Source organism: Rufibacter ruber, assembly GCF_014138425.1.
Lineage (GTDB): Bacteria > Bacteroidota > Bacteroidia > Cytophagales > Hymenobacteraceae > Nibribacter > Nibribacter ruber_C.
Genome location: NZ_JACJIQ010000008.1, coordinates 173,014 through 230,684, shown reverse-complemented (window position 1 = coordinate 230,684; position 57,671 = coordinate 173,014). Strand labels below are relative to the sequence as shown.

The following is a 57,671-nucleotide window of genomic DNA, read 5'->3' as shown; positions in this document are numbered from 1 at the left end:
GAATTAGGAAAGTAGTTGCTGAGTCAATCGCAGCTAACCCTAACCTGGTAGTTCTGATCAAAGCAGATGAGACCTCTTCTTATAAGAATCTGGTAGATATCTTAGATGAAATGGCCATCACTGGAACTCAGAAATACGCTATTGTAGAGCTGGACAACGCAGATGCTGGTTTACTTAGAAAAACTGAAGGAGGGCAATAATGGATAATCAACGTTTAGCAACCGCCACTCTTGATGAAATGGTCTTTGAAGGCCGTAACAAAGAGTATGGAGCCTTCATGCTGCGTAAGCTGTATTACAAGCATGTTAACCGCGCTATTATTATCGCTATCCTGCTTTTCGTTCTCTTCTTGAGTATTCCTTTGATACAGTCAATGTTCAAAGAAGAAGAAGAAGTGATCAAAGCTCCGGTAGTGAAAGTGGTAGACTTAGCAGCTCCGCCATCTGTGGAGAAGGTAGTACCACCACCACCGCCGCCACCAGATGCACCACCACCGCCACCACCAGTGCGTTCTACCGTTAAGTTCACGCCTCCGGTAGTGAAGAAAGACGAAGAAGTTACCAAGGAAGAGATTCCAGACGTAAAGGAACTGCAGAAAACAGATGCAGGAACTGCCACGGTGAAAGGTGACCCTACGGCACCACCTACCTTAGAAGGCATTGAGAACGGGACTGGCCCAGTTGGCCCTGTTCAAGAAGTCTTTGAAGAGAAAGTGTACATTGCCGTTGAGAAAATGCCTGAATTCCCCGGCGGGCAGACTGCTATGATGAAGTACATGGCAGACAAGTTCCGGATGCCATCTGCCGCAACCAGAGCCAACGCCGAAGGTACTGTAGTACTTTCTTTCGTGGTTGGCCCAACTGGTGAAATAAGCCAGATTGAAGTCTTGAAAGGCTTGGGTTATGGTTTAGATGAAGAGGCTGTACGGGTAATCAAGAGCATGCCGAAATGGTCTCCTGGTGAACAAAATGGTCGTAAGGTTTCTGTGAAATATACAGTTCCTTACCGTATTGTGATCAAATAAGGACTCTTCAGCTAAATAGAAAAAACTCCGGAAACCGATGATCACTTGATGATCGGTTCCCGGAGTTCTTTTTTACCAACCTGCCTTGTTCTATTTCTTATCTCTATTTCAAATACAAAAGAGAATGACGTATCAAAGAAGGCCGCCCCAGAAGAAACCTACCAGCGCCTACCATAACATTATGAAATATGTTTCCCTGGTAATGGTGTTCATATACTTTGGTTTTGGCTTGTACGTATTACTGTCAAGCCCAGACCAAATAGCGCTCCCCAAAGAGTACAAAATAATAATAGGTGGTCTGCTCGTTTTCTATGGTTTTATTAGATTTGTAAGGGCTTACCAGGAATATTTTAAAAAGAACAGACGCTATGAGGAGTAGAAGCTTTCTGAAAAACATGTGCATAGCAGGCGCTGTTGCCATTTCTGTCTCTGCCTGTAACACGTCTGGCAGTAAAACGCTTGATACCCCTACCTCTGGGAGTATCACAATAAGTGTTGACGAAACATTTGCCCCCATTATTGAATCTCAAATTCATACGTTTGAGAATCTCTACAAGTATGCCAATGTAGAGGCGGCATATAAACCAGAGGGCCAGGTCATGCAAGATTTAATTAATGACACGGTACGCTTTGTAGTAGCCACCAGACAATTGACCTCTGAAGAAAAACAGGCCTTTGAAAAATTGAAGATTACCCCCAGAATCACCAAAATTGCGGTTGACGGGGTGGCTCTTATCTTACACAAAGACAACAAAGACACTACCCTTACCATGCAGCAGGTACGGGATATTTTCACCGGCACCATTACTTCCTGGAAACAGCTGGACTCATCTGCCCCAGATGCCCCTATCACTATTGTATTTGATAACAGCAACTCCAGCACCTCCAGGTTTATAGTTGACTCTATTAACCAAAAGAAGCCTTTGCCGGGCAATACGTATGCTTCTAGCTCAAACAGTAACCTGGTTGATTATGTAGCGCAGAATAGAAACTCCATTGGGGTAATTGGAGTAAACTGGATCAGTGACCGTGATGACAGCACCACAACCAGCTTCCTGAACAAGATAAACGTAGTGGGAATTAGTACTAAAGAAAAGCCATCTTCTGAAGACGATTTTGTACAGCCTTACCAAGCATACCTGGCCCAAGGAACTTATCCGCTAAGGAGAGAGGTTTTTATAATAAGCCGGGAAGCCCGTGCAGGTCTTGGCACAGGATTTGCATCTTTCATTGCTGGTGACAAAGGGCAACGTATCATTTTGAAATCTGGCCTTGTTCCGGCATCAATGCCGGTACGAATTGTGGGGTTTGCCCAATAAATGCTTAAAAAGTTTTACTAACTCAAAACAAACATACCTAATGATTAAGAACTGGAAAACGTATGGAGTTTTGGCAGCCACCCTGTTCTCGGCTGCTGGAGTCTCAGCCCACAGCTTTAACGGGTTGCGTTCTGGTAGCTTTGAACACATAGCCAATGCCACTTACTCCTCAACATATTCAACTCTTGCTGCACAAGATGCCTCTGCCGCTGACCTTGTAAAACAAGGAAAGGCTGCTCTGGTTCAGAACAAGACTGCTGAGGCGCAGCAATTGTTTGACAGGGCTTTGAAAATGACGAAGTCTAAAGACAACAACATCAAGATCATGATAGGTCAAGCCTATCTTGATGCTGGTGTGAAAGATCTGGCCCCAGCCATTGCTGTCTTAGAAGATGCAGTAAGCAAAGACCAAAAAAATGCTGACGCCTTTGTTCTGCTAGGTGACGCCTATCTGAACCATAAGAACATTGATGGCGGCAAAGCAATGGCCAACTATGATAAAGCCATTGCCTTAAACAGTAAAAGCCCTAAAGCCTACCTGCGTAAGGGACAATTATATGTGCAGTCAAGAAACTTTCCGGCAGCCAAAGAAGCTCTGGAGGCAGCCTTGGCCGCAGATCCTAACTACGCCCCTACGTACTTAGAATTGGCAGAGCTGTATTATAGAGCAAACCAGATGCCTAAAAGCTCTGAGTACATCAAGAAGTATGTTTCTATGGCAGAGAATACGCCAGAGACCCGTGCCAAGTATGCCTCTATTCTGTACCTGACCCAGGATTATACTACTGCCCTACCAGAAATTCAGTCGGTGCTGAAAAGTGACCCAGACAACATTGCGATGAATCGTCTGCTGGCTTACACGTACTTGGATACCAAGCAGAACGAGAAGGCACTGGAAGCCATGAACAACTACTTTGCAAAGTATGATGAGTCTAAGCGTATTCCTTCTGACTATGAGTATTACGCCAATATCTTAGTGGCTAACAAAAAGACGCAGGAGGCTGTAGATGTCATCACAAAAGCAAAACAGCTGGATCCAAAGAACCCATTATATGATGATTTGCTAGCTAAGCAGTATACCACTTTAAAGAACTATCCGAAAGCGATTGAGGCGTATAAGGCAAAATTTGCCGTTACACCACCAAGCAATACAGATTTGTTCTATTATGGCTACACCCATGAACTGAATGAAGATTATAAGACGGCAGATAGTGTATATGCTATAATCACCACTAACAATCCTACCTATGCGTATGGACACCTGTGGAGGGCCCGTGTTAACTCCAACCTTGACCCGGAAAGTACAGAGGGTTTAGCCAAGCCACACTATGAGGAGTTCATTAAGGTAACCTCGGGAGACAAAGAGAAATACAAGAAGGATTTGGTGACAGCCAACAACTACTTAGGGTATTACTATTATCTGAAGAAAGATAAGACAAATGCCACAAAACACTGGCAGGAAGTAAAAGCTCTTGACCCTACCAATGTACAAGCTACAGATGGTCTAAAAGCTTTAAAATAGACTGATCATAAAAAAAGCCCCTCAAAATTGAGGGGCTTTTTTTATGATCAGTTTATAGCCGGTTTTACCTTCTTTTCAGAAAAGTAGCCAATAAACAGACGCAAGGTTTCACTTCTGAATATGTGATTCTGTTAACTGAACCACGCCTTTCAGCAAAGGAAGAATTAAATTAAAATTTCTAAAAGAAGCCTTCTAAAGTGCCCCCTCCTAACTAATAGAATATCCTAAAGACGGAAGACTGGTTTTAGCCTGATATACAAAAAACAGGCCGGAAACAGACATATAGTAAGAGGAGTAATTTGAAGAGTTGTTTCTGTAACCAGGAGAGGAGTCTAGCTTGACGAATGAAAATTGCCCGTATTACAACTAAACAAAGGTCTTTCTGTTTAGTTACTGATTACCTAAATAAACGGATACATTCGCTTCTATCAATTACTACAGAAGCTTCTCAATGATAAACTCGCAAGATTAGAGAACTCTTCAAGCACAAAAAGTAAGGTACTCTGACTTCGGAATAAATACACCTTATTCGTTCATGATTCAGGCTTTTACAAAATATAACTCTGCAAAGCAACCTTAATCTACTTTGGCAGAAGAAGCACCATAATCATCCAACACGTCTCATATAAATATGCACATTGAACCCATCATAACTTGTACCTCTGGCCAACTTATAACCGACTGTTAATTACCTCCCCATATTGCCGCCACCTCTCCAGACCCGTCATAAAATCTGAAGGCAAATCTGAGTTAAACTGGATCTGTTCATGGGTTCTTGGATGTACAAATCCAAGCGACTTGGCATGCAATGCCTGCCGGGGCAATATGTCAAAGGTATTCTGCACAAACGCCTTGTAAGATCCAACCGGCTGGCCTTTTAAGATCTTGTCGCCACCGTACGTGGCATCATTGAATAGTGGGTGCCCCAGATGTTTCATATGAGCACGTATCTGGTGCGTTCGTCCGGTTTCCAGATTACATTTAATCAGGCTGCAATAATGGAAACTTTCCAGCACCTCATAATGCGTGATAGCCGGTTTCCCAAAATCACCGTCTGGATATACAGCCATTACTTTCCTATCCTTTGCACTACGGCCAATATTCCCCACTATTGTCCCTTTAGGTTCTGCCGGGACTCCCCACACCAAAGCGTAATAGGTACGTTCAATAGAATGGTCAAAGAACTGTCTGGCTAAGTGGGCCATTGCCAATTCAGTTTTAGCAATCACCAAAAGGCCAGAGGTGTCTTTGTCTATACGGTGCACCAGCCCTGGTCTGATCTCACCGTTTCTGGAAGTAGGCAGATTCTGCAGATGGTAGACCAAGGCATTCACTAGCGTACCAGACCAGTTATTATAGGCTGGGTGCACCACCATGCCAGCCGGCTTATCTACCAGTAACACATCTTCATCTTCAAAGACAATGTTCAATGGGATATTCTCAGGCAGTAATTCGGTCTCTCGCGGCGGTGTGGCCAATGTAACCGTAATCACATCAAGTGGCTTTACCTTGTAACTGGACTTGATAGGCAGCCCGTTTACGCGCACAGATTCTACTTTGATTGCCTCTTGCAACTTATTGCGGGTTACATTGGGCAACCGGTCCATTAAAAATTTATCCAGCCGAAGCAGCGCCTGCCCCTTATCAACCACAATTCTGTGGTGTTCATAGAGTTCATCAGAGTCAGAACTCTCTACAATGTCCTCTTCATCATACCTGTCGGGCTGCAGCATACTCTGTAGTTTTCTCTGGTTTTGGAAAGTTTAGCGCAAAAATAAAGAGCCGATGGCACAATGCCACCGGCTCTTACTAAAACTATCTAAGAGATTACTTCTTCTTAACAGGTGCGGTAGTTCCAGCAGGCTTAGAAGAAGCCGCAGGAGAAGTTGTAGGAGCAGCACCTTTAGGGGCCGGGGTTACACCTAATTTCTTTAGAACCAGATCTGTGAAATTATTACCGTCTTCCGGGCCATACAAGAGAGCTTCAGCAGTGAAAATGTGGGTATACCCATTTTCTTTAGCGGTTTCATCAATTGCCTTCTGAATTTTATTCATTACCGGCTCTAAAGCAGTCTGCTCTTTCTTTTGAAGGGAAGCGTCTGCATTACGCTGAAACTCCTCAATTTGAGTACGCAGGTTCATCAACTCTTTTTCTCTATCAGCTTTGATTACGTCAGTCATAGTAGAAACACCAGCCTGATAAGCTTTCGCTTTGGCTTCATAATCTTTGTATTTATTCTGAAGTTCTTTTTCAAATTGGCTGCTTGCGGCTTTCAAATCAGATTCAATCTGGCGGCTCTCAGGCAATTGGCTGATAATGTAGTTGGCGTTGGTGTACCCAATCTTTACGGTTCCAGTCTGTGCAAATGAAGCCACACTCACAAGTAAGAAAGCGGCTACCAACAGAGATTTCAATTTGTTCATTGTAAGGTATTAGTTTGTTTAATTGTTTTTCTTTTTAACAGGTGCAGGCTTACGGCCTGGGGTGGCAGGTTTGCTATTTGTGTCATTTCCCCCTGCCGGGATAGGTGGAATGTCAGCCGGGTCATCTACCAGAGCGCCTGCCGGCCTTTCTCCGGGGATACTCATTTCAGGGGTAGTCAAACCTAATTCCTCCAGCACAAATTCAGTATAATCATGTCTAGGGTCTGTATATAGCATCACCACATCCCCTGACTTATCAAACATAAAGTTCAAGCCTCTTTTGCGCACTACCTTCTCAACCGCCTCAAACAATTGGTCTTGCACAGGCCTAATCATTTCCTGACGCCTTTTAAAAAGCGAGCCTTCAAAGCCAAACGTCTTACGTTGGAATTCTCTCAACTCATTCTCCTTCCGGGTAATTTCCTCCTGCCGCTTCACTTTCATATCAGAGGTCAGGAGAATCTCTTCTGCCTGGTAACTCTTCTGGAGTTTTTCCAGTTCAGCATGCATACCCTCCATTTCCTTTTGCCACCCCTGAGAAAGTTTTTCAACTTCAGATTGGGCATGGGCGTAAGCCGGCATTTTACTCAAAATAAATTCTGAGTCTATATAGCCAAAGCGCTGCGCATAAGAAACCTTGCTACACAGCAAGAACAGGCTTATGGCTACAAGATACTTCAGCTTTTTCATTTGTTACACTTATTACAATAACCTTACCAACTTTATCTGATCTGCTGACCAATAATAAAGTGGAACTGCCCACCATTCACACCTGGCCTGCCGGGCACGTCATCTAAGCCCCAACCATAGTCAAACCCAAGTAACCCGAACGCCGCCATGAACACCCTGGCTCCAAGGCCAACAGAACGGTACAGCTTAAAGGGATCATATTCACGGTAAGTACCAAAGTTGTTACCTGCCTCTGCAAACCCAAGAACAAATACTGTAGCGGCAGGGTTCAATGAGATGGGATAACGTAGTTCAGCAACGTATTTGTTGAAAGCTATACCACCCGGTGTCCCCAGCGGAGTAATACTCTCATCTTCATACCCCCGGAGGCCAATATAGTCAGTGGCCACAATAAAACCACCCCCGCCAAGACCAGAACCACCTAACCTAAATCTTTCAAATGGACCAATATTGCTTTTGGAGCTATAAGACCCTATGAAACCAAAGTGGGCTCTTGTATTCAAAACCAGCTTTCCATTGCCACTAAGGGAGTGGAACCAAGAGGCATCAAACATCCACTTATGGAATTCAATCCACTGGAAGTTATTGGTATTATCCTTGAACAGGGAGTAGGGCGGCGTAAAGGTAGCCGTCAACCCAATAGATGACCCCATACGCGGATAGGTAGGTTGGTCAATACTGTTTCTGGAGAAAGAGGTTATAAAGGAGATATTGTTGGCATCTTTCAAATTGGCCGCTTCAGCGTAATTGGGGAAGATTAACGCCCCGTTACTCATATTATATCTGTAGTAAGACAGAGAGTTACTCAGTGTAAAGTTATCATCTGGCCATCTCAATCTACGGCCAAGGCTTGTAGAAACACCGGTAATATCAATATGAGCATCTTCTAACTGCCCCAGGTCATTAGCCTGAGAGAACCGCTGAATTGATTTGCTCAAGCTCACTGTGAAAGCATTAGGTCTGCGTCCGCCCAACCATGGCTCAGTGAATGAAAGGGAGTAAGACTGGTAGCGTTTTCCGTTGGCTTGTACATTCAATGCCAGACGCTGGCCATCACCAGAAGGAACAGGTCTCCATTCTTTCCAGTTGCCTGCTTTTCTGAGGGAAAAGTTGTTCAAGACCAGACCTACGGTTCCAACCGCACCTAGTCCACCACCCCATCCACCGGAAAGGGTAATCTGGTCGTTGGGCCGTTCCTCAACAGTATATTGAATATCAACCGTCCCATTCTCTTGATTAGGAATAGGATTCATGCCAATTTTCTCTGGGTCAAAATAGCCAAGGGTAGCTAATTCACGCTGAGAACGAATCAACATAGCCCGGCTAAAATTCTGCCCCGGCAAAGTACGCAGTTCACGCAGCACCACATGGTCACTGGTCTTAGTATTGCCTTGTATAGTAATCGCATTAATTTTTGCCTGAGAACCTTCACTGATGCGCAGCTCTAAATCAATAGAGTCACCTACCACTGCCACTTCTACCGGCTCAATCTGGAAAAACAGATAACCATCATCCATATACAAAGAAGTCACATCTGTACCTCTGGTTGGATCATAGTTGAGTCGCTTGTCTAGCTCCTCCTTATTGTAAACATCGCCTTTCTCCAAACCGAGCACGCGGTTCAGGACGGCATCATCATAAATGTAGTTCCCCCTCCAGGTAATATTTCTGAAGTAATATTTGTTGCCTTCATCTACCACCAGCCTAATGCCAATACGGTCATCGTTAATTTTATAGATAGAATCAGAGACAATGGTCGCATCTCGGTAACCTTCTTTGTTATAGAAGTCAATCAAGAGCTTTTTGTCTTGCTCATACTCAGATTTCTGAAACTTTGAACTGGTAAAGATCTTATAGAAGCTTTTCTCTTTGGTTTTCTTTAACTGCTTTTTCAGTTTTCTATCACTAAAGGCTTCGTTGCCGGCAATCTCAATATCACCAATCTTCACTTTTTCACCCTTGTCAACTTTTATCTCAAGCGCTACACTGTTGGCAATGACAGAATCCGGCGTCTGTTTGATCACTACCTGTGCATTCAAAAAGCCTTTTTCCTGATAAAACTTCTGCACGGCAGTGCGGGTAGAGTTGAGCAACGCATCTGTCACCACCCTTCCTTTGTTCAAAGAAATCTTTTCCTGAATATCTTCAGCATTTGATTTGGAGACGCCAGAGAACTCAAAGCGGGACAGCCTTGGTCTTTCTGTCAGGAAAAAATCAAGATAAATCTTATCTCCCTCAATTTTAGTGGCTCTCACATCTACCCCACCCAGAATACCTTGGTCCCATAGCTTTTGAATGGCTCTGCCAATAGCGTCTCCCGGAACTTCAATCTCATCTCCAATTTTTAAACCGGTTAATGAAATTAACGTATTAGGATCTAGGAACTTTGCCCCACTTACGGTAATACCACCAATTTCATATTTACGCGGATTCGCGTAATCAATAGAGGCTGCTGCACTGCTGCTACCAACACCAAGCCTGATTTGGGCCGTAGCCGTTACACCAGACATTACTAGAAGGCATAACAGCCAAAAGTACTTACTCATTAAGAATGTGCTTTTTGTAATTGTTCACTTGTTTTGCCAAACCGTCGTTCCCGCTGCTGAAAGGCAAAAATGGCTTCGTATAAATGCTCCTTCCTGAAATCTGGCCACAGCAAATCTGTTATATACAGCTCTGTGTAAGCCAATTGCCACAGTAAGAAGTTACTGATTCGCTGTTCGCCGCTGGTTCTGATTAACAGTTCAGGGTCAGGGATGCCAGCAGTAGTCAGGTGCTGCTGAATGGTTTCTTCAGTAATATGAGCAGCAGACAGTTTCCCTTGTTCTACCAAAGAAGCCACCTGCTTCATAGCATTGACCAGTTCCCAACGGCCGCTGTAACTCAGGGCTAAGACTAACGTCATTCTGGAGTTTTGGCTGGTTAATTGAATAGCCTCCTCCAGCTCTCTCCTGCAGGCATTCGGCAGCGCCTCCCGGTCCCCAATTGCCTGCAGTCTGATATTATTCTTCGTTAAGGTATCCGTCTCCTTCCGGATGGTGTTCACCAACAACTGCATAAGGGCATCTACCTCATATTTGGGTCTTGACCAGTTCTCAGTAGAAAACGCGTACAGGGTCAGGAACTTTATTCCCAGTTCTGCCGCTGCCTCAACCGTATCCCGTACTGCTGTGATAGCATTTTGGTGACCAAATATTCTAAGATTCCCCTTTTTCTTCGCCCACCGTCCGTTCCCGTCCATGATAACGGCAACATGTTGTGGCAAATTGCCTAGATCTAACTTTTCCTTGAGGCTCATTAAAAAGAAATTTCAATGCAATTTAGGAAAAGCCTGACAAATAATACCTATTAAAGAATTCTTGTTCCCTTAATACGAAGAGATTAATTAGAAGGTGGGGCAGTTGATTCTGTAAAAAGTGTAGGAAATACTGATGCCGTTGTAGAAGTACCAGTCTTTGTCATGCTGGTTCATTACCCGCTCATTCTGAAGCGAAAGGTTGTCAAAATCATCTGTAAACAGCATTCTTGCCCCAAACTCCAGCCCCAGGTTCCATCTATGCGACAGGGCATATTTGGCTCCCACTCCTATAGGAACCGCCAAAGCAAATGAGGTACGGTAAGGATCATTACTATTATTATTGGCCGGATAAATAATTTCAGGATTCACCGCAGTGGTTTTGTTGTTATAAACCAAGCCGGCTACGCCCAGGGTAAAGTACGGTGTCCATCTTACCCTTCTCCTGAAATCATAATAGTCCAGAAAATTGTAGTCTATACCTGCGGCAAGCTCCAGCATGCTGGTAGTAACGGTAGCTTTTCTAAAATCAGCGAGCGGATGCCGTTCAGCATACTGCTCATCTTTGGCAGTTATTCGCCCCAGCAGCAAACTTCCCCTCAGGGCAAGCGCGCGGGACATATCTTTTTTATAAAAAACTGTAAGCGCAGGTCTATTGCTCAGGAAACGGTACCTGGGGGCTACATCACCTTTGTACACCACACCTCCAATACCAAGCCCCAGTTCACTGGTGCTGCGCTCCTGCTGTTGGGCACAAACAGGGGCCACAAAAAAAACACTCCCTATTTGAACCAAGGCGCAAATAAGGAGTGTGCGTACGTTCTGTAGAATCATGTACTAATACTCAAATATATCCGGATTAACGGAATTTAGGTCCTCTCACGTTAGGACGCAAAATATACGTTAAGGTTACACCCGTGGTAATATACCAGTCCTTGTCAGATGAATCTCCCCGCTGATCGCCTTTCAGGCCGTAACCACGCAGATGAGGGTAGCCACTAGCATCAGTGACAGGTATATTTCTAGGATTGTCCTGAGGGAGAGATCCCGCCGCGGCCGCGCTTCTATCAGATAAAACAGCAGCAACAGGGTTTAAGTCAGCCTTGTCTGCATAAACAGTACTCACATCATCAATGTAATCAGTGAATGTTTTACGCCACGTAATCTCAAACCCAACATCCCAGCGCTTATCCAATCTGTACTTGACACCCAAACCTACAGGAATCGCAAACTGCACCCGGCTGTATGGTTTTGGATAGCCTTCACCGTTCTCTGCGTACTGACCTTCTGTTCCTAAAGGCTGCAGTTCATACCAACCTGTAGGGATAGCACCTCCGTCATAGTAAGCTTTGGGGTTGTGGTGGAAGACAGCCACCCCGGCAAAGGCATAAGGGGTGAAATCAGGACGCCGCAAGTAGGTTCTGCGGTTTTCAAATAGATCAAACACCGCAACGGTGCTTAACTCCTTGATATCATTTCTAAAGCTTAGATTACGTCTATAGCGTGGCAAGTTTTCACTCTCATCTGGTGAAGCACTTTTGCTGTCATCACCCGTTATACGGCCCCAAGTAAAAGTAGCCCTACCAGAAATCCTGGGGGTAAATTTTCTGGTGAAGAAGACAGACAAACTTGGTCTGGTAGAACTTAAGCGCAAGCTGGTAAAGTCGGCCTCAGGGGTTACATCACCAAAGTAATTCATGGCATTCAAGCTTACCCCTACACTGTTATACAAGTTCCTTCTGTTAAAACGCTGTGCTTCAACCTCCGGCATAGAGGCAAAAACCAAGGTAAGCAAAATCAAAGAAGTAGAGAATATGTTTTTCATGCCATCAACTGTTACTAATAAATCTTTTTTGCAGCACAATTTACTTGTACTGCCACGGGCAAAATTATAACTATTTTTCAATATAAGAAGCAGATATATAGACATTATGAATATATAACTATTTCTTAACCATTTCGTTGGTCCAGTCCCCAGTGCATTTTAGTACGCAAAGTGGTTAAAAAGTTAACCTGATTTAGCTTTACTAATCTTGCATTGAAATCCTCCCGGCGCACCGCTAACTGAATAGAAGCATCTACCGGTCTTGACCTGGAATCTAAAGACACAAGGTACCTGGTACTCCTTCCTTCAATCTCAAACGAAATCACACTTCTGTCTGAGACTACCAGAGGGCGTACATTCAGGTTATGAGGGCATACGGGTGATATGACAAAATTGTTTGTCTGTGGCATCATCACCGGGCCACCGCAGCTAAGTGAATAGCCGGTAGAACCGGTAGGCGTAGCTACAATCAAACCGTCTGCCCAATAGGAGTTCAGATATTCCCCGTCTATGTACGTATGCACCGCAATCATAGATGAAGTATCGCGCTTTAAAATTGAAAATTCGTTCAGCCCGAAGTTTATGCCGTCAAAAACTTCCTGATCACTGTCAAGATGGATCAAAGAACGCTCTTCAATGGTATAATGCCCTTTCAAAAGACCATCAACGGCAGACTCTAATTGGGCATAGGGCACAGACGCCAGAAAGCCCAGACGCCCCATGTTAATTCCCATAATGGGAATCTGCAGCGGCCCAACATACGTGACGGCATCCAGCAAGGTACCGTCTCCGCCCAGGCTGAGCATATGAGAGACATCTTGTAAATTGGTCTCTCGGTTGTAAAAATCAGCTTCAGGGGGAATAGAGAGATGTGGTGTCAGGCATTCAGCAAAGCTCTCTGAGACCGTCACCTGTATACCTTGGCGTAGCAGGATCTCAAAAAGCTGCCGCACAAAGGGCACCACCTCTTCTTTCACTGGTTTACCTATGATTGCTACTTTCATGACAGAGGCTGGTCTGTTAGAGGCTAGGTCTAGTTAAGTCCCAGACTATAAGGAAAGGCACTAGAAGCTACCGCAGTTTTGCTTTGTTTTCAGAAAAAGAGGCCAAAAACAGCTATTGAACCTGACAGCGGCTACAACTGCACTATTTAAATATTCAGATACCGCATGAGCAAATCAAGGCGGTCATTGTCATCTTGGGTTTCTGCGCCGTCCTGGAACTGGGCGGTGATTTTGTAGCCGAACCGCTCCAAGGTAGCCACAATACGGGTCAGGTCAACGGTGTTGATTTTAAGCGTGAGCTTCATCTTGAAGATGTCGGCCTCATCTGGTGAGACGTAGGCGCTCAGGATCTTGGCGTTGTTTGACTCCACCAGCCGGCTGATCTCACTCAAAGAATAGTCACGCTCGGCCATGCAGAGCACCAGAATGCCGCCCTGTCCTTGCATGGCAGACATTTGCCCGAAGGCGGCAATGGTGTCATTCACGGTAATCACGCCCAGGTATTCCTGCAAATCATCTAAGACCGGCACCACCTGAATCTTGTTTTTGATGGCCACTTCCATGACGTTGTAAAAATGCTGGTTCTGCTGCACGTGCACGTGCTCAAAGTCAAACGGAATGTTCTCCAGCACCAGGTCCATGTCTTTCGCCTCCAGCACGTTTTCTTCGGTGACCAGGCCCAGGTATTTTCTGTTCTTGACCACGGGCAGCTGGTTCAACCGGAACTCTTCCATCCAACGCACGGCTTTCTCACCAGAGTCAGAGAGTTTGAGGGGCGGCACCATCTGGTTTATCAGTTCTTCAGCAATCATACAGACGAAGTCTTTAGCAGGAATTTCTCTAAGATACTGTTAAAAGCGTCTGGATGTTCCATCATGGGCGCGTGGCAGCAATGGTCAATAAAATGCAGTTCCGAATTCTGGATTAATCTATTGAACTCATGCGCCACCATGGGCGGCGTGATGGTGTCATTCAGTCCCCAGATTAACAGCGTGGGTGCCTGAATGTTTACCAGGTCCTTGCCCATGTTGTTCCGCTGCGCGGATTTGGCAATAGAAATGATTCTGAGAACCTTGGGGTTGCTGTTGGTGATGTCAAACACCTCGTCAACCAGTTCTTTGGTGGCCACTTTGGGGTCATAGAACGTGTACTCTACGCGCTCTTTCACAAACTCATAGTTGCCGCGCTTGGGGAACGAGCCGCCCATGGAGTCTTCAAACAGGCCCGAGCTGCCGGTGAGCACCAGCCGCTTCACGTGGCTGGGGTTCTTGAGCGTGTACTCCAGCGCCACGTGCCCGCCCAACGAATTTCCTAATAAACTTAAGTCTGACAGTTGCTTGTACGCCACAAATTCCTCTACAAACTCCACCAGCCCGGGCACGCTGGCCTGGGTGAGCGGCATCTCATACAAGGGCATGAGCGGAATCACCACGCGGTAATTTTTCTGGAAATAAGAGACCACGCCGTGCCAGTTACTCAACGCCCCAAACAGGCCGTGCAGCAACAGAAGCACTTCGCCCTGGCCTTCGTCAATGTATTCAAACCCGCCTTCCTTCTTGATTTCCAAGTTCATGTGAGAAAATCGCTTGTATGATTGGTCAATAGAAACAACTATAGAGGTGTAATATTAGCAATATTCAGCCAATTTTTGAGCATCTGCAGTCCGTACTGCGTAAGCGCGGCCTCCGGATGAAACTGCAGCGCATATAAGGGCAAGGTACGGTGCCTGAACGCCATGAGTTCGCCCTCCTGCGTTTGCGCCAGCGGCACAATGGCCTCTGGGGTTTCCTGCAACACCAGCGAATGGTACCGCACCACCTGCACCGTTGGGGGTATTTGGTCAAAGATTGGGTCTTCCGCGCAGCGGATGTGGGAGATTTTGCCGTGCATGGGCCTGATGGCTTTCACCACCCTAGCCCCGAAGAACTGCCCCAGCGCCTGGTGCCCCAGGCAAATGCCCAGCATGGGCAGCCGCGCATGGTAGTGCTCAATGACCGCTGGCATCACACCCGCCTTCTCTGGCGTACCCGGCCCCGGCGACAGCACAATGCCCTTCAGCGGAAGCTCTTGCAGTTCTTCCAGCGGCACATCATTGCGCCGCACCTCCACCTCTGCGCCCAACTGCCGGAAGTAGTCATAGAGGTTGTAGGTAAACGAATCAAAGTTGTCTAAGAGCAGCAGCACAGGGAAGAAACGGGCGGAGGTGGGAAAAAGATATTTCTGTTTTTGGCCTGTTTTGGGGAAAAGAGGCTGGAAACGGGAGGATAGAACGGTAAATGTTAATTACGGATAGCTCCTATAAATCAAACAGGATTTTCAATTTCTTATCTATCTCTGTCTGTTGCATGGTTGAAAGAAAACCCAACTGCCTTTTGATTAAATTCTTCGGTATGGTTACTATTTTGTGAAGCTTAATGACAGAATCAACAGAAAGCCCGGTGGGTTTAAAGTCTTTGCTTTTCTTCTCAATGAGTACGTCAGTTGGTTCAAGCGATGGCGGAAGTTGGCTACTGATAAAGGCAATCACCACATGGTTGTAAAAGCCGATTTCATTGGTCAGGCAGACGGCTGGTCGTACTTTGGCCCCGCTGAAATCATCAAACGGGAAAGGCACCAGTATGATTTTCCCTTTAGTCATGGAACGGCTTGCCGTCGGTGAGTTTGTAGATATCCTCTTGCTCATCCTTCAGGAAATCAAACGCCGGATTACCGGCCATTGCCTTCAACCACAGCTTTTCCTCTTGCTCATCTTCATCAGACAGGAGAATAATCACCTTTACGTTTTTCTCCCTCATCAGCAAAGGATTGTCTAACAGCAGATTTCCTTTCTTATCTATTTTCCCCGTTACCTCAATCGCTCTCATAGTTCTTTCCTTTTGTGTAAGATACGGAAATGGGGATAAAATATTTCATTCTTACTTCTTTGCAAGCTGAATGTTATTTTCTGTTTTCGGCCTGTTTTAGCCAAAACAGGCCGAAAACAGAAACCTCAAGCAAAATCCTCCAACGCCTCTTTCCCGAAGGGAATTACCCATTGCACAAAGGCCCAGGCGTTGGGCGCGGCGTCAACAAAGAAGGGATACACGCTTGACTCGCGGGTGGTCTGGAACATAGTATCTACGCCGGTAGAATGGGCGAAGTACACCAGCAGGCAGATGGCAAAGGCCCACTTCCCGCCGCCCACGGCCGCGCCCAGCAGGTTATCCATCATCCCGAAGGGCGTGAGGTGCACGGCTTTTTTCACCACCACGCCCATGGCGCGCACGGCAAACCCGATGCCCACAAATACCAGCAGATAGGCCACAAATCCGGCCCCGGTGCCCAGCCATTCCTGCACGTACGGCGTGGCCAGGCTCACCAGCTTCACCCCGAAGACCGTGACCACCACCAGCGTCACCATAGACGCCAGCTCCAGCACCACCCCTCTGAAAAAGCCCCGGAAGGCCCCGTACGCCACCGGCAGCAGCAGGAAATAATCAAACGTGCTCAATCTGAGTAAAACTTAGGCGTTCGGGTTGTTGAGGAGCGCGTTCACGGCGCTGGAAATGGCTCTGCCATCGGCTTGGCCGGCCAACTCACGGGAGGCCACGCCCATCACTTTGCCCATGTCAGACGGCCCCAGGGCACCCACGCGCTGAATGATTTCCAGCAGGCGCTCGCGCAGGGTTCCCTCGTCTAGTTGCTGCGGAAGGAATTCCTCAATAATGGCCAGCTCGGCCAATTCAATCTCCTCCAAGTCGGTGCGGGACTGGGCACGGTACACCTCCGCCGACTCGCGGCGCTGTTTGGCGGCTTTGGTCAACAGCTTCAGCTCAGCGTCTGGCGTGAGGGCCTCGGCGGCGCCTTTCTCGGTCTCGGCCAGCAGAATCTGCGATTTGATTCCGCGCAGCGCCTGCAGGCGGGTTTTATCTTTGGCCAGCATGGCTTGTTTGATACCGGCTTCTACTTTTTCTTTCAGGCTCATAGTTTTAAAGTTATTCCGCTCCGGTCAAAGAGCGGCGGTGTGAAAATCATTTAGGCAAGTGCCGCGTAGTTTGTTTTATATTTGCCGAAGAACACGTTTATATTTCCCGTAGGAGAAACGTAAATCTTTTGCACCATGACCAAACTCAGCGTAAATATAAATAAAATAGCCACGTTGCGGAACGCCCGCGGCGGCAACCGCCCTAACGTAGTACAGGCCGCCCTGGATTGCGAGCGGTTCGGGGCGCAGGGTATCACCGTGCACCCGCGGCCAGACGAGCGCCACATACGCTACCAAGACGTGTACGACCTCAAAAAAGTGGTCACCACCGAGTTCAACATTGAAGGCAACCCCACCCCCGACTTCATCAAGATAGTCAAAGAAGTGAAGCCCGAACAGGTGACCCTGGTGCCAGACGCGCCTGATGCCATCACCTCCAACGCCGGCTGGGACACGCTTAAACACAAAGATTTTCTGGTAGACGTGATTGCCCAATTCAAAGAGCTGGGCATTAGGACCTCTATCTTCGTAGACCCCATCACCGCGCAGGTAGAAGGTGCCGCCCTCACCGGTACCGACCGCATAGAGCTCTACACCGAAGCCTACGCCCACCAATATTTAACCAACCGCGAAGCCGCCGTAAAGCCCTACGCTGAGGCGGCCCGCGTAGCTGCGGAATGTGGTCTGGGCCTGAACGCCGGCCATGACTTAGACTTAGACAACCTTCGCTACCTCAAAGAGCAGCTGCCCAATTTGGCTGAGGTCTCCATCGGCCACGCCCTTATCTGTGACGCGCTGTATTTGGGCCTGGAGAACACCATTCAGCTGTACCTGCGACAGTTGAATTATTGATGGTGTTTTCCGTTTTCGGCCTGTTTTTCAAAAAACAGGCCGAAAACGGTAATTATGTAAGGCACAAGCAGACAACTGCACCATGAGGATAGATTGGGAAAGCGAGAGCAGAGACAGAGGCAAGAAGAATAAAATTTAAATGGCCCAAGAAGCCTTGTTTCGCAAGCCCCTCTCCCACTCTGTCATCCTGAAAGGAACTTGTGGGCGAACTAGAAAAGCATTCAGCAATCGCTGTTACCGTTCGCCACCTAGGTCTTTCCAAGATGACAAAAGGGAGTGAAGGCGTCTGTAGAAACTCTGCTCCCGTTCGCCCACAAGGTCCTTTCAGGATGACAAAAAAGTAACAGGGCTGCCTCAAAAAAAGCATCAGAGGATAATAGCTTCACCGCCACCTTTTTAAGAGAAAAATCACCCCATGACCCACCCCCTGTTTTTAACCTGTTTTCAGAAAAACAGCCCTAAAACGCACCGCCCATGCTAGGCATGCTGTTCAAGATAGCGGCCTTTGTGGTGGTGGCGCATTTTGTGGTGCGGTTCCTGCTGCGCGTGTTTAATCGGCAGGGCCGGGTGTATTATCTCACGCCGGCGCGGCAGTTTAAGCTGGTGTTCTGGTCGTTGATTAGCTTCTGGCTGGCTTTGGTCATGTTCGGGTTGCTGCTGCGCGAGCATACAGACACGCACCTTGAGCGTATTTTGGCCATCGCCCTGGGCGGAATCCTGTTTTTGTTCTCCTTGCCCACCCTGCTGGTGCATTTCCAGTACTGGCGGCATGAGCGGGAAAGCGCGCTGGAGTTGGAGAAAGACACCAGAACCGCACTGCTGCTCCGGCCGGGGCAGAAATACCTGTTGCAGCAAAGCCAAATTAGGCACATACTGGAGACACGGTGCTCGTCTAAAAGCGTCTTCTGGAAAGACTACGGTTATCTCACGCTCACGCTGCAGGACGGAAGGGCAGTCACCATCACTTCGCTGCTCATTGATTTAAATCAACTGAAGGCTCTTTGGCCCTACGTGCCGCTGCAAACCAGAACGAAATGGGTCTGTTTTCTGTAAAACAGGTCAGAAAAGTTACTTTTGCACGTCAACTTCAATCTCATGGAATTACACTACCGCACCATAGGCGAAGGCTCGCCGCTCTTGATTCTCCACGGCCTTTTCGGGTATTCAGACAACTGGCAGACACTGGGGAAGTATTACGCCGAGCACTTCAAGGTCTACCTGATTGACCAGCGCAACCACGGCCGGTCACCGCACACGCCAGACTTCAGCTACCAGCACATGTCTGATGACCTGCGGGAATTCATTGACCAGCACCAGATTCAGGACGCCGCCATCTTAGGCCACTCCATGGGCGGGAAAGTAGCTATGAATTTCGCGCTGCAGCACCCAGACAAGCTTTCAAAACTCTTAGTAGCTGACATTGCGCCCAAAGCTTACCCGCCGCACCATGACGATATCTTGGAAGGCTTCCATTCCATTGACTTAGAATCTTTGGAAAGCCGGCAGGATGCCGATGACCAACTGGCCCAGAAAGTCCCGGACTTCGGCACCCGCCAGTTCCTGCTCAAAAACCTGTACCGCACCGAGGATAACAAATTTGCGTGGCGCTTGAACCTGGAGTCAATAGAGGCCAACCTGGATTCTATTCTGGGCAACATTGAGTCAGACACGCCGTTCACCAAACCTACGTTGTTCCTACGCGGCGGCAACTCGCGCTACATCAAACCCGAGCAGGACACCGAGCAAATCAAGCGCTTGTTCCCCAACGCAGAGATACAGACCATTGAAAACGCCGGCCATTGGCTGCACGCCGAACAGCCGCAGGAGTTCTTCAAACTGTCAATGGCGTTTTTGCAGGGGTAAGGCTGGCGGAAATTGAAAGCCATTTTCCCTCCACTTTTGTCATTCTGAAAGAACCTTGTGGGCAAACGGCAAAGGCGTTTCAACCCCTCCAGACTTGCTAAATCTGTTTTCAGGAACAGCTCTTTCCCCGCTTGTGTCATTCTGTAAGGCCCTTGTAGCCGCACAGCCATAGCGTTTATTTAAGTAGTTTAGTTTATACCAGATGCCGTCCTCCTTTTTTGTCATTCTGGAAGAATCTTGGTGGCGAGCAAGAGAAGCGTTTTATGTAAAGCTACTACCGCTCGCCCCAAAGATCCTTTCAGGATGACAGAAAAAGAACTAGGCTAGAAAAGAGAAGAAGCCTGGGGAAGAACAAAAGCCCCCAGAAAACATGGCATCTGACTGCCCGCAGTAGCATTACCCACCAGAACCAGTACCAATAACTTATGACCACTTCCGCCAAAGGCACGCTTTTCTTAATCCCCACGGTTCTGGCCGATGACACCGCGGCGGCGGTCATTTCCCCGCAGGTGGCCGAAGTGACCGGCAGGCTGACCTATTTCATGGTAGAGAACGCCCGCACCGCCCGCCGTTACATCAAATCCATTGCGCCCGCGCAGGTCATTGAGGAACTGGCCATCACGGTCATTGACAAGAACTCTTCTGATACCGAACTGACTGCCGCTTTAAAACCATTGCTGGCCGGGCAAGACGGCGGCATCATCTCAGAGGCAGGCTGCCCCGGCGTGGCCGACCCTGGTGCGGAGTTGGCGCGACTGGCGCACCAACATGGCGTGAAGGTGGTGCCGCTGGTGGGGCCATCGGCGATATTGATGGGGCTGATGGCGTCTGGGTTCAACGGGCAAAGCTTTGCCTTTCATGGCTACTTGCCCATTGAGAAGCGGGACCGGATTCAGGCATTACGGGCGCTGGAGAAGGAGATGGTGCAGAAAGACCAGACCCAGATTTTCATGGAGACGCCCTACCGCAACCGCCAGATGATTGATGACCTGCTGCAGAACCTGGGCAAAGACACCAAGCTCTGCATTGCCGCCAACATCACGGGGCCCAATGAGTTCATCAAAACGCTCAAAGTAAGCGAGTGGAAAGGCAAGATACCGGACCTGCACAAACAACCGGCCGTCTTTCTGATCTATAGAAGGTAATTCTCCGGCTTTGCCGAAGACAAATGTGAACTTTGCGTTTTAGGCCTGTTTTGGCCAAAACAGGCCTAAAACGCAAAGAACAGGTATGGATTGCTTTGGCAATCTGCATGACAAACGGTCAACGTACGTTTTAACTCCCAACCATTTACCCTCACCCTAACCTTCTCCCAGAGGGAGAAGGAATACCGCTTTTTGCGTTTTGGGGCTATTTTCTGAAAAACAGGCTAAAAACAGGAAGTTAACCTTTACAGCAACCTATTTTCAAAAACTAGAAAAACGGGGCAGTTACTGCTATTACGTTTCGCGCGCAAGATCCCTTTAGCAGGACAGGTAGAGTGAATTTCTTCCGTAGAAAGAAGAATTGAGGCACTGCTGTTTTCGGGCTGTTTTTCAGAAAACAGCCCGAAAACAGAAATCACTATTTCCGCTGCAGCCAGCCTTCGGGGTTCAGGTTAGACTGGTTTTTCCAGATCTGGAACTGGAGCTCAGAGGTGCCCTCAGCATCTGTATAAACGGTGCCAATGGCTTGTTTGGCGTCTACCTCCTGCCCTTCAGACACATTCACAGTGCGCAGCTTGGCGTAGACGGTAAAATATTCGCCGTGCTGGATCATGACAATGTTGTTCATGCCCGGTATGGTCTGTACCGCCAATACTTTTCCGCCAAAGATAGAACGCACCTGCTCATTGGCACCGGTCTGAATATCAATGCCGCGGTTCTCTACCACCACACCTCTGAGTACGGGGTGGTTATGGCGCCCAAAACGCTGGGAGATAAACCCGCGGCCCACCGGCCACGCAAAACGGCCTTTGTTGCTGGCAAAGTTTGAGGAGAGGGCGGCTCCTTCTGGGGTAAGGGTTACGCGGTTGGTGCTGGCGGTAGATCTGGCGGGCTCTGTCGGTTCTGGGACGGGTTTTCCGGCCTTGGCGGCGGCGGCGGCTTCACGGGCGGCTTTGGCCTTGGCCGCGGCCTCTGCCGCACGGGCGGCGCGGGCAATCTCTTCGCGCACCAGCTCGGCAATCAGGTTATCCAGCTGCCGCACGGCCTGCTGCCGTTTCTCCACCTCCTGCTTCAGGGACTGCTCCTGCAGGCTTAACTGCTGAATCACCTGGTCCTGCTGGTCATGCATGGTGAGCAGGTTTTTGTTTTCCTTCAGCTGTACATCTAACAGGCTTTTTTTCTGCTGTTTCTGGGTGGTGAGGGTAGACAGTTGCTGACTCAGGTTCTGTTGCACCTGCTCAATGGCGGCGGCCTGCTTTTTACGGGCCTCTGTGTACTGCCGCAGGTACCGCATGCGGCGCATCATCTGGTTGAATGACTCTGAGGCAAACAGGAACATGAGCTTGTTGTAGCTGTTGGCGGTTTTGGAGGCGGCGTAAATCTGGCGGGCATACTCCTTCTTGAGCCGCTCCAGGTCAGACTGGGTCTCAGAGACTTTTTCTTCTGTGGTTTGCAGGTCTTTGTTGAGGTAGGTGATCTCTGAGGAGATGTTTTTGATCACGCCCTTCTGCACGGTGATCTTCTCCTTGATCACGTTCAGCTGCCCCAAAGACGCTTGCTTCTTTTGGGCGGTTTGCTCCAGAATGCGGTTGGCCTCTTTGATACGGCGCAGGTTGGCCGCCTTTTCGCGCTCCAGCTGGGCTTTGCTCTTAGTAGGGGCCTTTTTGGTGGTGCGTGTTGATTTCTTCTGCGCCTCTGCGCAGTAAGGACTCACCAGAAAAAGAAGAAGAAAAAGAAAAAGGATCCCCGACCTATTTACGTTCATACCCCGAAGGTACAGAAAAAGGGAAATCCAGAGAAGTGTCTGAGGTAGAAACCTGTCTTAACCGCACTCCCACGGTTGATGCTTTCCCGTTGTCTCCCTCTGGCTGCTGAATAGAAAGCAGCAGCGCCATGGGGAAAGGCTTCCCGTTCAAATCCTCAAAATCCTGGTAGTCTACCGTCATGAGGTCTTTGCTCTGCGGGTTCCTTACTTCTACCCTTTTGAGTTTGTAGCGGGTGGTATCAATAAACTGGTCTACCTGCAGGCTGCCCCGCTGTTGCCTGATGTGCTGCACGGGCCCTTCTATGATTACTTTCTCCAGCGAGGGGGGGCCTGGCACATAGTTGCCAATTAAGATCTCCTGCAGCGTCTTGAAATCTACATCTATGTTGTAGCGCTTGCGCAGCGTTTCATAAGACCCCACCAGGTACTCATCTTTCATTCTGTTTACCAGGTACACTGAGTCTGGGGTAATCTTCATGCGGGCCGCTTCCAGGCCAAAAGCCTGCACAGAAGCCCAGATGACCTCATTCTTCTTTACGCGTAGCGTAAGGTTTGCGCTTAGCTTGCTGTTCTCGCTCTGGATTTTGCCTTTGGCCGAAAAATACTGGTAGTCTGTGTTCACCACGCTCACCTTGTTGATTTTCTCAGGTTCAGCGGCCGCAGATGCGCCAGGCACGGCTTTTTTGGTACACCCTACTAAGACTAACATGCTTAACCCAAGGGCATAGATATATTTACTCATACAGTTTCTTGTCTTTAATCTTCTTACTGATGGCCTCAGAGGCACCACCAACCTGATTAGCCCTTACCCACTGTTTCAGGGCGGCTTCCCGGGAACCTAGCTGGTACAATACATCGCCGTAGTGCTCAATAATGGTAGCATCAGAAGATAAGGCTACGGCTTTTTCTAGCAAGCGTTTCGCCTCCTGGTAATCTTTGAGTTTATACAGCACCCATGCGTACGTGTCTAGGTAGGTGGCATTGTCTGGAAACTGGGCCACCAGCACCCCCGCCATGATCTTGGCCTTGGCCAGGTTATGCCCGCGTAAAGAGAGAAAATAGCTGTAGTTGTTGAGCGCATGGGGGTTGTTGGGGTCTATAGCCAATACCCTATCATACGCCTGGTCAGACAGGTCATACTGCTCCAGAGAGTGGTAGGCATCTCCCAACTGCAGGTTGAACTGCAGTTGCAGCTCCACATTATTGCCAGCCATGCGCCGGCCGTACTCCAGTGACTTAGCCCCTTTGCTGTAGTTCTTATTGAGCAAGTGCGCCACCCCGTTGTAGTACCAGAACATAGGCTGGTTAGGGAAGAACTCCAGCGCCCGCTCAGAATGCACAATCAATGAATCTGTGTGGTTCATCTCCCCATCCAGCAGCACAATCTGCTGCCAGATTTTGAAGTGGCCAGGGTCCAGTTTCACCGCTTTCAGGTAATTATCCCGCGCCTGCAGCTTTTTGTCTGAATTCACATAGATGTCACCCGCCACCGCAAAGGCTTTGGCTTCCTGCGGGTGTGCTTTGGTGGTCAGTTCAGCCAGCTTAATGGCCTGGGTGGCTACTTTGGCATCTGGTAAACGCCTGATGTAGTCTACCAGAATCTTCACCTTAGAGTCTATATCCAGGCTGCTGTTCCCAAAGGCGAGCTCCAGCTGCACGTCTGCCTCTGCATGTTTGCCCTGCTGCTGTAGCAGGTCTGCCAGCATTAACCGGCCGTAGGCGTTGTCTGGGGCAACTTTGAGGGCTTTCTCTGCCATTTGAATGGCCTCTGCCACCCGCTTGTTGGCCGCCAGCATCTCAGCCTGGGCTAACAGATATTTTACTTCATCTGGGTTGGCCTCAATCAAATTTCTTCCCTCTGCCAGTGCTTTCTCCAGATTGTTCTGCTTGAGGTAGATTTGCTGCTTTTTAAATGAGATCTCCTCTATGAGCCCGTACTTTTCCTCAATCTGCCCCAGGGTGCGCAGGGCGTCATCTAGCCGGTTCTTGGCTAAGTAAAGATCTGTAAGGTTGAAGAGGTACTGCTCTGTGTTGGGGAGTTCAGTGGTAAGGCGGGCGTAGACTTTGATGGCCTCCTCATACTGCTGCTGGTTGGTGTAGATCTGGGCCAGCAGTAAGTGGTAGTACTGGTTCTTGGGCTCTAACTCCAGTGCGGCCTTGGCAAAAGGCAACGCTCCCCGCACGCTCCCCAGCAGCAGGCTGGTCTCAGCCAGCTTGTAGTTGACCGCGGCATTGGTGGGGCTAATGGCGTAGGCGCGCTGGAAACGGTCAAGGGCTTTCCCGTATTCCTCCAGCACAAAAAACTTCATGCCTTCCAGAAAATAGGACTCACTTAGCTGCTGCTCCTGTGCCGTGAAGGCAGGCAAACCTGCGGCGGCCTCAGCTGCCGCAGGTTTTTCCTTTCTGCGCTCAGATTGGGCATAGCCTTTCCCCCCCGCTACTACCATTCCGCACACAGCGGCCACTATCGTGAGTCCTCTTTTCAGCATAAATTAAGTCACCTTCTATCCGCGCAAGACATTGTAGTCACCCACGCTGAGGTCAGCAGGCGTGCCTTGGTACACAACATGGTTTCCTACCATGGAGTTCGAAATCAGCGCGTTGTCAATTTTTGTGTTTTCCTGTACAATGCTGTTGCTCACCACTGAGCCACTTACTTGTGTGTTATTTCCAATAGAAACGTGCGGACCTACCACTGAATTGTTCAGCACCACATTTTCGCCCACATAAACCGGCGGAATAATCACGGTATTGGTTAATTGGGCAGAAGAGGCCACTAGACCTTCTTCGTCTCTAATATACTCCAAATAGCGCTGGTTGGTGTATACGGTAGAATCTTTGTTGCCGCAGTCCAGCCACTCAGAGATCTGGCCGGGAATGAACACAGAGCCCTTGCTCTTCATGTTCTCCAGGGCATTGGTGATCTGGTACTCGCCTTTGTCTTTGATATCATTGTCAATGAGGTACTGCAGCTCGCTGCGCAGGTATTCCCCGTCTTTGAAGTAGTAGATACCAATAATGGCCAGGTCAGACACAAACTCCTGCGGCTTCTCCACAAACTCGGTGATGTGGCCTTGGTCGTTTAGTTTCACCACGCCAAACGGGCGCGGGTCCTCAACTTTCTGCACCCAGATAGTGCCTTCGGCCGAAGTATCCAGTTTGAAATCTGCTTTGAACAAGGTATCTGCAAATGCCACCACCACGTTGCCTTTCAACGCCTCTTTGGCGCAAAGAATGGCGTGGGCAGTACCCAGCGGCTCATCCTGGTAGTGAATGGAACCCGTAGCACCAACAGACTCGGCAATTTTAAGCAGCTTCGCCTCTACCTCTTTCCCAAAGCGGCCTATGATAAACGCCACCTCTTCAATGGGTTCCTGGCAAACCTTGGCAATATCTTCTACCAGACGCTGCACAATAGGCTTGCCGGCAATAGGAACCAAAGGTTTAGGAACAGTTAACGTGTGCGGACGCATGCGCTTGCCCATGCCGGCCATTGGTACAATAATTCTCATAGTAACGTTGAAATAAGGTTGAATTAGTATGGCCTCCTACGGGAATGCCAGATTTAAGATATAGTATAAATACTATTTTTATCCTGTTTTCGAAAAAACAAGCCAAAAACAGACAGGTTACTTTTTGCCTGTGCTGCCGTAGCCACCAGCACCGCGCTCTGTCTCAGACAGCTCCTCAACCGGCTGCCAGCCTACACGCTCATACCGGGCCACCACCATCTGGGCAATGCGCTCCCCATCTTCTACAACGAAGTCAGCGTCTGAGAGGTTGACCAACAGCACCTTAATTTCGCCGCGGTAGTCTGCATCAATGGTGCCGGGGGTGTTCACAATAGAAATACCGTGTTTAAAGGCCAGTCCGCTACGGGGCCTGATCTGCGCCTCATGGCCCTCAGGCAGCTCAATGCAGAGCCCCGTAGGGATAAGTGCGCGCTGCAGCGGCTTTAAGGTAACAGGAGCCTCTAAATTGGCCCGCAGGTCTAAGCCTGCAGAATGTTCTGTCTGGTACGCGGGCAAAGGGTGCTTGCCCAGGTTAATCACCTTAACGGGGAGTGTTGACTTCATTATGCCAATATACAAATTTATCTATTTATCCGCCGCAGCGCGGGTTTCTCCACTACCCACACCACTATTAGAAACACACCGCACAGCCCCAGATGGTACACCTGCCTCAGCCAGAAATTCTCCAGCTCCCACGCGTACGCCAGCCAGATCAGCCCGGTAGCCAGCATCAGGTAGCCAAAGATGGCCTTGAGCGGGTACGGCACCGGGAAATACTTCTGCCCAATGGCATAGCACACCACACTCATGCTGAAGTAGCAGAGAAAGGCCGCCACCGCACTGCCCATGGAGCCCCACACCGGGATCAGCAGGTAATTGGCCACCACCGTGACAATAGCGCCAAAGATGGTAATGTAGGTGCCATACTGGGTTTTGTCAGTGAGTTTGAACCAGACGGTGAGGTTATAATACACCCCGTTGAAAAGATACGCCAGCAGCAGTACCGGCACCACCTCCATACCCGTGCGGTACGCCTCTTGCCCCAGAAAATACTGAAAGATGTCCAGGTTCGCGCTTATGCCCAGATAGGCCAGGGCGCAGATAATCACAAACCAGCGCATGACCGCGGCAAAGGTGGCGGGGGAGTTCTTGTCCTGCGCCTGGGAGAAAAAGAACGGCTCTGCCGAATACCGGAACGCCTGGATCATGAGGCTCATCATAATGGCCAGCTTGTAGTTGGCCCCAAAAATACCCAGCGCTTCTTCATTGCTGATGCCTTCATAAAAGCCTTCGGGGAGCCAGTCTTCCAACATGAGCCGAGACAGCATCTCATTGGTAGCGCCAGCCAGCCCCATGATCAAGATTGGGAACGCATACACCAGCATGGGCCACATCTCAGGCAAAGAGAGTTTAAACCTGAAATCTGAGAATTCTTTCCAGAGCATGGGAATGAACAGCAGGTTGGCCACCATGTTCACCAGAAAGATATACCCTACCCCTAATTCTGGATCATAGATGGCTGCAATTATTGGCCGCAGCTCCGTCAGGTATTCCCCATTATACACATGCCGGCAAAACAGCAGGAAGAACAGGTTACCCCCAATCACCAGGAAAATATTGGTCAACCTGATAATGGCAAACCGGGCTGCTTTGTTCTCCAGCCGCAACCGGGCAAACGGAATGGCCACTATGGCATCAACCCCCATGGTAATGGCCAGCCACAGCACATACTCCTCCCGGCCGGGGTAGCCCAACCCGGCCGTAATGGGCGACGCAAACAGAATGAAACCGGCCGTCAACAGTAAGCTGGAGCAGATGATGAGTGTCTGCACCTTGTGGTACAGGGCTCTTCTGTCTGCGTCTGGTTTGTTGGAGAACCGGAAAAAAGCCGTCTCCATGCCGTAGGTGTACACTATATTGAGGAAAGCGACTATGGCGTAGAGCTTGGTCACCACCCCGTACTCATCTGGGGCAAACACCCCCGTGTACAGCGGAACCAGCAGGTAGTTCAAGGCCCTCCCCACAATACTGCTCAACCCATAGGCAGCGGTCTGCCCTACCAGCTTTTTGGCTATACTCATATACCGTATTTAAAAACAGAAGAAAACGGGTGACAAAGATACAGGTGAAAGAGGGGAGTCTGCCATTTACGACTATTCCCGTTTTTGGGCTGTTTTCTCAAAAACAGCCCAAAAACGGGAATAGTAAACTTAGCGTTGGTCAGCACCTAAACGAGAGCGTGGATAAATTATTCTCCTTTGAAGTGAGGCTTACGCTTCTCCAGGAAAGCAGAAGTGCCCTCTTTAAAATCCTCAGAACCGCAGCAACGGCTGAACGAGTTGGCCTCTGTCTGGTAGCCGTGCTCCTCTTTGTCATACCAGGCGTTCACGCAGTCTACAATCATGCCCACGGCCAGGGGCGCCTTGGCTACAATCTTCTGCATGATCTCCAGGCACTTGCTAATCAGGTCTTCTGGGGCGGTCACATGGTTGACCAATCCCAGTTCCTTGGCCTCATGCGCCGAAACCATGTCACCGGTCATCATCAGTTCCATGGCTTTGCCTTTGCCCACCAGCTGGGTAAGCCGCTGGGTACCGCCGTAGCCGGGTATAATGCCCAGGTTCACCTCCGGCTGTCCAAAAAGGGCATTGTCACTGGCCACCCTAATGTGACAGGCCATGGCCAGTTCACAGCCCCCGCCAAGGGCAAAGCCGTTCACGGCGGCAATCACTGGCTTAGGGCATTCCTCAATCATGGCAAACACATCCTGCCCGCGTTCCGCGAACCGGCGGCCGTTCACCTCGTTCAGTTCGGCAATCTCAGAGATGTCTGCCCCGGCCACAAAGGCTTTCTCCCCGCTGCCGGTAATAATCACGCCCCGCACCTCTGGGTCATCATACACCTCCTGCATGGCCGCGTTGATCTCCTTCACAGTCTCAATATTGAGGGCATTCATCTTGCTAGGGCGGTCAATGGTGATAAATAAAACACCACCTTGGTTCTCCAGTAGCAGGTTGTTATAGTTGGCCATGGTTTATTTTCTAACGTACAGGAATTCTAGAATTGAAAGGAGCAAATATAAAGAAAACCCCACAGAATATGCTGCTTCCCATGACTTGCAGAAAAATCCTTTGGCTGGCCCTAAAATAAGGGTAGGTACATAGGAAATAGCGGATTTCTTTTCGTACTTATCAAAAATTTCAGGAACTGTAGTCCCTGATTCTAAGTTACCTAGCAAACATTCTCTAACTTATTTCTAATGAGATCACTTCTCCGGTATTTCACCTTCGCGCTGGGGTTATTACTGCTGTTAGCCCTTGCCCCAGAGGTACACGCACAAAAAATAAAGTCTAGCAAGGCAAGAAAGGAAATAGGCAGAAAAGGCCCTGGCGGCTATAAGAAAGGCGAAGCCCCTGACGCCAACGCTGACCGCAAAATGCTGCTGGACCGCCAGAAGGCCATTGCCCAGGCAAAAACCTCAGGCGGCGCCGGCCCCCGGTACTCACTGGCCCCCAACAAATATGACACGGGCAAGGGCAGTTTCTCCATGGGCGATTACAAGCACAAGACCAAAGGCAAAAAGCCCAGGAAACAGAAAAAGTCTAAGAAGCTCATTGACCAGGAAAACCCTAACGGGAAACTCTACCGTGAAGGCCTTAAAAAGAGAGACAAGAAGTTTCTCTTCTTCTAACGGGTCTTCCTGCTTATGAAAAAGCCCCTGCGCCCCACCCGGAGCAGGGGCTTTTTCATTTCCTGCTGTTTCTGGGCTGTTTTCTGAAAAACAGCCCAGAAACAGGAATGAATGGTGTGCAAGAAGGAGCAGCCTTTCTGAGAGTGGCTAACCTTTGCGGTTTACAAACATTCCTGCTTCTGCTCAAGTGCTCAACCATGGTCAGCCGGCAGAAGCCTTCCTGTTTCCGGGCTGTTTTTCAAAAAGTAGGCCGAAAACAGGTTTTTGCATTTTACCCCTCCCTCTACATGCCCCCACAGAGGGAGAGCCTGTTCAAAATTTGCCTTTTGAGCGGCAAGGGGCTATCGCCATTACGCTTTCCCTGGCTTTGTAACGCTGCTACGAAACTCTAAAACCGCAATAGAAGAACCCACCTTAGCTGGCCTCACGCGTTTAACTTGTAAAGAAGCTCTCATCAGGATGCATAGAAAGCAGAAAGCCCCGCACGGGGCGGGGCTTCTGGAAAAATTGAATACTTGCTGGTCTCTGTGTATTACAGGGTACGCTTGATTTCGCGCTCTTCGTAGGCCTCAATGATATCTCCCTGTTGCAGGTCATTGTAGTTCTTGATGCTGATACCGCACTCGTAGCCTTGTCTTACCTCAGAGGCATCATCTTTAAAGCGTTTCAGGGCGAGGATCTCACCTGAGTGAACCACAATACCGTCACGCACCAAACGTATTTTGGAGTTACGGGTAATGGTTCCATCTGTGACCATACAGCCGGCAATGGTACCCACTTTGGTGATTTTGAACACCTCCCGCACCTCTACGTTGGCTACTACCACTTCTTGTACCGTTGGCGCCAACATACCTTCCATGGCGTCTTTCACCTCATTGATGGCGTTGTAGATGATAGAGTAGAGCCTGATGTCAATCTGCTCCTGCTCTGCCAGCCTACGGGCGTTGGCCGAAGGACGAACCTGGAAGCCAATGATGATGGCGTCTGAAGCCGAAGCCAACAGAACGTCTGACTCGGAGATCTGACCTACCCCTTTGCTCAGGATGTTCACCTGCACCTCTTCAGTAGACAGTTTCAATAATGAGTCAGAAAGGGCTTCTACTGAACCGTCCACGTCACCGCGTACAATCACGTTCAGCTCCTTGAAGGTACCAATGGCCAAACGACGGCCAATCTCATCCAGGGTGATGTGTTTCTTGGTACGCATGCTCTGCTCACGTTGCAGCTGCTGACGGCTGTTGGCAATTTCACGGGCTTCACGCTCGGTCTCCATGACCACAAACTTGTCACCGGCCTGCGGTGCGCCATCAAGGCCTAACACCTGAATTGGCGCAGAGGGCCCTGCTTTTTTATGGCGTCTGCCCAGCACATCTGTCATGGCTTTCACACGGCCGTAATGGGAACCGGCAACAATCACGTCACCTACTTCCAACGTACCGGTTTGTACCAGAATGGTGGCCACGTAGCCACGGCCTTTGTCAAGGGCGGCTTCAATCACGGTACCCACCGCGCGGCGGTCTGGGTTGGCCCGCAACTCAAGGAGTTCAGCCTCCAGCAATACCTTCTCCAGCAACTCGTCAATTCCTTGTCCGGTCTTGGCCGAGATTTCCTGGCTTTGGTACTTACCACCCCACTCTTCCACCAGTACATTCAACTGGGCAAGTTCCTCACGGATCTTGTCTGGGTTGGCGGTTGGTTTATCAACTTTGTTGATGGCAATCACAATAGGTGAACCCGCCGCCTGTGCGTGGTTAAGAGCCTCTTTGGTCTGCGGCATCACGCTGTCATCAGCGGCTACCACAATGATGACCACGTCTGTTACTTTGGCACCACGGGCACGCATGGCGGTAAAGGCCTCGTGACCCGGCGTATCTAAGAAGGTGATGCTCTTGCCTCCGTCTGTGGTTACCTGGTATGCACCAATGTGCTGGGTGATCCCCCCTGCCTCACCGGCGGTTACCTTTGAATTTCTGATGTAGTCAAGCAAAGAGGTCTTACCGTGGTCAACGTGACCCATGATGGTCACAATTGGGGCCCGCGGCTTCAGATCTTCTTCTGCGTCTACCTCCTCAATATTGGCGTTCTCCTCTTCCTCAGAAGAGGCAAACTGCACATCATACCCAAACTCATCGGCAATGATGGTGATGGCTTCGGCATCAAGGCGCTGGTTGATAGACACAAACATGCCAAAGTTCATACAGGCCTTGATCACATCATTCACGCTCACGTCCATCAAGGCTGCCAAGTCATTGGCAGACACGAACTCAGTTACGCGTAAAATCTTAGACTCCAGCTGCTCCTGCATTCTGCGCTCATCAGCGGCCTCTGCCACGGCAGAGCGTTTCTCACGGCGGTATTTGGATCTGTTGCCCTGGTTGCCTCCTTTGCCACCGCTCAAGCGGGCCAAGGTAGCCTTGATCTGATCCTGGATCTCCTTATCAGTCAATTCTGCACGCGGAGCAGATGGTTGCCCCGGACGGTTGTTGCCGCCTCCCGGACGGTTACCACCTGGACCACCGCCTGGACGGTTCCCCTGGTAGCCACCTCCTCCCGGGCGGTTGCCTTGCTGCGCACCGCCGGCCCCACCCTGGCGCTGGGCTGCCTGACCTGTCCCTAACGGACGGGTACTGGTAGCACGGTCGCCGGCGCGGTGGCCTTGTGGTGCAGATGTATTGGTTCCGCCCTGGGCACCGGTTTTAGGTACCTCAATGCGCTTACGTTTCTTTTTGTCTCCGCCTTGTCCCTGACCGCCAGGCTGGTTGCCTCTGCGGCGCTCATCTGAAGAAGCTACCGGCTTACCTCCTTTGCCACGGCCACCGCTCACCGGCAGTTCAATCTTACCTAATACAGTAAGACCTTTCAACTGGTCAGCCTGGGCTTTGATAGTCTCCTGCGGAGCTTCTGGCGCCGCTGCTTCTGGCTGTTGAGGTGCTGGCTGTTGAGGTGCCGGCGCCGGGGTTGCCGGTGGGGTTGGCGTAGCCGGAGCTACCGGGGGCTTGGGAGCCTGGGGAGCTGGGGCCGCCGCCTTAGGCGCTTCTGGTGCCGGAGCAGGTGCAGGTGGCTGTGGTGCCGCCGGTTTTTCTGGTGCTACGGGGGCAGCCGGGGCTTCTGGGGCTTTGGCTACAGGTGCCTGTGGTGCCGCTGGGGCAGGGGCAGGCGCTGCTGGGGCCGGTACCGCAGGCTGTACTGGGGCCGGCTTCTCAGCAGCAGGTGCGGGGGCCTGTGGGGCTGGTGCCGCTGGTGCTGGTGGCGTAACGGGCGCCGGGGCAGCAGGTGCCTGCGCCGCCGGGGCCGGAGCTGGTTTAGGCGGAACCGGTCTTCCTTTAGAATCCAGCTCTATTTTCCCCAACACTTTAATGCCGGGCAATGACGCACCGGCAGAGGCCGCCGGGGCCGGAGCAGGGGCAGGTGCCTGTGGTGCTGGCGCGGCGGGCTTGGGGGCCTCAGGCTGCGTGCGCACCTGGTTTGATTTGATCAAAACTTCTGGTTCTGGCTCCGGCTGCTTCTTAGGCTCTGGGCGCTCGGCTTCGGCTGGTTTTTTCCCGATGTTCAGCTCTGCTGCCTCGGCCTTGGCCTGCATGGAGGAAGCAAACTCTTTCGACAGCATATTGAACTGCTCCGGGGTAATTTTTGAAGTAGGTTTATTCTCGATATCAACCCCTTTTGACCCCAGGAAATCTACCACGGTAGATAAGCTGATGTTCAAGGTGGTTGCTACCTGTTTAAGCCTCATCGATCTTTCTTCTGACATGTTCAAATATGCTGTTATTTTTTTACTAGGTTGGTTACTATCTGTTGACTCATTCAAAGGATGGGTGCCTGCAAAAACGTGTTTTTGACCTGTTTCCCGGAAAATAGGCCTAAAACGGCCCCATCCTCCGGTTAGATCAACTAACCCGGCACATTACGCGCACCACTTAGTTATTTTCTTCTGATTCAAACTCCTGACGGATGATATTGAGCAAATCCTCCACGGTCTCTTCTTCCAGCTCCGTGCGGCGCACCAAATCTTCCTTGCTCACAGCCAATACGCTGCGCGCGGTATCCAGGCCAATACGCTTGAGTTCCTCAATCACCCAGGCTTCAATCTCATCTGAGAATTCTTCCAGGTCAATGTCTTCCTCAAAGCCTTCGGTCTCTCTGAAGACGTCAATCTCCAGACCCACCAGCTTGCTGGCCAGTTTAATGTTCTGCCCGCCTTTTCCAATGGCCAGTGACACCTGGTCTGGCTTCAGGAACACAGAGGCGCGGCCGGTTTCCTCATTGATCTTGATGCTGCTGATCTTGGCAGGGCTCAGCGCCCGCTGTATGTACAGCTCCACGTTGTCTGTGTAGTTGATCACGTCAATGTTCTCGTTCTCCAACTCGCGTACGATGGTATGGATACGGGAACCTTTCATGCCCACACAGGCACCTACCGGGTCAATACGGTCATCATACGACTCTACGGCCACCTTGGCACGCTCGCCGGGCTCCCGCACAATTTTCTTGATGGTGATCAGGCCATCTGCAATCTCAGGCACCTCGTTCTCAAAAAGACGCTCCAAAAACTGCGGAGATGTACGGGAAAGAATGATTTTAGGTGTCCCGTTGATGATTTCCACGCGCTGCACCACCGCCCGCACCACGTCACCTTTGCGGTAACGGTCTTTGGGGATCTGCTCGCCTTTAGGGATCAGCAACTCATTGTCTTCAGAGTCCAGGATCAGTACCTCGCGGTTCCAGACCTGGTAGACCTCGCCAGAGATGATTTCACCTACCTGGTCTTTGTATTTCTGGTACAGCAAGTCTTTCTCCAGGTCTTTTACGCGCTGGATCAGGGTTTGGCGGGCCGTCAAGACGGCACGGCGGCCAAAGTCCTCTAACTTGATCAGCTCAGATACTTCTTCGCCTACCTCAAAGTCAGGTTCAATTTTACGGGCATCAGACAACGCAATCTTATCATCATCCCAGATGTCTTCTGAGTTGTCATCTACAATTTCGCGGTTACGCCAAATCTCCAGGTCACCTTTCTCTACGTTCAGGATGATGTCAAAATTCTCATCAGTAGACCATTTCTTCCGGATCATGGTGCGGAACACGTCTTCCAAGATCCGCATCATGGTAGGGCGGTCAATGTTCTTGAATTTGGCGAACTCCGCAAACGATTCGATCAATACTGAACTATCCATGTCTTATCTTATTTAAAAGAGATTACAATCTGCGCTTTCACAATATCATTATAAGCCACGTGCACGGGCTCACGCAAAGATTTCTTATGCTTCACTTTCACTTCCTCGGCAAAGAGGATACCGTCTTCCAGGGCGTCTGTGATTTCACCGGTCTTCTCCACCCCCTCAGCAAAGGTAACTTTCACCAGACGGCCAATATTCTTTCTGTAGTGGCGGTCTGAGGTCAGCGGGAAGTCAACCCCCGGTGAAGACACCTCAATCACGTAAGAGATTTCCTCCCCGTAGGTCTCTTCTATTTTCTTGGCTACACGGCGGCTAATCTGGGCACACTGGTCAATGGTGATGCCTTGGTCGCCGTCTGCCAGAATGGTCACTTTGGGCCGAACGGGCGTATCAGAGACCTTCACGCTCACCAGGAACAGGTCTGGTTCTGGCAGCGCGTCTTGGGCGAAACCCTCAATTATTTTTTCGTCTAAGGCCATTCGTACTCTGGATAACAAATAAAAAGGGGGACTCTCTCGTCCCCTCTCCTTTCATTTAATCGCACAAATGTACAAATAAATACACTGAAACACAAGTAACAGCGTATTAAGTACGTTTTAACTTCTTGCAAAGAAAATTTTCAGGGAGGGAAGCCCCAGGAAACAGGAATCCCCGAAGCGGAAAATCACCCAAGCCTCACCTGTGAATTAACCTATTGAATGCGCCTTTAGTTCAAATAGCGGCCAAGCCGAAACCAAACCTGAAGGCTCCTGTTTTTGGCCTGTTTTCCCAAAAACAGGCCAAAAACAGGATTTCAGTTAAGAGAACAACCGGAAGACTACAAACGCCGACACGTACGCCAGCCCGGTCATGTAGAGCATCTGCAGAATAGGCCATTTCCAGCCTTTGGTCTCACGGTACACCACCGCAATGGTGCTCATGCACTGCATGGCGAAGACGTAGAAAATGAGCAGTGAAAACGCGCGCGCCGGGGTGAAGAACGGCTGCCCGAAGGCATCTTTTTCGGCCAGCAGCTTCTCTTTCACGGTAGAAATATTCTCAGAATCACCTACGCTGTAGATGGTGGAGATGGTGCCCACAAACACTTCACGGGCCGCGAAGGAGGTCAACAACGCAATACCCACTTTCCAGTCATAGCCCAGCGGCCGGATGGCCGGCTCAATGAATTTCCCGAACTGCCCGGCGTAAGACGCCTCCAGTTTCTGGCCCGCCACGTGCGCTTCGGCGTCAGCCTCTTCTAAGTTTAACGTGGTCAGTTCCGCGGTAGCGCGTTGTTCGGCTTTCTCTAAAGCATCACCGGGGCCGTAAGAAGACATCACCCACAGAATCACCGAGATGGCCAGAATCACTTTACCGGCCTGGAACACAAACGCTTTGCTTTTCTCCACAATGGTCAACCCAACGTTCTTCCAGCGCGGCATTTTGTAGGTGGGGAACTCCATGATGAAGTAGCTGCGCTCTTTGGTTTTGAGCACCCATTTGAGCAGCGCCGCCGAGAAAATAGCCGCCAGAAAACCAATCAGGTACAGCCCCATGAGCACCAGCCCCTGCAAACTCAAAAAGCCCAGAAAATACTGCTCCGGCACCACCAGCGCAATCATGACCGTGTAAATGGGCAGACGCGCCGAACAGCTCATGAGCGGGGTCACGAAGATGGTAATCATGCGGTCTTTCCAGTTGTCAATGGTGCGGGTGGCCATGATGGCGGGCACGGCGCAGGCTACGCCTGAAATCAACGGCACCACGCTTTTCCCGTTCAGCCCGAACTTGCGCATAATCTTGTCCATCAGGAACGTGACGCGGGCCATGTAGCCGGTTTCCTCCAGAATGGCGATGAACGCAAACAGAATGGCAATCTGCGGAATGAAGATGAGCACGCCGCCCAGCCCGGCCAAAACGCCTTCGGTGAGCAGGTCTACCAGCGGCCCCTCGGCCTGGGTGTGAATCCAGGCGTTGAGGGTGGCCACGCCGGTGTCAATCAAATCCATGGGGTAGCTGGCCCAGGCGAAAATGGCCTGGAAAATCATAAACAGTACGCCAAAGAAAATCAGGTACCCGAAGACCTTGTGCGTGAGAATCTGGTCTACTTTATTGCTGAACTGCTCGTTGTTTTCGGCCTTGGTCACGCGCATGCTGTCCAGCAGCAGCCCGTTAATGCGGGTGTAGCGGTCAATGGTCTCGGCGGCCTGCTGCGCGTTAGACTGGAACCCGTATTTTTTGACTAAATCAGCAATATAATCTTTATCGTCGTCAGAGAGGAATTTCAGTTTCTGGAACTGGTGGGCGTAGTGCCAGGCCAGGTAGTCATTGCTCAACTCAAAGTAGTAGCGTATCTGCCGCACCATCACCAGCAGGTCCTCCGGAATCTGGAAGAAGCTGGGTTTGGGTGCCTCCAGCTGCTGTGAAAGCAAAATCTTCAACGCGGCCAGCCCGCTGCCGGTACGGGCGTTCACTGGCACCACGGGCACGCCCAGCTCGCTCTGCAGTTCGGCTATGTCTATCTTCACGCCGTGTTTTTCGGCCACGTCCATCATGTTCAGCGCCAGTACGGCCGGGATTTTTAAGTCGGCGAGCTGGGTGAAGAGCAGGAGGTTGCGTTTGAGGTTAGAGGCATCGGCGGTGATGACCAGCACGTCTGGGTAAGAGGCAGACTTTTTATCATGCAGCAGGTCAATGATGACCTTTTCGTCCAAGGATTTGGGGTAAAGGCTATACGTTCCCGGCAAGTCAATCACCTGCGCCTTGAGGCTGGCGGTGAGTTGCGTGACCCCGGTCTTCTTGTCTACCGTTACACCCGGAAAGTTGCCCACTTTCTGGTTGAGGCCCGTTAAGTGATTGAAAAGAGAAGACTTACCGGAATTGGGGTTGCCAATCAAGGCGATCTTTGCCGGGGCCGTACGGGGCGCAGCAGAAGTGACAGGAGGAACGGAGGCGGGGGCCGGCGCGAGAACTTCAGACATAGACTAAGCCTTTAACTTGATGGTAGCAGCTTCGTCTAAACGCAGGGATAAGGTGTAATCGTTCACAATGATGGTAATGGGATCGCCCAACGGGGCGCGGCTGTTGAGTTTGACCTCTACGCCGGGAATGCAGCCCATCTCCAGCAGCTTCAAAGACATGTCAGGGTCAGACAGGCTACAGATAATGCCTTTCTCGCCAATCTTCAAATCCCGTACGCTCTTTTGCTCTCCTTGCACCTGTCTCTGCTTTATTTAGACTTGTTATAAACAGTTGCAAGGTACAAGGTGTTCCTTGTGATTCCAAAAAGTTGGTGAGGTTTCCCAGACTGTCATCAGAATTAGGGTAGTTTCCGCAGGAAATGGCTGGGAAACGCTGGAGAAAGTGTGTCTTTCTGGAAGGAAGCAGCTGAATTTTACCAGCGGTTTCTGTTTTTGGTCTGTTTTCTGGCAATACTTCGGACAGTTTAGATGAGTAGAAAAAGTGCGTTTGTAGCGTTTGAGGGCATGTACAGGTTTAGCATCCAATGTTTTTTCTCCATTTTGGGAAATACCTAACTGCCATTTAATTACTTAAACCCCATTTATAGCCTCTAAAGCCTCTTTTTGCCTTTTAAAATTGTCCGAAGTATTGCTGGAAAACAGGCCGGAAACGCAAAATAACGTTGCCTCTCAGGGTAAGCACCCGCGAATGTTTTTCCGTTTCTGACCTCTTTTGGCCAAAACAGGCCAGAAACAGGAACAATTATTCAGAAACTGATTTCGGGCACAGCACCTGGTAATTGTTGAAGAGCAGGTTTTGCGGGGAGACAGACCAGTAGACGTCTACGCCCGCAGGTTTCAGCAGGAAAGAACTGGCCCAGATGTCTTTGCCTTCCAGCCAAACGTTTAGCCGCTGCCCCGGCGCCACTTTGGAAACAGTCAGTGCCAGCTTCACCCAACTGCCGTATATCTCAAAGCTATCTTTGCCGTCAACTTTAGTTTTTGCTAAGACGTTGCCTACAGCATCAAGCTGGGAACAGTACAGCACCGGCAGATTGCGCTCTGATTGTGCGTTACCCCAAACAGAAATCTCCCAAACAGAGTCAGGACTGGCCGGGAGAGGGCCATTGAAAAGGAACAACGGCCCCTTCTCCACCCGCTTCTCCCCTACTCCAAACACGCCTCCTGCCCTTTGCCAGCCCAGGCCGTTCCAGACAAAAGGGGCACTCCGGTTTAAGTAGAAGGAACCTGCTTTTACAAGATGGGCAGAATCTTTTTGAAAGGCCGCCGCCACCACTGATTTCCTGGTTTCAGCAAGGGCTGCAAGCGGAAGCCTATAAAAGCTGAGGCTATCTGTCTTAAACAGGAATTGGCCTTTTAGCCGCAATTGCTCCTCATTTTCTACTAAGGCTTCATTGGTGACCGCCACCAGAAACGGCTTCTGGGTGGGCAACTGGGGCAGCAAAGACTTCGCCAGCAGGTCACTGCCCAGCAACTGCGTCTGCGCCAGCACCTGGGCCTGGGAGGTTCTGGCCATCATGACCGTGGCCAACGGGAGCCCCGTCTGCAGCGACAGCCGCATGGCATGGTACAGCGAACGGCTCCGGTAGCCCCTATCTATTTTTTCTGAGCCTTGTGAAAAATACGGCAACGGAAGTATGGCCTGAAACGCTTCCGGCGAAACACCATGGGCCCGTAAAATATGATTGAGGTTGTCCTGCCTGCCGTTAAACGAGTAGCCCACCGGGTGTTTGCCCACATTCCCCAATTCGGTTTTCGCAAAGAAGTAGGCATCTGTGCCCCACAGAACCAGAAAACCGGCCAAGAAGGCATAACTCACAGCCTTTCGGCGCTGCCGAAGCTTTCTAAACAGGGTGTAGAACATATAGGCTACCACCGCCGCGTAAACGTAATAGAACGGCCAGGCAAAGCGGTACAGCACCCTGAACTGCTCCAGCATAGGCGTTTGCTCTACCCACGCTTGAAACCCGTATTTCAACGGAATGGCCATACCAAACAAAAGCAGGCCCACGGCAGGCCAGACACTATAGCGCAGCACCGCCGGAAATACGGGCCTGAAAATGAGCCTGATCCTGCCTTTGAGCAGATACCTGGTTCCTTTGAACAAAAAAAACAGCACGCAAAGCGTACCTGCCAGCCCGGCATACGCATAACTCACCTGCCGGGAATCTTGCAATCCCGGGAAAATCTTCTGCAGCGCGGGCAGGTAGAAGAGCCGGTACGGATAAAAAATGCCTTCCAGATTGGCCCGGTGCACGAAGAACCCGAACGGGTGCTGCGGCCGGTCAGGAGTAGCATCAAGCAGAGAGATGAACAGCAGGAACAGCGCGCTGGGCAAAACGGCACCGGCCAGCAGCTTAGCAGAAACCTTCGCCTGCTTTTCCTGTAAGGCATATACCAACGCTACCGCCGCGCCAAACATGCCATTCAACGCCAGATGGTACACATGAATAAAGCCCATGGCCAGAGAAACCAGCACGTATCCAACCCACCATTTCCAGCTTCCCCCATTCTCCAGGTACTTGATGAGCAGGAGCCACGGCAGCAGCAGCGCGAAAGAATACGTAAGCGCATACTGGAAATCAAACTGGGTGTTCTGGGGGCTCATGAGCAGAATCACCACTGCCGCCAGCACCGTATACCAGCCCGGCAAAAGCAGGCGCACCAGAATGCGCTGCATGCACCAGGCCCCAATCGCCACAGAAAAGAAAAGGAACAGGTTCTGCCCTGCTGTGACATATGGGGCAATGGGCCAGACACTGCGGTGAATCCAGGCCAGCGGAACCGAGAAAAACGGTTGGTTATCTGAGAAGAGCGCAATGTCGCCAAACGGATAATTCATGCCGGTGAACCAGAGGTTGCTGTTGTACTTGACGTAGTACGCCACCACGTAATAGTTCTTGATGTGGTCGCCTATCACCTCAAACAGGTACTTGCCCGGCGAAAGAAATACGTCAACGCCCACCACCGCCACCAAGGCCAGCAACGTGGCCCCGGCGCTTACCCATGCATATTTCCTGTTCCTGTCTGTTTCCCGCATGTGCACTGCAATATCTTTCAAATGTAGCGAAGATACGGTTACCCTTTTCTAATCTGTTACAGTTGCAACGCAAGTTGGCGGCAACCTTGCCTTTGTTTTTTTGGCTCAGCCGAAGCCATTGGCTTAGAGAGAGCTCTGCATGATGTTCAGCCCCGTTCCTGTTTTTGGCCTGTTTTCCAGAAAACAGGCCAAAAACAGGAATGGCCAAAAAAGGATGCCTACCAATGACAGGTTCATGCGCTTAGTTGCCATTCCAGACAAACCGCTCAGCAGAAGGTAGCACAGCTATGCACCCTGCCAAGACCCCAGTTGCGCGGTTCAGAATTATTGCCTAATTTTCCTCTGAATAAAACTAGAAACGCATGTCACTGTTCTCTTCTAACAACCCCGCCCTCAAAGAGAAGGCGTTTGCCGAACTGGCTTCTTCTGAAGTTCTGGCCGGCCAGACCATGACCCTGAACGGCACCATTGCCAAGTCAGCGCTGCTGTTTGGGATTGTGCTGGTGTTTGCGGTGTTCGCCTGGGATCTGTTCCTGTACATCGGCGTGCCGATTCCCTATCTGATCGCTATTCCTCTGATTGGCGTGGCGCTGGCGTTCCTGATCACTTTCAAGAAGCACCTGGCGGCCTACATTGCCCCTGTTTACTGTGCATTGCAGGGCCTGTTCCTGGGTGGTGTATCCGGCATTCTGGAAATGAGCTACCCCGGTATTGCCAACCAGGCCATGCTGCTCACCTTAACCGTATTTGGCGGTATGCTCCTGCTGTACAGCACCCGCGTGATTAGAGCCACCGCACGCTTCAAGTCTATTATTATCACCGCCACCTTCGGGATTTTCTGTTATTACATGTTGTCTTGGGTGCTCATGCTGTTTGGCGTAGAGATGGCGTTGATCCACAGCAGCGGTACAGCCGGCATTATCTTTAGTGTATTGGTGGTGATCATTGCCGCCATGAACCTGATCCTGGATTTTGACACCATTGAGACCGGTGTGGAATACGGCGCGCCCAAATACATGGAATGGTATGCCGCCTTCGGATTAATTGTAACCCTGATTTGGCTATATATTGAAATTCTGCGGTTGCTGTCTAAACTAAACCGGAGATAAAATTTCTAACTGCTTTGACTCAGCGGCGTACACTCCTCATCACCTACTGAGGAAATTATGCCGAAGGAAAAGAAAGCCCAGAAGAAAGAAGATCCCTGCTGGAAAGGCTATAAACAGGCAGGCATGAAAGAAAAAGACGGCCAGCAAGTGCCCAACTGCATTAAGAAACCAAAGTAATCAAGTTAAAACAAAGAAGCCTCAGTTTTGCTGAGGCTTCTTTGTTTCTGTTTTCGGCGTGTTTTTAGAAAAACAGCCCGAAAACAGAAACGTTTTTACTCGTTGTAAAACACCCGCTTCACCCGCGTACTCACGTTGGTGAGCAGCTCATACGGAATAGTGCCTATGCGCGCTGCCAGTTCTGTCAACGGCAAGCCCTCACCAAACACCAGCACCTCATCTCCGGCGCGCACATCCAGACCGGTCACATCTACCATGCACATGTCCATGCACACGTTGCCTATGATGGGCGCACGGTGGCCGTTGATGAGCACCTCGCCCACCCCGTTCCCAAAGCGGCGGTCATAGCCATCGGCGTAGCCAATGGCAATGGTGGCGGTCTGTTTATCTGTGGTGGCCACGCCGCGACGGCTGTAGCCCACGGTGTCTCCGGCGTTGATCTGCTTTACCTGAGAAACCGTGGTTTTGAGCTGGCCCACAGTCAGGAGACTGCTCTGGTCGCTTCCGCTGGATTCTACGCCGTACAGGCCAATGCCCAACCGCACCATGTCAAAGGCCGCCTCTTCGCCAAACCGCACAATGCCCGCTGAGTTAAGAATATGCTTGGTGACGGGGTAGCCCAAGGCCTGCTCCACCCGCGCCGACATAGTTTTGAACTGCGCAATCTGCTCACGGGTAAAATCATTGTATAAGGCCTCATCGGCGCCAGCCAGATGGCTGAACACGCTTTGCACCTGCACATGCGGCATCTGGGCGAGTACTTCCAAAGCTTCGTCTAGCTCAGTGGCATCAAAACCGAGGCGGTGCATGCCCGTGTCCAGCTTGAGGTGGATCTTGGGCGTTTTAGGGCTCTTTTCAGGAAAATAGTCCAGAAACCGGTGCAGCAGGTCTGGGGAGTAAATCTCAGGCTCCAGCGCGTATTGCTGCATTTTCAGGAAGCTGTCTGGGCTGGGGTTCATGACCATGATGGGCAGCGTGATGCCGTGCTCACGCAGGGCTATGCCTTCATCGGCGTACGCCACGGCCAGGTAATCTACCCGGTGGAACTGGAGCAGGTTGGCAATCTCATAGGAACCCGCGCCATAGGCGAAGGCTTTCACCATGACCATGATCCTGGTCTGGGCAGGCACTTTGCCGCGGTAGTAGTTGAGGTTGTGCACCAGCGCGTCCAGGTTTACCTCCAGTAGCGTGCCGTGTACCTGCTGCTGCAGCGCGGCCACCACCTTCTCAAACTGGAACACCCGCGCCCCTTTCACCAGAATGGTCTCCTGCCGGAATGTCTCCGGTCTTAACTGGCCTAGAAAAGAATCAGTGCCCAGATAGAACTCGCTGCCTTGCGGAAAAAGGTCCTGGTGACGGGTGATGATGTCGCCAATGCCAATCACGCGGTCAACGCCCCGCGCTTTCACCTCCTGCGCCACCTGCCGGTAGAGCGCCTCCTCCTCCATGCCGGCCTCTAGGAGGTCAGAGAGAATCAGGGTTTTCCGCCCGCGGCGGGCCTGGTGCACCAGCACATCCAGGGCAATGCGCAGACCGGCCACGTCATTGTTATAGGTGTCATCAATGATGTAGCAGCCGTTGATGGCTTCTTTACGCTCCAGCCGCATGGCCACCGGCACCAGCCGCTCAAACCGGCCCGCCATCTGCTCAGCGGGCACACCCAGGTATAAAATTGTAGCTAAACAGTGCAGCGCATTTTCTAAGGAGGCCTCGTCTGAAAAAGGCAAGGTCAGGTCCTGGCCGTGGCCCTGGTAATGGAACCGGATCTTGGTTTTCTGCTGCCGCATCTCCAGCACCTTCACCTGCACCTCGGCCACAGAGGGCTCATTTTTGCTCCACGTAAAGCTGGGCAGCCCCAGTTTCTGAACAGCGTAATGTACGTTCACCTGATCAGCGCAGTACACCAGCTTGTCTACATGGGCAAAGAGCTTCAGCTTTTCCTGCAGTTTCTCGTTCCTGGTGGCAAACCCCTCATCATGCGCCGAGCCCAGATTGGTGAACACGCCCACCGTGGGCTGCAGCACCTCCTCCAGCTTTGCCATCTCCTGGGGTTTGGAGATGCCGGCTTCAAACACCCCCACCGTATGGCTCTCATTGATCTGCCACACGGAGAGCGGCACGCCAATCTGGGAATTGTAACTTCTGGGGCTTTTCACCACCCGCTCTGACACACTCAGCAGCTGCGCCAGCCACTCCTTCACAATGGTTTTGCCGTTGCTGCCCGTAATGCCAACCACCGGCAGGTTGAATTTTCTTCTGTGGTAAGCCGCAATGCGCTGCATGGCTTCAATGCTGTTGCTCACCAGCAGCACGTTGGCCTCTGGGTAGAGCGCCAGATCCATAATGGCCTCTGAATCTTCTACAATAAACTGCCGCACACCGGCCTGGTAGAGCTCTGGCAGGTACTGGTGCCCGTCATGGAATTCGCCTTTGATGGCGAAGAAAACAGAGGCGGTAGCGTTGATGATCTTGCGGCTGTCGGTGACCAGGTGCTGGATAGGGTACTCGCCTTTGCATTGGGCTAGCATGCCCCCAGCTACTTGGGCTATTTCTTTGAAGGTAAACATGCGGTAGTGGGTAAGTCTACCAAAGATACAACTCACCGGCACACCGCCATACGTGTGGCGTTTTATTCTGTGGTTGGCGGTGGGTGCGTTTTGGGGCTGTTTTGGGGAAAATAGGCCGGAAGCGGGAAATTGGCGCAGACGCTCGCAGGTCCTCCGGACGCTACGAGGTCAGAACCTGGATTTTGTGGATTTGAGGATTGCACATATTTCTTTGACTCTGCTGGCGCGAGACTACAGTCTCGTGACGAACAGTGCTGCGAGTCTCCAGACTCGCCGGGAGCCGCAAGGAGATAAATGGGAGTCTGGAGACTCCAACCACAGCGCGGCACGAGTCTGGAGACTCGCGCCAGCAAAGAGTCAGGAAAGAATTCGGCAACGCCGAAGCAAATTTTATGGCGCGGAAGTTACATCCGTGACTTTCTTCGCTTTGTCAACTGACTTGCCACTTGAGCCGTATTCCCCTCATCCTAACCTTCTCCCTGGGGGAGAAGGGACGCTGCTTTTCGCGTTTTTTCTCTGTTTTCAGAAAAATAGGCCAAAAACGTGATTTCCCTGCGGAAGAATTATACACCGGAATGTTATGCGGGAGACGTAGTTTACTTTTGGGGAGGGGCTTGCTGCTGAAAGAACCGTGGCTTCCTGTACCTTTGCGCTCCTAAAAATCACCGACGTGCAATTCAACAGATACCACGGGGCTGCCATCAGCGCCTTTTTGATATGGGGATTCATTCCCTTTCCGCTGAAAGCGTTGACCGCTTTCCCCAGCAGTCAGATTCTGTACTTCAGAATACTGTTCTCTGTGGTCACGCTGCTGGCCCTTTCTTTGGGCACCCGCCGCAAGCAGTGGCAGGAGACATTTCAGCTGCTCAAGACCCAGACACGCAAAGAGAAGAACCGTTTTCTGCTGTTCACCTTTCTGGGCGGCGGGCTTTTGACGGTGAATTGGCTGAGTTTTATTTACGTGGTGAACCACGTGGATATCCAGACCGGCTCCTTTTCTTACCTGCTTTGCCCCATCTTAACGGCGGCGCTGGGCTTTCTGCTGCTGGGCGAACACCTGCGGGTGAACCAGTGGCTTTCTGTGGGGCTGAGTCTCATGAGCTGCCTGCTGGTGGGCACAGATTCTCTGTACAACCTGCTGTTCAGTTTGCTTATTGCCGCCTCCTATGCGTTTTACCTGGTCACGCAGCGGCTGCTCAAGGAGTATGACAAGATGGTGCTGCTCACGCTGCAGCTGCTGCTGGCGTTTGCCGTGATTGGGCCCAGCTACCCGTGGTTTGTGGGGGCGTCGGCGCAGCCGGTTACGGCACATTTCACGGGGCAGATCCTGCTGCTGAGCTGGGTATTTACGGTGCTGCCGCTGTTCCTGAACCTTTACGCGCTCAAAGAGCTGAAGTCTGCCACCGTGGGCGTGCTCATGTACCTGAACCCCATCATCAACTTCACCATGGCTTTCCTGTATTTTGGCGAAGTGGCCAGCCAGCAGAAGATTCTGGCCTACTTTGTGATTTTCCTTTCGGTGATCCTCTACAACCTCCCTATTGGCAAGAAAACACCCGCTCTAAAAACTTCGTGATTTTTAGCAGGCGGTGCAACCTTCTGCTCGGTTCAGGGCTCTTCATATCAGTAAGCACGGCCATCACCGCTGTGTTTCTCTGCAGATGAAAAAAAGACACGTTTCTCTTCTGGGGCTGGCACTTGTGGCAATGGGCTGCGCCCGAACAGAGGTTTTGCCTTCACAGGAGGGGAAAATGGCTTCTGCACCGCTTGCCCCCACCGTGCTTTCCCTACAGCAACCTACCCAGGCCAACGGGGTTACCCTTAAGCTGCAGGAGCTTACTGACAGCCGGTGCCCCTTGAATGTCATGTGCGTGCGGTACGGTTCAGCGGTTGCGGCCCTGCAACTGCAGGACGGTAGCGGCAACCGCGCCACGCAACGCCTGTATCTGGGCGAAGCGTTGCCAGCGCCGGACAACAGAGGGTTCAGAGGCACTGACTCAGTAGAGGTAGCCTTGGGCAACCAGAGGTTCTTGCTTGTCCTGCATGAGGTACAGCCTTATCCCGTGACCCCCAATGAAGCCCACCCGGCCAAGACGGCCAAGGTCACGGTAAGGCCTTTGTAATGTCTATAAACTGTTTTTTATAGAGGGTTGTTTGAAAGGTAAGCCCGCGGCTTCTGGCTGCGGGTTCACTTTTTCAGAAGGTGCATAAGCATGCCAATAGAAAGTAATTCAGCTTGAAACCCTTTTTAAGGAACAACCATACGTGAGTAGTAGCGGTAAGTTACGCCCATGAATTAAAGCACTCCTGTTTTCGGCCTGTTTTCTGGAAAACAGGCCGAAAACAGACAATGTTATACATGCAAAAGCCCCACCTTTTTTTTCAGAGGTGGGGCTTTTGCATTAGAAGCATTCTACCAGCTTAAAAGTTGTCCATATAGGCGTCTGTCTCGCGCCTAATCTTCTCTTTGCCGGTTTTAAGGCGGGCGTGGGCGTTGGTGCGGGCCAGTTCCAGATCTACGTCAGCGTCTGTTTTCACGGTTTCGCGGCGGTTGTAGCTGTAATGCTCCAGGCGGGCGTCTTTGCCCGCCTCGTCAATGGCTTTGCGGGTGTCATACTCGCGGCGGCGGGTCTCCAGTTTCTCCAGGCTCTCCAGCTCAGTGGTGGTCTCCACGTCACGCAGCAGGTCATCATAGGGGCCGCGCTTGGAGATGAGCTTGGTGAAAATGGGCGCTGTCTCCAGACAGATGAACAGCAGCATGATAAAGAAGCTGGGCAGCCACGGTAGTTTGTCCAGGGCCTCCATACGGGCCATTAAGCCGCCGTAGTCGTCAAAGCGGGCTTTGGCCTGGGCAATGGTTTTGTCGCGCTGGGCGGTGAGGGTGTCAATGCGTTTCTGGCGCTCGGCAATGAGTTGGCTGTTCTGCTCCTGCAGCACCTTCAGCTCAGCGTCAATCTTGTCATACTGGGCCTTTTTCTCCTGAAAGATAGGTCCGCGGCCAATTTTCTTGGTTCCGCCGGTGCCGTCGCTCTCGGCGCTCATTTGGGCATAAAGCGTGTCCCGTTGCGCAGATTTGGCGGCAATCTCGACCTTGATGCGGTCCATGTCTTTGCGCACCGAGTCTGTCTCAGTGAACTGTTTGTTTACCAGCTGCTGGTGTTCCAGCGCCAGCTGGGCTTTCTTCTCCTCCAGCACGCTGTCAATCTCCTTCTGGAAAATACGCAGCTCCAGCGGCTTGGAGATCACAATGGCCAACACCAGCGCCAGCACCAGACGGGGCAGGATCTGCAGGAACTCCTTGCCAAACCTGCCTTCCTTTCTAATGGTGGAGACAATGAAGCGGTCCAGGTTAAAAATCACCATGCCCCACAGCAGGCCAAAAGCCACCGCCGCGGGAATTGAGTCAAAAACGGTGTACAGTGCGTAGCCGCCAGACAGGGCTGCCAGCACCCCCGTAAACAGCACGGTGGCGCCAATGCTGCCAAATTTTACGTGTTCAGATTTGGGGCATTGGGCAAGGATGTGGTCGTCTGCACCGGCGCACCACCAGAAAAAATTTCTCATATTGTACAGAGGCAGCAGGTGCCTCCAGTTAAAAGTAGTATGCCAACAACGACAAAAGTGGGGGATTTGCTATTGAGACCCGGCGAAAATGTGACCAAACCTGCCAAAAATGTGACCAACTAAAAAAACAAACGGCCACGGCCCCTTTTTCCAGAGCAACTGCGGCGGTAACTCACTGGCTTATAGAAGAGTTCCAGCACAGCCAATCATTTCCTGGGACTTCCGTTTTCGGGCTGTTTTTCAGAAAATAGCCCGAAAACGGAAACACGGCTACTGGTTCTCGTCATCCAGTTTGTTGTAGAGCAGCAAAGAGCCGCAGGCGCTGGCCAAGACCATCTGCAGATCTGGGCTCAGGGTGTTCTTCAGCCAGACTTTGCCGTTGTTCACCGTCTGCACCGTGGCCAGCACATGCCCGTCTTTGGAGAACTCATAGCCCAGGGCGGTGCTGGACGGCAGTGATTTCCCCTCCCACTTGTACAGCGGGTAGACCTCCAGCTCATGGGCGCCGTTGCTGAGCTTGCCCAAGAAGTTACGGCGTTCCAGGTAGTGGCCGGGGTCTGCCAGGGCCAGGCGCCACGTGCCGCTTTCCTCAGATTGAAACACTACCTGCAACAACTCGCGCTGTTTGTCTAAGTTGATGGAAACACCGGCCAGTTCAGCGGTTTTGGCGTTGTGCATGGCCGCCGCCTGCACGTACCAGGTTTTCTGCTGCACTGAGTCCCTCACCCCGAAGCTGTATTTCTGGTAAGCGTCTGTGTCTTGGATGACCAGGTTGTCAATAGGTCCGTTCCGGCGGGTCCAGCCGCGTTCAATGTTTTCCAGTTGGTACTTGCCAAACCCGAAGCCCTTCTCCTTGCCCAGCGACACCCGCATCATAGACCTGCCTACCACCGGCATGGCCGTGGTTTCCTCCCGCATGCCCTGGCTCACACGCATATCCGGCACAGAGCAACTGGCAAGCACCACACCTGCAGCCACTGCCGCTGCGTAAAAGAAAAATTTGAAAGGGTTCATTGGGAAGTAGGTGAAATAGTGATGAGGTAAGACAACGAATTGGGAAAAGACGAATGGAAATGGTTAGACGGGCAGTTTCACCCTGGCATTTTGCGGCTCTGCCGAATTTTGTCTACCCTGTTTGCGGTACAGAAGCCGCGCCTCCCAACACCCTCCGTTCATCGGCCGCCAGGCCCTTCTTGAGCCACACCTTTCCTTTGCCCGTGAGCTGCACAGCGGCCACCAGCTCTATACCGTCTCTGAACGCAAAGCCCAGAATCTCCTGAGCGGCGCCCCTGAACTTGCTTTCATACTCATGCACCGGTTCCACCCTGATTTCTGTATTACCTTTGGTGAAGGCACTGTAGAAGCCTTTAAACAGCACAACCTGCCCCGGGTCTTGGGTGATGAGCCGCCAATTTCCCGTCTCCCGCGAAGGGATGTTGCTCACAAAGAGCTCACGGCTGTCTTCCCCGCCCAGACCCAGGGAGAGAATTTTCCCCAGCTTTATTTCCTTGGCAGAGACACCGGCCCCACAGGTCACCCGTGAGGCAATGCCCGCGCTGTCACGTAAGACAAACCCGTATTTCTGGCATATCTGCCTGGCCTCAAACGGGCCTGCCCCAAAGCCGCCGGTGCTGGTCCAACCGAGGCGCACATCCTCCACCGTAAATTTGCCCAGCCTGAAATCTTGCCTGAAACTGATGGTTTTACGGCCTGTAGCGGGTAATCCGGTAGCGGTTTGGGCCAGTGATCCCTGCAGGCGCCTATCTGTTACGGTACAGCTACTTAGAAAGGAAAAGGCAAGCATAGAAACGGCGGCTAGAAGTTTAATCTTCTGGGAAAACATCTGCGGTTAAAAAAGCTTAGCTATCTTAGTGATGGTGAAAAGACCGCCCGGAAAACAATTACCCCTATGAATCGCTTACTTTAAGTGATAAAAAAGCTGGCCGCCCTGCATCTGGTCAGTTGCAGATTGTTTCCGTATGAAATGTGATACCTAACCTTTCAGTATGATTTTAGGGCCTTATACCTTCTTAATAATACTCAGCAGCTTAATCATTCTCTCGTACCTGTTTGACATGGTGGCGAAGCGGAGCAAGATCCCGTCTGTGATCCTGTTGCTGACCACCGGTATTTTACTGCAGGTCACCGCCACCGCCTTTGAGGTGCGCCTGCCCGGGATCAGGAGCATACTGGAGCTCTTCGGGATCATTGGGTTGATTCTCATTGTGCTGGAGGGGGCCCTGGACCTGGAGCTGAGCAGGGACAAGTTGCCGCTCATCAGAAAGACCCTGCTCACGGCCACCCTCACGCTGCTCATCACGGCCGCGCTCATTGGCTGGTTTATTAACTTCTGGCTCAACGTGCCCTACCAGATGGCCATTATCAATTCAATTCCGCTGGCGGTGATCAGTAGTGCCATTGCCATTCCCAGCGTGACCAACCTCACCCCAGAGAAGCGGGAGTTCATTGTCTATGAGGCCACCTTCTCTGACATCATTGGCATTATTGCCTTCAACTTTGCGGTGCAGAACAACCAAATTGGTGTGGGGTCATTTGTCACACTGGCGGTAGACCTGGTGAGCATCTTCATCATCTCCATTATCTGCTGCCTGATCCTGCTTTTCTTCATTGACAAGATCAAGAGCCACATCAAATTCTTCCTGATCATTGCCATTCTCATACTGCTGTACTCAGTGGGAAAGGAGATGCACCTTTCATCATTGCTGATGGTGCTCTGCTTTGGGCTGATGCTGAACAACGCCGCGCTCTTCATCAAAGACCGCCTGGCCAGGTACATCAGTCTCAGTTCGCTGGAGGCTGAGATCAAGCAGTTGAAACAGATTAACGGCGAAAGCGCGTTTGTGATCAGGACGTTCTTTTTCCTGCTCTTCGGGTTCTCCATTAACCTGCAGGAGCTGCTGGACCTGAATGTCTGGGTGTTGGGCTTTACCATCTTCAGCATAATTCTGCTGGTGCGCTACCTGTACCTGCAGTACATTGCCCGGGTGCCGCTGATCCCAGAGCTGTTTGTAGCGCCCCGCGGCCTGATCACCATCCTTTTGTTTTACAGCATTCCTGCGCAGTTTCAGATACCGGGCATGAATGAGAGTGTGCTCTTCTTTGTGGTGATTCTCTCCAGCCTGCTCATGATGCTGGGGCTCATGCTCACCAGGAACGCCGTTGATGATATTCCCAATTACTAAGGGACCATGATGCCATAAGAAACGGGAAACCGAGGGATCAGCATATGCTGGAAATTCTTAACATACTGATGCTCACCTGAGATTGCCCCCATGAAAAAGCCACTCCTTCTTCTCCCGTTCTTCTTATTGACAGGCAGTTTTTTCTGCAAGGCCCAATCATTGCCTACCCCCAACGGTTCGCCCCGCCCCAGAATGTCTCTCCGGATAGTGGGCGTACGCGCCTCTGCCCACCCGGAGCCTCTCCTGTTGATTGGCGCCCAGGAAACGGTTCTGAGTGCGTTGATTGTGCACCCTAAGGATCTGGCTATCAAAGAAATCTACCGTGACTCCACGCTGCTGTCCTCTGTGGAGGGGCAGGGGAAAAACGGCATTCTGGTGGGCGAACTGAAAAGTAAACGCCCCCTCTTCAGGCTGGAGCACGTGCTGGAGTATTTTCAGGTACCCCATGAGAAACGGTCGCTCAGGGTACTGGTGAACAAGCAGCCGGTTGACCCCACGTTGTTTCTGGCAGATGTGCAGCGGATTGAGAAGATTGAGGTAACCAGGCAGGAACTCACCAACCCGGTACGCCTCAGCTGGAATGAGAATGAAGAATACCTGAATATTGTCACTGCTCAATAAGCACCGCCTCTAGCGCCCTGAAGGGCAGGCCCTTCCTCTTGACAGAATAACCGTACCAACTGCCTAACCGGGCATTGGGTACATTACAAAAGAAGCGGAGGTCTGTTTTCGGGCTGTTTTCTGAAAAACAGCCCGAAAACAGACCTCCGGAATATTTCCTTCTTTTCCTGCCTCTCCCCTCCTGCAGATTGCCCTCAGTGACAGGCTAACCTGGAAACTAGAAAGATTTGATGATGTCTGTGAAGTCTCTTGATTTGAGGGAGGCGCCACCAATCAAACCGCCGTCTACGTCTGGTTGCGCGAACAGTTCTTTGGCGTTGCCGGGGTTGGCGCTGCCGCCGTACAAAATAGTTTTGTTGAAAGCGGCCTCAGAATCAAACAGGCGGGAAAGCTCTTCTCTGATGTAGGCGTGCATTTCCTGGGCCTGCTGGCTGCTGGCGGTGCGGCCGGTGCCAATGGCCCAGATAGGCTCGTAGGCAATCACAATCTGGTCAAATTCCTCGTTGCTCAGGTGCGCCACGGTGTCGCGCAGCTGCTGGCCCACGTACTCAAAATGCTGCTCAGACTCCCGCACCTCCAGGGGTTCGCCGCAGCAGAAAATAGGTTTGATGCCTTCCTTCAGAGCCGCTTTCATTTTTTTGAACAGCAGATCTGAATCTTCGTGGTGGTACTGACGGCGCTCTGAGTGGCCCACCAGCACGTACTCTACGCCAACTGACTTGAGCATGGCCGCCGACACTTCGCCGGTATAGGCGCCGCTCTCGTGGGCACTCACGTCCTGCGCCGCTAAGTGCATGCGCGGGTTGCCCTGGATTAATTTACTGACCGTGCTCAGGAACGGGAACGGCGGCGTGACAATCACCTCAACGTTATCTGCGGTGACCTCGTCTTTCACCATGTTGTCAATCTCGCTCACCAACGCCTGCGCGTCCTGGTAGGTTTTGTTCATTTTCCAGTTACCGGCAACAATGTTCTTTCTCATAGCCATGAATAGATAATAAAGAAATGCGAAGCTTTTCAGGCCTGCGCGTTTAGGGGTTACTTTTCTGAAAACAGGGCAAAAACAGCGTACCCTGTGGCCGCTAAGATAAGGATTTGTGGCTGATCTACGCGCCAGTAACGGGATTTGTGCTTACAGGTGCAGGCTTTCTTTGAGGGCGGCGGGCACAAAAATGTGTTTCTCCACGGCATTCATGATCCGGAAGTCTTCAAGAAAAGAGGTCTCTTCGTTCAGGAATTTGAGGATGAGCGGGGTGGGCAGTTTGCTGAACAGGTCATGGAACACCTGCCGCGGCTCCTGTTTCTTCTCCAGCAGCACCCGCAGGAAAATGCTGTCATACAACCCAAACTTGTTGAACCCGCTCCCTGTGCCCGCCAACGGCGCTTTACCCTGGGCTAGATTACGGGCGATGGCCGAGCACTGCAGCTGAATAAAGCTGAACGTGTAGCCCGTAGAGGCTTTGGTGGCCCCACCGGCCGTACCAATGTTGATGACCTGCGCACTCTGCTGCTTCGGGAAAGGGGCATCGGTCATGGGAATCATCCCGAATTCCTCGTGCGTAATCTCATACTCCGTGAGGTGCAGGAAATCTCTGAGGTAGGCTTTCAGTTCCTGGTCATAGGCTTCCTGGGGAAGCTCGGCCTCAGAGAAACCCGTGTACTCCACCAGCGCCTCGTGCGCATTGGTGGGCAACACGTACATAAACCGGCAATCTTGATGCTGCTCCACCCGGAAATCCATTAAGGTTGGCTCCTTCGGGTTGAAGACCGGTTGCGCGGTTTTGATGAAAATGCCTTTGAAATGCTGCACCATGTAATGCTTTTTGGGCAGCTGCTTGATTTTGAAGAACGCACTGTTGAACACGTACGGCGCCTGGTACACGCCGCGCTTGCCATGCACCGTTCCGTTGGGCTCTATTCTTATGATGTCTTCCTGCCGGAACTCCACGTTCGGGTACTTTTTCATCAGCCCGAAGCAATGTTCATAAAACGAGAGGCTGTCCAGCATTTTGTACTGGTACGGATGAATGTCCAGCAGCTTAGAGAACGTGGGCGAATGAAAATACAACGCCGACCACTTACTTTTGAGGCAGCTCTCAAACGGACTCTCCCCGGTTTGCCAGAAACACCAGGTGCGGTCATTGGTTTGCTTGGCGTCGCGGTCCAGCAGCAGAATACGCTTATGCCGCAGGGGCTCCTGTTCCAGCAGATAGCACAGCAGACTCAGGCCCGCCGCTCCCGCTCCGGCAATAATGTAGTCGTAGGGGCGCGGGTTAGCGGACATAGAACAACTCTACAAGGTTGAGGAACAGGAAGAAGAAGAACTGCACCAGCAGGAAGTACGGCGCCAGTTTGTTCCGGGAGTTTCTGAGCAGCGGCATGAGCACCAGCACAAACAGAAAACTGAACACATACCAACTGATGTAATTCTGCAAAGGTGCCGCGTGGCCCTGCCAATACCAGAAATCAAATTTTTCGCAGACCTGCTCAATCAAAAAATCAATGCTCACGGGCATGGCCGCCGCCACCGCTGCTTTTAGTATGAACGGTTTCTGCCAGGTATTGACCACCGTGGCCGCAGCAAAACACAGGGCCGCCCAGTTCATGCCAATGAGCCAGGGCACCTCCAGGAACTTCGGCCCGAAGGCATCTCCGTAATGGTACTCCCCAAACACATCGCCGGTGGCTACCCCAATGACCTCGGCGGTGAAGCCTACCAGAAATACGCCTATCGCTCCGGCTACCATTCTAACCGTAAGCCCTTGGTGGTTCCAGAACAGCAGCGCCGTGGCCAGAATCAGGTTGAGCGGCGTGTTGCTCAGAAACCAATCCCGGTACGGCGTGTAGAACCCAATGAGTCCGCAGCCATGGAACAGACAGAGGATGATGATAGAGAGATACAGCTTATTGACAAGCAATGGCACAGAAAGGTCTTTCATTCACGCAAAATTGATTTCCCCTTGGCGTACGCGAAAGGCGGCAATATAGTGAACCGGCAGCAGAAAGATTTGTTCACGGCACCCACCCCTCCTGCCAGCGAAATTAAAGCTCAGGAAAGTCTATAGCTTTTTGTGTCCTCCGTTTTTGGCCTGATTTCAGAAAAACAGGCCAAAAACGGCAAGGCGCCTTCTTCTGCTGCTGCTGCTGAGGAAATTGTTTCTCCTACTTCTGCTGAAAGCATTTAAGCCGCAAAAGGTTTTACGTTTGGTAAGAGCTTATCTAGATTGCCCACAAGATCCTTTCAGGATGACAAAAGGAGAAAAAGAACCCACCCCTACCCCTCCCAGGAGGGGAGTTGCTCCGAGAAGCAGGTTTAGATAGATGACGTTGAAATGGTGATAATCAACTTTTGTGAGGTTATAAGATTACGCATTCCTGATGCTCCCCTCCTCGGAGGGGTAGGGGTGGGTTTCCTCTGCTTCACGAGTGTTCTGAAACAAAAATCCCTGCGCGGCTTCTCTCACTGCACAGGGATTTCTTATACTTTCTGTTTAGCGGCTCTTTTTCTGAAAACAGCCCGAAAACAGACCTATAATTTCGGCTTCAAATACTTAGCCGTGTGATTCTCTTCTGAAAGTTTCGCCAAGTCTTCCGGGGTTCCTTCAAAGAGCAGGTGACCGCCGTTTGTACCGCCTTCGGGGCCGAGGTCAATGATCCAGTCGGCGCATTTGATGATGTCCATGTTGTGCTCTATCACCAGCACGGTGTTACCGTTTTCTACCAGCGCATTGAGCGCGGTCAATAACTTGCTGATGTCATGGAAGTGCAGGCCGGTACTGGGCTCGTCAAAGATGAACAGGATATTGCCGTTGTGCGGCGTAGCACCTTTGGTCAGGAACGAAGCCAATTTCACGCGCTGCGCCTCCCCACCAGATAAAGTATTGCTGCTCTGACCCAGCCTGATATACCCGAGCCCCACGTCTTGCAGCGGCTTCAGTTTCTCCAGAATCTTGGGCTGATCTTTGAAGAAAATCAGGCTGTCATCAATGGTCATGTCCAGCACTTCGGAGATGTTTTTCTCATGGTACTGAATGTCCAGAATGTCTTGTTTGAATTTCTGTCCGCCGCAGGCCTCACAGGTGAGGTAGATATCAGCCATGAACTGCATTTCAATCTTCACCTGGCCTTCGCCCTGGCACACCTCACAACGGCCGCCTTCAATGTTGAACGAGAAGTGCGACGGCTTGAACCCGCGCGCCTTCGCCAGCGGCTGGTCGGCATACATCGTTCTGATGGCGTCATAGGCTTTCACGTAGGTCACCGGGTTGGAGCGCGACGATTTCCCGATGGGGTTCTGGTCCACGAACTCCACGTGCGCCACCTTGTTGATGTCACCACTGAGTTTGTCAAATTTACCCGTGGCATCGGCGTGGCCGCCGAGGGCTTTGATGAGCGACGGCGCCAGAATCTTCTTAATCAACGTAGATTTGCCCGAACCGCTCACGCCCGTCACCACCGTCATCACGTTCAGGGGCACTTTCACGCTCACGTTCTTGAGGTTGTTCTCGCGGGCACCGTGCACTTCCACACAATTCCGCCAAGGGCGACGTTGCGTGGGAACCGGCACTTCCATGCGGCCACTCAAATACCGGCCGGTGTAGGTATCGCTTTTCAAAAGGTCTTGGAACGAGCCCTGGAACATAAGATTTCCGCCACCGGAACCCGCTTCCGGACCGATGTCCAAAACCTGGTCTGCGACTTCCATCATGCCTTCCTCGTGCTCCACCACAATCACGGTGTTGCCCATCTGCTGCAAAGAGCGCAGCACGCCAATGAGCTGGTCAGCGTCTTTGGGGTGCAGCCCGATGCTGGGCTCATCCAAAATGTACATAGAACCTACCAAGGCGCTACCCAAGGAAGTAGCCAGATTGATGCGTTGGCTTTCGCCGCCGGAAAGGGTGTTGGACAAACGGTTCAAAGTCAAATAACCCAAACCCACGCGCACGAGGTAACTCAACCGGTTGGTGACTTCGGTGATGAGGCGGTCGGCCACGGCTAGGTCATGCTCGCTTAGGTGCAGGTTTTGGAAAAATTCCAGCGTTTTGGTCACGGGCATAAGCACCAGGTCGGTGATGCTTTTCCCGTCTACTTTCACGTAGCTAGCATCTTTCCGCAGGCGCGAGCCTTTACAGTCCGGGCAAGCCGTACGACCGCGGTAACGGCTCAACAACACGCGGTACTGAATCTTGTGCGTCTGCGCCTGTACGTGTTTGAAAAAGTCGTTCAGCCCCCCGAAGTATTTGTTCCCGGTCCAGAGTAGTTCCTGCTGTTCCTCAGAGAGTTCGTTGAACGGACGGTGAATTGGAAAATCAAACCGAATGCCGTTTTTGATGAGCGGTTGCAGCCATTCGTTCTGCTTCT

50 protein-coding genes (2 of these 50 only partly in view) are annotated in these 57,671 nt (G+C 51.1%); 14 read left to right on the top strand and 36 right to left on the bottom strand.

What is annotated here, in order from left to right; all coding sequences use genetic code 11:
* From FHS90_RS11630 to FHS90_RS11615, 4 genes are all read left to right on the top strand, one after another.
* A protein-coding gene (locus FHS90_RS11630) for an ExbD/TolR family protein (protein ID WP_066835112.1) crosses the window boundary here: on the top strand, positions 1-200 show its 3' portion. The gene continues 334 nt to the left of window position 1, outside the view; 200 of the gene's 534 nt are visible here — the last part of the coding sequence; the start codon falls outside the window, past its left edge; it ends in the stop codon at positions 198-200.
* The gene (locus tag FHS90_RS11625; RefSeq protein ID WP_066835114.1) at positions 200-1,024 is read left to right on the top strand and encodes an energy transducer TonB; all 825 of its coding nucleotides are present in this window, start codon (positions 200-202) and stop codon (positions 1,022-1,024) included. The genes FHS90_RS11630 and FHS90_RS11625 overlap by 1 nt, the downstream gene beginning before the upstream one ends.
* Positions 1,025-1,419: 395 nt before the next feature.
* On the top strand, positions 1,420-2,343 hold the full coding sequence (locus FHS90_RS11620; protein WP_182513162.1) for a PstS family phosphate ABC transporter substrate-binding protein: 924 nt from the start codon (positions 1,420-1,422) through the stop codon (positions 2,341-2,343).
* A gap of 40 nt (positions 2,344-2,383) precedes the next feature.
* Positions 2,384-3,865 carry a tetratricopeptide repeat protein gene (locus tag FHS90_RS11615; protein WP_182513161.1) on the top strand — a complete coding sequence of 494 codons (1,482 nt, stop codon included), beginning with the start codon at positions 2,384-2,386 and terminating at the stop codon, positions 3,863-3,865.
* Positions 3,866-4,536: 671 nt separating this feature from the next.
* Here the strand turns inward: FHS90_RS11615 and FHS90_RS11610 are convergent.
* The 15 genes from FHS90_RS11610 to FHS90_RS11540 all read right to left on the bottom strand — a co-directional run bounded on the left by FHS90_RS11610 (position 4,537) and on the right by FHS90_RS11540 (position 17,067).
* Positions 4,537-5,598: an RluA family pseudouridine synthase gene (locus tag FHS90_RS11610; protein WP_182513160.1), complete on the bottom strand. Its 1,062-nt coding sequence runs from the start codon at positions 5,596-5,598 to the stop codon at positions 4,537-4,539.
* A gap of 94 nt (positions 5,599-5,692) precedes the next feature.
* On the bottom strand, positions 5,693-6,289 hold the full coding sequence (locus FHS90_RS11605; RefSeq protein WP_066835125.1) for an OmpH/Skp family outer membrane protein: 597 nt from the start codon (positions 6,287-6,289) through the stop codon (positions 5,693-5,695).
* Positions 6,290-6,307: 18 nt separating this feature from the next.
* Entirely contained in the window at positions 6,308-6,979 is a 672-nt protein-coding gene (locus FHS90_RS11600) for an OmpH/Skp family outer membrane protein (RefSeq protein ID WP_182513159.1), read from the bottom strand.
* Between the two features lie 32 nt (positions 6,980-7,011).
* Positions 7,012-9,525, bottom strand: a complete 2,514-nt coding sequence (gene bamA, locus FHS90_RS11595; RefSeq protein WP_182513158.1) for an outer membrane protein assembly factor BamA — start codon at positions 9,523-9,525, stop codon at positions 7,012-7,014.
* A complete protein-coding gene (gene uppS, locus FHS90_RS11590; RefSeq protein ID WP_066835129.1) occupies positions 9,525-10,277 on the bottom strand; it encodes an undecaprenyl pyrophosphate synthase in 753 nt (250 codons plus the stop codon). Before uppS ends, bamA begins: the two co-directional genes overlap by 1 nt.
* Positions 10,278-10,364: 87 nt before the next feature.
* Positions 10,365-11,108, bottom strand: coding sequence for a type IX secretion system protein PorG (gene porG / locus FHS90_RS11585; RefSeq protein WP_066835131.1), 744 nt, complete (start codon positions 11,106-11,108; stop codon positions 10,365-10,367).
* 25 nt (positions 11,109-11,133) lie between these two features.
* Entirely contained in the window at positions 11,134-12,204 is a 1,071-nt protein-coding gene (locus FHS90_RS11580) for a DUF6089 family protein (protein ID WP_246386934.1), read from the bottom strand.
* Positions 12,205-12,224: 20 nt separating this feature from the next.
* Complete coding sequence (locus FHS90_RS11575; RefSeq protein WP_182513157.1) at positions 12,225-13,103, bottom strand: NAD kinase; 879 nt, start codon at positions 13,101-13,103, stop codon at positions 12,225-12,227.
* Between the two features lie 146 nt (positions 13,104-13,249).
* The gene (locus tag FHS90_RS11570) at positions 13,250-13,915 is read right to left on the bottom strand and encodes a CBS domain-containing protein (protein WP_066835137.1); all 666 of its coding nucleotides are present in this window, start codon (positions 13,913-13,915) and stop codon (positions 13,250-13,252) included.
* The gene (locus FHS90_RS11565; RefSeq protein ID WP_066835139.1) at positions 13,912-14,676 is read right to left on the bottom strand and encodes an alpha/beta fold hydrolase; all 765 of its coding nucleotides are present in this window, start codon (positions 14,674-14,676) and stop codon (positions 13,912-13,914) included. The genes FHS90_RS11570 and FHS90_RS11565 overlap by 4 nt, the downstream gene beginning before the upstream one ends.
* A 38-nt stretch (positions 14,677-14,714) precedes the next feature.
* Entirely contained in the window at positions 14,715-15,287 is a 573-nt protein-coding gene (locus FHS90_RS11560; RefSeq protein WP_182513156.1) for a glutamine amidotransferase-related protein, read from the bottom strand.
* A gap of 112 nt (positions 15,288-15,399) precedes the next feature.
* Positions 15,400-15,741, bottom strand: a complete 342-nt coding sequence (locus FHS90_RS11555; RefSeq protein WP_066835143.1) for a type II toxin-antitoxin system PemK/MazF family toxin — start codon at positions 15,739-15,741, stop codon at positions 15,400-15,402.
* Positions 15,734-15,967, bottom strand: coding sequence for a hypothetical protein (locus FHS90_RS11550; RefSeq protein ID WP_066835145.1), 234 nt, complete (start codon positions 15,965-15,967; stop codon positions 15,734-15,736). The genes FHS90_RS11555 and FHS90_RS11550 overlap by 8 nt, the downstream gene beginning before the upstream one ends.
* Positions 15,968-16,092: 125 nt before the next feature.
* On the bottom strand, positions 16,093-16,593 hold the full coding sequence (locus FHS90_RS11545; RefSeq protein ID WP_182513155.1) for a CvpA family protein: 501 nt from the start codon (positions 16,591-16,593) through the stop codon (positions 16,093-16,095).
* Between the two features lie 12 nt (positions 16,594-16,605).
* Positions 16,606-17,067, bottom strand: coding sequence for a GatB/YqeY domain-containing protein (locus FHS90_RS11540; protein ID WP_066835148.1), 462 nt, complete (start codon positions 17,065-17,067; stop codon positions 16,606-16,608).
* Positions 17,068-17,202: 135 nt separating this feature from the next.
* Here FHS90_RS11540 and FHS90_RS11535 point away from each other — a divergent pair, with 135 nt between their 5' ends.
* The 4 genes from FHS90_RS11535 (at position 17,203) to FHS90_RS11520 (ending at position 20,927) form a co-directional block, all read left to right on the top strand.
* Complete coding sequence (locus tag FHS90_RS11535) at positions 17,203-17,919, top strand: pyridoxine 5'-phosphate synthase (protein ID WP_182513154.1); 717 nt, start codon at positions 17,203-17,205, stop codon at positions 17,917-17,919.
* Positions 17,920-18,393: 474 nt separating this feature from the next.
* Positions 18,394-18,972: a PH domain-containing protein gene (locus tag FHS90_RS11530; RefSeq protein WP_182513153.1), complete on the top strand. Its 579-nt coding sequence runs from the start codon at positions 18,394-18,396 to the stop codon at positions 18,970-18,972.
* Between the two features lie 42 nt (positions 18,973-19,014).
* Positions 19,015-19,782 carry an alpha/beta fold hydrolase gene (locus FHS90_RS11525; protein ID WP_182513152.1) on the top strand — a complete coding sequence of 256 codons (768 nt, stop codon included), beginning with the start codon at positions 19,015-19,017 and terminating at the stop codon, positions 19,780-19,782.
* A 425-nt stretch (positions 19,783-20,207) separates the two neighbouring features.
* Positions 20,208-20,927, top strand: a complete 720-nt coding sequence (locus FHS90_RS11520) for an SAM-dependent methyltransferase (RefSeq protein ID WP_182513151.1) — start codon at positions 20,208-20,210, stop codon at positions 20,925-20,927.
* Between the two features lie 418 nt (positions 20,928-21,345).
* Here FHS90_RS11520 and FHS90_RS11515 read toward each other — a convergent pair whose 3' ends face one another.
* The 7 genes from FHS90_RS11515 to FHS90_RS11485 form a co-directional block, all read right to left on the bottom strand.
* Positions 21,346-22,692 (bottom strand): murein hydrolase activator EnvC family protein, encoded by a 1,347-nt coding sequence (locus tag FHS90_RS11515; protein WP_182513150.1) that lies wholly within the window; start codon positions 22,690-22,692, stop codon positions 21,346-21,348.
* Complete coding sequence (lolB1, locus tag FHS90_RS11510; protein WP_182513149.1) at positions 22,679-23,434, bottom strand: lipoprotein insertase outer membrane protein LolB1; 756 nt, start codon at positions 23,432-23,434, stop codon at positions 22,679-22,681. Before lolB1 ends, FHS90_RS11515 begins: the two co-directional genes overlap by 14 nt.
* Positions 23,427-25,181: a tetratricopeptide repeat protein gene (locus FHS90_RS11505; RefSeq protein ID WP_246386931.1), complete on the bottom strand. Its 1,755-nt coding sequence runs from the start codon at positions 25,179-25,181 to the stop codon at positions 23,427-23,429. Before FHS90_RS11505 ends, lolB1 begins: the two co-directional genes overlap by 8 nt.
* 15 nt (positions 25,182-25,196) lie before the next feature.
* Positions 25,197-26,204, bottom strand: coding sequence for a sugar phosphate nucleotidyltransferase (locus FHS90_RS11500; protein WP_066835166.1), 1,008 nt, complete (start codon positions 26,202-26,204; stop codon positions 25,197-25,199).
* Positions 26,205-26,321: 117 nt separating this feature from the next.
* Positions 26,322-26,768: a dUTP diphosphatase gene (gene dut / locus FHS90_RS11495; RefSeq protein ID WP_182513148.1), complete on the bottom strand. Its 447-nt coding sequence runs from the start codon at positions 26,766-26,768 to the stop codon at positions 26,322-26,324.
* Between the two features lie 17 nt (positions 26,769-26,785).
* Positions 26,786-28,285, bottom strand: coding sequence for a lipopolysaccharide biosynthesis protein (locus tag FHS90_RS11490; RefSeq protein ID WP_182513147.1), 1,500 nt, complete (start codon positions 28,283-28,285; stop codon positions 26,786-26,788).
* 167 nt (positions 28,286-28,452) lie between these two features.
* Positions 28,453-29,235, bottom strand: a complete 783-nt coding sequence (locus FHS90_RS11485; RefSeq protein ID WP_182513146.1) for an enoyl-CoA hydratase/isomerase family protein — start codon at positions 29,233-29,235, stop codon at positions 28,453-28,455.
* A 228-nt stretch (positions 29,236-29,463) separates the two neighbouring features.
* On the opposite strand from FHS90_RS11485, the gene FHS90_RS11480 reads away from it, so the two are divergent.
* Positions 29,464-29,895, top strand: coding sequence for a hypothetical protein (locus FHS90_RS11480; protein ID WP_066835170.1), 432 nt, complete (start codon positions 29,464-29,466; stop codon positions 29,893-29,895).
* 532 nt (positions 29,896-30,427) lie between these two features.
* On the opposite strand, the gene infB is transcribed toward FHS90_RS11480, so the two are convergent.
* The 6 genes from infB to FHS90_RS11450 all read right to left on the bottom strand — a co-directional run bounded on the left by infB (position 30,428) and on the right by FHS90_RS11450 (position 41,090).
* A complete protein-coding gene (gene infB / locus FHS90_RS11475; RefSeq protein ID WP_182513145.1) occupies positions 30,428-33,646 on the bottom strand; it encodes a translation initiation factor IF-2 in 3,219 nt (1,072 codons plus the stop codon).
* A gap of 166 nt (positions 33,647-33,812) precedes the next feature.
* Positions 33,813-35,066: a transcription termination factor NusA gene (gene nusA / locus FHS90_RS11470; RefSeq protein ID WP_066839626.1), complete on the bottom strand. Its 1,254-nt coding sequence runs from the start codon at positions 35,064-35,066 to the stop codon at positions 33,813-33,815.
* Positions 35,067-35,074: 8 nt separating this feature from the next.
* Positions 35,075-35,548: a ribosome maturation factor RimP gene (locus FHS90_RS11465; RefSeq protein WP_066839624.1), complete on the bottom strand. Its 474-nt coding sequence runs from the start codon at positions 35,546-35,548 to the stop codon at positions 35,075-35,077.
* A 318-nt stretch (positions 35,549-35,866) separates the two neighbouring features.
* Positions 35,867-38,029, bottom strand: coding sequence for a ferrous iron transport protein B (gene feoB, locus FHS90_RS11460; protein WP_182513144.1), 2,163 nt, complete (start codon positions 38,027-38,029; stop codon positions 35,867-35,869).
* 3 nt (positions 38,030-38,032) lie between these two features.
* On the bottom strand, positions 38,033-38,266 hold the full coding sequence (locus FHS90_RS11455; protein ID WP_074988010.1) for a FeoA family protein: 234 nt from the start codon (positions 38,264-38,266) through the stop codon (positions 38,033-38,035).
* A gap of 505 nt (positions 38,267-38,771) precedes the next feature.
* Positions 38,772-41,090 (bottom strand): DUF6311 domain-containing protein, encoded by a 2,319-nt coding sequence (locus FHS90_RS11450; RefSeq protein WP_182513143.1) that lies wholly within the window; start codon positions 41,088-41,090, stop codon positions 38,772-38,774.
* 341 nt (positions 41,091-41,431) lie between these two features.
* Here FHS90_RS11450 and FHS90_RS11445 point away from each other — a divergent pair, with 341 nt between their 5' ends.
* A complete protein-coding gene (locus FHS90_RS11445; RefSeq protein ID WP_066839711.1) occupies positions 41,432-42,178 on the top strand; it encodes a Bax inhibitor-1/YccA family protein in 747 nt (248 codons plus the stop codon).
* 272 nt (positions 42,179-42,450) lie between these two features.
* On the opposite strand, the gene FHS90_RS11440 is transcribed toward FHS90_RS11445, so the two are convergent.
* Positions 42,451-44,922, bottom strand: coding sequence for a bifunctional UDP-N-acetylmuramoyl-tripeptide:D-alanyl-D-alanine ligase/alanine racemase (locus FHS90_RS11440; RefSeq protein WP_182513142.1), 2,472 nt, complete (start codon positions 44,920-44,922; stop codon positions 42,451-42,453).
* Between the two features lie 631 nt (positions 44,923-45,553).
* On the opposite strand from FHS90_RS11440, the gene FHS90_RS22760 reads away from it, so the two are divergent.
* Both FHS90_RS22760 and FHS90_RS11430 read left to right on the top strand, forming a co-directional pair.
* Positions 45,554-46,498, top strand: coding sequence for an EamA family transporter (locus FHS90_RS22760; protein WP_343049678.1), 945 nt, complete (start codon positions 45,554-45,556; stop codon positions 46,496-46,498).
* A 175-nt stretch (positions 46,499-46,673) separates the two neighbouring features.
* On the top strand, positions 46,674-47,045 hold the full coding sequence (locus FHS90_RS11430; RefSeq protein WP_182513141.1) for a hypothetical protein: 372 nt from the start codon (positions 46,674-46,676) through the stop codon (positions 47,043-47,045).
* Positions 47,046-47,343: 298 nt separating this feature from the next.
* On the opposite strand, the gene FHS90_RS11425 is transcribed toward FHS90_RS11430, so the two are convergent.
* From FHS90_RS11425 to FHS90_RS11415, 3 genes are all read right to left on the bottom strand, one after another.
* Positions 47,344-48,486, bottom strand: a complete 1,143-nt coding sequence (locus FHS90_RS11425; RefSeq protein WP_182513140.1) for a DUF4407 domain-containing protein — start codon at positions 48,484-48,486, stop codon at positions 47,344-47,346.
* Between the two features lie 270 nt (positions 48,487-48,756).
* Positions 48,757-49,500, bottom strand: coding sequence for a hypothetical protein (locus tag FHS90_RS11420; RefSeq protein ID WP_182513139.1), 744 nt, complete (start codon positions 49,498-49,500; stop codon positions 48,757-48,759).
* A gap of 112 nt (positions 49,501-49,612) precedes the next feature.
* A complete protein-coding gene (locus FHS90_RS11415; RefSeq protein ID WP_182513138.1) occupies positions 49,613-50,290 on the bottom strand; it encodes a hypothetical protein in 678 nt (225 codons plus the stop codon).
* Positions 50,291-50,492: 202 nt separating this feature from the next.
* Here FHS90_RS11415 and FHS90_RS11410 point away from each other — a divergent pair, with 202 nt between their 5' ends.
* Together FHS90_RS11410 and FHS90_RS11405 are read left to right on the top strand one after the other, a co-directional pair.
* Positions 50,493-51,689: a cation:proton antiporter domain-containing protein gene (locus FHS90_RS11410; RefSeq protein WP_182513137.1), complete on the top strand. Its 1,197-nt coding sequence runs from the start codon at positions 50,493-50,495 to the stop codon at positions 51,687-51,689.
* A 90-nt stretch (positions 51,690-51,779) separates the two neighbouring features.
* Complete coding sequence (locus tag FHS90_RS11405) at positions 51,780-52,310, top strand: hypothetical protein (RefSeq protein ID WP_182513136.1); 531 nt, start codon at positions 51,780-51,782, stop codon at positions 52,308-52,310.
* 217 nt (positions 52,311-52,527) lie between these two features.
* On the opposite strand, the gene tpiA is transcribed toward FHS90_RS11405, so the two are convergent.
* The 4 genes from tpiA to uvrA form a co-directional block, all read right to left on the bottom strand.
* Complete coding sequence (gene tpiA, locus FHS90_RS11400) at positions 52,528-53,292, bottom strand: triose-phosphate isomerase (RefSeq protein WP_066833074.1); 765 nt, start codon at positions 53,290-53,292, stop codon at positions 52,528-52,530.
* A 150-nt stretch (positions 53,293-53,442) separates the two neighbouring features.
* Entirely contained in the window at positions 53,443-54,594 is a 1,152-nt protein-coding gene (locus FHS90_RS11395) for a lycopene cyclase family protein (protein WP_182513135.1), read from the bottom strand.
* Positions 54,584-55,249, bottom strand: a complete 666-nt coding sequence (locus tag FHS90_RS11390; protein WP_182513134.1) for a carotenoid biosynthesis protein — start codon at positions 55,247-55,249, stop codon at positions 54,584-54,586. Before FHS90_RS11390 ends, FHS90_RS11395 begins: the two co-directional genes overlap by 11 nt.
* Positions 55,250-55,839: 590 nt before the next feature.
* Positions 55,840-57,671, bottom strand: the 3' portion of a protein-coding gene (gene uvrA, locus FHS90_RS11385) for an excinuclease ABC subunit UvrA (RefSeq protein ID WP_182513133.1). Its footprint extends 988 nt past the window's final position; the window shows 1,832 of its 2,820 coding nt (coding positions 989-2,820); its start codon lies off the right edge, out of view; the stop codon is at positions 55,840-55,842.

Excerpts from the sequence above, each read along its gene's own strand:
- FHS90_RS11440 (WP_182513142.1), bottom strand. The coding sequence starts at position 44,922 with ATGTTTACCTTCAAAGAAATAGCCCAAGTAGCTGGGGGCATGCTAGCC.
- feoB (WP_182513144.1), bottom strand. The coding sequence starts at position 38,029 with ATGTCTGAAGTTCTCGCGCCGGCCCCCGCCTCCGTTCCTCCTGTCACT.
- FHS90_RS11600 (WP_182513159.1), bottom strand. The coding sequence starts at position 6,979 with ATGAAAAAGCTGAAGTATCTTGTAGCCATAAGCCTGTTCTTGCTGTGT.
- FHS90_RS11490 (WP_182513147.1), bottom strand. The coding sequence starts at position 28,285 with ATGAGTATAGCCAAAAAGCTGGTAGGGCAGACCGCTGCCTATGGGTTG.
- tpiA (WP_066833074.1), bottom strand. The coding sequence starts at position 53,292 with ATGAGAAAGAACATTGTTGCCGGTAACTGGAAAATGAACAAAACCTAC.
- FHS90_RS11390 (WP_182513134.1), bottom strand. The coding sequence starts at position 55,249 with ATGAAAGACCTTTCTGTGCCATTGCTTGTCAATAAGCTGTATCTCTCT.
- nusA (WP_066839626.1), bottom strand. The coding sequence starts at position 35,066 with ATGGATAGTTCAGTATTGATCGAATCGTTTGCGGAGTTCGCCAAATTC.
- FHS90_RS11405 (WP_182513136.1), top strand. The coding sequence starts at position 51,780 with ATGAAAAAGCCACTCCTTCTTCTCCCGTTCTTCTTATTGACAGGCAGT.
- lolB1 (WP_182513149.1), bottom strand. The coding sequence starts at position 23,434 with ATGAGTAAATATATCTATGCCCTTGGGTTAAGCATGTTAGTCTTAGTA.
- FHS90_RS11530 (WP_182513153.1), top strand. The coding sequence starts at position 18,394 with ATGCTAGGCATGCTGTTCAAGATAGCGGCCTTTGTGGTGGTGGCGCAT.
- FHS90_RS11430 (WP_182513141.1), top strand. The coding sequence starts at position 46,674 with ATGGCTTCTGCACCGCTTGCCCCCACCGTGCTTTCCCTACAGCAACCT.
- bamA (WP_182513158.1), bottom strand. The coding sequence starts at position 9,525 with ATGAGTAAGTACTTTTGGCTGTTATGCCTTCTAGTAATGTCTGGTGTA.
- FHS90_RS11610 (WP_182513160.1), bottom strand. The coding sequence starts at position 5,598 with ATGCTGCAGCCCGACAGGTATGATGAAGAGGACATTGTAGAGAGTTCT.
- FHS90_RS11575 (WP_182513157.1), bottom strand. The coding sequence starts at position 13,103 with ATGAAAGTAGCAATCATAGGTAAACCAGTGAAAGAAGAGGTGGTGCCC.
- FHS90_RS11425 (WP_182513140.1), bottom strand. The coding sequence starts at position 48,486 with ATGAGAAATTTTTTCTGGTGGTGCGCCGGTGCAGACGACCACATCCTT.
- FHS90_RS11535 (WP_182513154.1), top strand. The coding sequence starts at position 17,203 with ATGACCAAACTCAGCGTAAATATAAATAAAATAGCCACGTTGCGGAAC.
- FHS90_RS11555 (WP_066835143.1), bottom strand. The coding sequence starts at position 15,741 with ATGACTAAAGGGAAAATCATACTGGTGCCTTTCCCGTTTGATGATTTC.
- uppS (WP_066835129.1), bottom strand. The coding sequence starts at position 10,277 with ATGAGCCTCAAGGAAAAGTTAGATCTAGGCAATTTGCCACAACATGTT.
- FHS90_RS11550 (WP_066835145.1), bottom strand. The coding sequence starts at position 15,967 with ATGAGAGCGATTGAGGTAACGGGGAAAATAGATAAGAAAGGAAATCTG.
- FHS90_RS11605 (WP_066835125.1), bottom strand. The coding sequence starts at position 6,289 with ATGAACAAATTGAAATCTCTGTTGGTAGCCGCTTTCTTACTTGTGAGT.
- FHS90_RS11395 (WP_182513135.1), bottom strand. The coding sequence starts at position 54,594 with ATGTCCGCTAACCCGCGCCCCTACGACTACATTATTGCCGGAGCGGGA.
- infB (WP_182513145.1), bottom strand. The coding sequence starts at position 33,646 with ATGTCAGAAGAAAGATCGATGAGGCTTAAACAGGTAGCAACCACCTTG.
- FHS90_RS11615 (WP_182513161.1), top strand. The coding sequence starts at position 2,384 with ATGATTAAGAACTGGAAAACGTATGGAGTTTTGGCAGCCACCCTGTTC.
- FHS90_RS11480 (WP_066835170.1), top strand. The coding sequence starts at position 29,464 with ATGAGATCACTTCTCCGGTATTTCACCTTCGCGCTGGGGTTATTACTG.
- FHS90_RS11505 (WP_246386931.1), bottom strand. The coding sequence starts at position 25,181 with ATGCTGAAAAGAGGACTCACGATAGTGGCCGCTGTGTGCGGAATGGTA.
- FHS90_RS11625 (WP_066835114.1), top strand. The coding sequence starts at position 200 with ATGGATAATCAACGTTTAGCAACCGCCACTCTTGATGAAATGGTCTTT.
- FHS90_RS11415 (WP_182513138.1), bottom strand. The coding sequence starts at position 50,290 with ATGCTTGCCTTTTCCTTTCTAAGTAGCTGTACCGTAACAGATAGGCGC.
- FHS90_RS11485 (WP_182513146.1), bottom strand. The coding sequence starts at position 29,235 with ATGGCCAACTATAACAACCTGCTACTGGAGAACCAAGGTGGTGTTTTA.
- FHS90_RS11500 (WP_066835166.1), bottom strand. The coding sequence starts at position 26,204 with ATGAGAATTATTGTACCAATGGCCGGCATGGGCAAGCGCATGCGTCCG.
- FHS90_RS11565 (WP_066835139.1), bottom strand. The coding sequence starts at position 14,676 with ATGAACTTGGAAATCAAGAAGGAAGGCGGGTTTGAATACATTGACGAA.
- FHS90_RS11620 (WP_182513162.1), top strand. The coding sequence starts at position 1,420 with ATGTGCATAGCAGGCGCTGTTGCCATTTCTGTCTCTGCCTGTAACACG.
- FHS90_RS11410 (WP_182513137.1), top strand. The coding sequence starts at position 50,493 with ATGATTTTAGGGCCTTATACCTTCTTAATAATACTCAGCAGCTTAATC.
- FHS90_RS11525 (WP_182513152.1), top strand. The coding sequence starts at position 19,015 with ATGGAATTACACTACCGCACCATAGGCGAAGGCTCGCCGCTCTTGATT.
- FHS90_RS11465 (WP_066839624.1), bottom strand. The coding sequence starts at position 35,548 with ATGGCCTTAGACGAAAAAATAATTGAGGGTTTCGCCCAAGACGCGCTG.
- FHS90_RS11580 (WP_246386934.1), bottom strand. The coding sequence starts at position 12,204 with ATGTCTATATATCTGCTTCTTATATTGAAAAATAGTTATAATTTTGCC.
- dut (WP_182513148.1), bottom strand. The coding sequence starts at position 26,768 with ATGAAGTCAACACTCCCCGTTAAGGTGATTAACCTGGGCAAGCACCCT.
- FHS90_RS11570 (WP_066835137.1), bottom strand. The coding sequence starts at position 13,915 with ATGATTGCTGAAGAACTGATAAACCAGATGGTGCCGCCCCTCAAACTC.
- FHS90_RS11515 (WP_182513150.1), bottom strand. The coding sequence starts at position 22,692 with ATGAACGTAAATAGGTCGGGGATCCTTTTTCTTTTTCTTCTTCTTTTT.
- FHS90_RS11540 (WP_066835148.1), bottom strand. The coding sequence starts at position 17,067 with ATGAGCCTGAAAGAAAAAGTAGAAGCCGGTATCAAACAAGCCATGCTG.
- FHS90_RS11520 (WP_182513151.1), top strand. The coding sequence starts at position 20,208 with ATGACCACTTCCGCCAAAGGCACGCTTTTCTTAATCCCCACGGTTCTG.
- FHS90_RS11445 (WP_066839711.1), top strand. The coding sequence starts at position 41,432 with ATGTCACTGTTCTCTTCTAACAACCCCGCCCTCAAAGAGAAGGCGTTT.
- porG (WP_066835131.1), bottom strand. The coding sequence starts at position 11,108 with ATGATTCTACAGAACGTACGCACACTCCTTATTTGCGCCTTGGTTCAA.
- FHS90_RS11420 (WP_182513139.1), bottom strand. The coding sequence starts at position 49,500 with ATGAACCCTTTCAAATTTTTCTTTTACGCAGCGGCAGTGGCTGCAGGT.